General features: G+C 71.7%; 32 protein-coding genes, 8 tRNA genes, 1 other RNA gene and 4 pseudogenes. 25 read left to right on the plus strand and 20 right to left on the minus strand.

Features of this window, described 5'->3' with window-relative positions:
* Positions 1 to 142: 142 nt before the first annotated feature.
* A pseudogene (locus IE239_RS37955) lies at positions 143 to 418 on the minus strand (hypothetical protein); the annotation flags it as partial.
* Here IE239_RS37955 and IE239_RS42725 point away from each other — a divergent pair.
* The 7 genes and pseudogenes from IE239_RS42725 to IE239_RS37985 all read left to right on the plus strand — a co-directional run.
* Positions 416 to 847: pseudogene (locus tag IE239_RS42725) on the plus strand (FtsK/SpoIIIE domain-containing protein); the annotation flags it as partial. The pseudogenes IE239_RS37955 and IE239_RS42725 sit on opposite strands and share 3 nt — an antisense overlap.
* Positions 848 to 931: 84 nt before the next feature.
* Positions 932 to 1,558: a DUF2637 domain-containing protein gene (locus IE239_RS37960; RefSeq protein ID WP_190154020.1), complete on the plus strand. Its 627-nt coding sequence runs from the start codon at positions 932 to 934 to the stop codon at positions 1,556 to 1,558.
* Positions 1,559 to 1,569: 11 nt separating this feature from the next.
* On the plus strand, positions 1,570 to 1,761 hold the full coding sequence (locus IE239_RS37965; RefSeq protein WP_010985414.1) for a mobile element transfer protein: 192 nt from the start codon (positions 1,570 to 1,572) through the stop codon (positions 1,759 to 1,761).
* Positions 1,762 to 1,777: 16 nt separating this feature from the next.
* Positions 1,778 to 1,972 carry a hypothetical protein gene (locus IE239_RS37970; RefSeq protein ID WP_059130629.1) on the plus strand — a complete coding sequence of 65 codons (195 nt, stop codon included), beginning with the start codon at positions 1,778 to 1,780 and terminating at the stop codon, positions 1,970 to 1,972.
* A 22-nt stretch (positions 1,973 to 1,994) separates the two neighbouring features.
* Positions 1,995 to 2,246: a SpdD protein gene (locus IE239_RS37975; protein WP_190154021.1), complete on the plus strand. Its 252-nt coding sequence runs from the start codon at positions 1,995 to 1,997 to the stop codon at positions 2,244 to 2,246.
* A gap of 159 nt (positions 2,247 to 2,405) precedes the next feature.
* Positions 2,406 to 2,953: pseudogene (locus IE239_RS37980) on the plus strand (replication initiator); the annotation flags it as partial.
* Positions 2,935 to 3,360 (plus strand): annotated as a pseudogene (locus IE239_RS37985) (tyrosine-type recombinase/integrase); the annotation flags it as partial. The pseudogenes IE239_RS37980 and IE239_RS37985, both read left to right, overlap by 19 nt.
* Before the next feature lie 19 nt (positions 3,361 to 3,379).
* Here the strand turns inward: IE239_RS37985 and IE239_RS37990 are convergent.
* Together IE239_RS37990 and IE239_RS37995 are read right to left on the minus strand one after the other, a co-directional pair.
* Positions 3,380 to 3,688: a hypothetical protein gene (locus IE239_RS37990; protein WP_190154022.1), complete on the minus strand. Its 309-nt coding sequence runs from the start codon at positions 3,686 to 3,688 to the stop codon at positions 3,380 to 3,382.
* A gap of 132 nt (positions 3,689 to 3,820) precedes the next feature.
* Positions 3,821 to 3,908, minus strand: a tRNA-Ser gene (locus IE239_RS37995).
* A gap of 71 nt (positions 3,909 to 3,979) precedes the next feature.
* Between IE239_RS37995 and ffs the strand changes: the two genes are divergently transcribed.
* The 6 genes from ffs (at position 3,980) to IE239_RS38025 (ending at position 13,668) form a co-directional block, all read left to right on the plus strand.
* An RNA gene (gene ffs / locus IE239_RS38000) (signal recognition particle sRNA small type) lies at positions 3,980 to 4,078 on the plus strand.
* Between the two features lie 74 nt (positions 4,079 to 4,152).
* The gene (locus tag IE239_RS38005) at positions 4,153 to 6,645 is read left to right on the plus strand and encodes a DNA polymerase III subunit gamma and tau (protein ID WP_190154023.1); all 2,493 of its coding nucleotides are present in this window, start codon (positions 4,153 to 4,155) and stop codon (positions 6,643 to 6,645) included.
* Positions 6,646 to 6,810: 165 nt separating this feature from the next.
* Positions 6,811 to 8,064: a phosphoribosylamine--glycine ligase gene (gene purD / locus IE239_RS38010; protein WP_190154024.1), complete on the plus strand. Its 1,254-nt coding sequence runs from the start codon at positions 6,811 to 6,813 to the stop codon at positions 8,062 to 8,064.
* A gap of 361 nt (positions 8,065 to 8,425) precedes the next feature.
* The gene (locus IE239_RS38015) at positions 8,426 to 10,570 is read left to right on the plus strand and encodes a hypothetical protein (RefSeq protein WP_229878668.1); all 2,145 of its coding nucleotides are present in this window, start codon (positions 8,426 to 8,428) and stop codon (positions 10,568 to 10,570) included.
* Between the two features lie 427 nt (positions 10,571 to 10,997).
* Positions 10,998 to 12,524 (plus strand): N,N-dimethylformamidase beta subunit family domain-containing protein, encoded by a 1,527-nt coding sequence (locus IE239_RS38020; protein ID WP_190154026.1) that lies wholly within the window; start codon positions 10,998 to 11,000, stop codon positions 12,522 to 12,524.
* A gap of 244 nt (positions 12,525 to 12,768) precedes the next feature.
* Positions 12,769 to 13,668 carry a phosphoribosylaminoimidazolesuccinocarboxamide synthase gene (locus tag IE239_RS38025; RefSeq protein ID WP_190154027.1) on the plus strand — a complete coding sequence of 300 codons (900 nt, stop codon included), beginning with the start codon at positions 12,769 to 12,771 and terminating at the stop codon, positions 13,666 to 13,668.
* Positions 13,669 to 13,714: 46 nt separating this feature from the next.
* Here the strand turns inward: IE239_RS38025 and IE239_RS38030 are convergent.
* The 8 genes from IE239_RS38030 to IE239_RS38065 all read right to left on the minus strand — a co-directional run bounded on the left by IE239_RS38030 (position 13,715) and on the right by IE239_RS38065 (position 18,685).
* Positions 13,715 to 13,790, minus strand: a tRNA-Gly gene (locus IE239_RS38030).
* Between the two features lie 37 nt (positions 13,791 to 13,827).
* Complete coding sequence (locus IE239_RS38035) at positions 13,828 to 14,436, minus strand: response regulator transcription factor (protein ID WP_190154028.1); 609 nt, start codon at positions 14,434 to 14,436, stop codon at positions 13,828 to 13,830.
* On the minus strand, positions 14,433 to 15,713 hold the full coding sequence (locus IE239_RS38040; RefSeq protein ID WP_190154029.1) for a sensor histidine kinase: 1,281 nt from the start codon (positions 15,711 to 15,713) through the stop codon (positions 14,433 to 14,435). The genes IE239_RS38035 and IE239_RS38040 overlap by 4 nt, the downstream gene beginning before the upstream one ends.
* 116 nt (positions 15,714 to 15,829) lie before the next feature.
* Complete coding sequence (locus IE239_RS38045; RefSeq protein ID WP_190154030.1) at positions 15,830 to 16,645, minus strand: ABC transporter permease; 816 nt, start codon at positions 16,643 to 16,645, stop codon at positions 15,830 to 15,832.
* Positions 16,642 to 17,715 (minus strand): ABC transporter ATP-binding protein, encoded by a 1,074-nt coding sequence (locus tag IE239_RS38050; RefSeq protein ID WP_190154031.1) that lies wholly within the window; start codon positions 17,713 to 17,715, stop codon positions 16,642 to 16,644. Before IE239_RS38050 ends, IE239_RS38045 begins: the two co-directional genes overlap by 4 nt.
* Positions 17,716 to 17,926: 211 nt before the next feature.
* Positions 17,927 to 17,999: transfer RNA gene (locus IE239_RS38055), tRNA-Gly, on the minus strand.
* Positions 18,000 to 18,079: 80 nt separating this feature from the next.
* Positions 18,080 to 18,151, minus strand: a tRNA-Gly gene (locus IE239_RS38060).
* A gap of 216 nt (positions 18,152 to 18,367) precedes the next feature.
* The gene (locus IE239_RS38065) at positions 18,368 to 18,685 is read right to left on the minus strand and encodes a histone-like nucleoid-structuring protein Lsr2 (protein WP_190154032.1); all 318 of its coding nucleotides are present in this window, start codon (positions 18,683 to 18,685) and stop codon (positions 18,368 to 18,370) included.
* Between the two features lie 333 nt (positions 18,686 to 19,018).
* On the opposite strand from IE239_RS38065, the gene purS reads away from it, so the two are divergent.
* From purS to purM, 7 genes are all read left to right on the plus strand, one after another.
* Entirely contained in the window at positions 19,019 to 19,291 is a 273-nt protein-coding gene (gene purS, locus IE239_RS38070; protein WP_190154033.1) for a phosphoribosylformylglycinamidine synthase subunit PurS, read from the plus strand.
* Entirely contained in the window at positions 19,288 to 19,992 is a 705-nt protein-coding gene (gene purQ, locus IE239_RS38075) for a phosphoribosylformylglycinamidine synthase subunit PurQ (protein WP_190154034.1), read from the plus strand. The genes purS and purQ overlap by 4 nt, the downstream gene beginning before the upstream one ends.
* Positions 19,989 to 22,247 (plus strand): phosphoribosylformylglycinamidine synthase subunit PurL, encoded by a 2,259-nt coding sequence (gene purL / locus IE239_RS38080; RefSeq protein ID WP_190154035.1) that lies wholly within the window; start codon positions 19,989 to 19,991, stop codon positions 22,245 to 22,247. The genes purQ and purL overlap by 4 nt, the downstream gene beginning before the upstream one ends.
* 184 nt (positions 22,248 to 22,431) lie before the next feature.
* A complete protein-coding gene (locus IE239_RS38085) occupies positions 22,432 to 23,229 on the plus strand; it encodes a maleylpyruvate isomerase family mycothiol-dependent enzyme (RefSeq protein ID WP_190154036.1) in 798 nt (265 codons plus the stop codon).
* Between the two features lie 50 nt (positions 23,230 to 23,279).
* A complete protein-coding gene (locus IE239_RS38090; protein ID WP_190154037.1) occupies positions 23,280 to 23,774 on the plus strand; it encodes an META domain-containing protein in 495 nt (164 codons plus the stop codon).
* A 231-nt stretch (positions 23,775 to 24,005) separates the two neighbouring features.
* Entirely contained in the window at positions 24,006 to 25,532 is a 1,527-nt protein-coding gene (gene purF / locus IE239_RS38095) for an amidophosphoribosyltransferase (RefSeq protein ID WP_190154038.1), read from the plus strand.
* 45 nt (positions 25,533 to 25,577) lie between these two features.
* The gene (purM, locus tag IE239_RS38100) at positions 25,578 to 26,645 is read left to right on the plus strand and encodes a phosphoribosylformylglycinamidine cyclo-ligase (protein ID WP_190154039.1); all 1,068 of its coding nucleotides are present in this window, start codon (positions 25,578 to 25,580) and stop codon (positions 26,643 to 26,645) included.
* Between the two features lie 129 nt (positions 26,646 to 26,774).
* On the opposite strand, the gene IE239_RS38105 is transcribed toward purM, so the two are convergent.
* Positions 26,775 to 27,029 (minus strand): DUF3073 domain-containing protein, encoded by a 255-nt coding sequence (locus IE239_RS38105; protein ID WP_057576334.1) that lies wholly within the window; start codon positions 27,027 to 27,029, stop codon positions 26,775 to 26,777.
* 310 nt (positions 27,030 to 27,339) lie between these two features.
* The gene (locus tag IE239_RS38110) at positions 27,340 to 28,440 is read right to left on the minus strand and encodes a Leu/Phe/Val dehydrogenase (protein WP_190154040.1); all 1,101 of its coding nucleotides are present in this window, start codon (positions 28,438 to 28,440) and stop codon (positions 27,340 to 27,342) included.
* Positions 28,441 to 28,628: 188 nt separating this feature from the next.
* Between IE239_RS38110 and IE239_RS38115 the strand changes: the two genes are divergently transcribed.
* Both IE239_RS38115 and bldC read left to right on the plus strand, forming a co-directional pair.
* Positions 28,629 to 29,471 carry a DUF8083 family protein gene (locus tag IE239_RS38115; RefSeq protein WP_190154041.1) on the plus strand — a complete coding sequence of 281 codons (843 nt, stop codon included), beginning with the start codon at positions 28,629 to 28,631 and terminating at the stop codon, positions 29,469 to 29,471.
* 712 nt (positions 29,472 to 30,183) lie between these two features.
* Entirely contained in the window at positions 30,184 to 30,390 is a 207-nt protein-coding gene (gene bldC / locus IE239_RS38120) for a developmental transcriptional regulator BldC (protein ID WP_003949541.1), read from the plus strand.
* A 568-nt stretch (positions 30,391 to 30,958) separates the two neighbouring features.
* On the opposite strand, the gene IE239_RS38125 is transcribed toward bldC, so the two are convergent.
* The 7 genes from IE239_RS38125 to IE239_RS38155 form a co-directional block, all read right to left on the minus strand.
* Positions 30,959 to 31,159 carry a DUF6274 family protein gene (locus IE239_RS38125; RefSeq protein ID WP_190154042.1) on the minus strand — a complete coding sequence of 67 codons (201 nt, stop codon included), beginning with the start codon at positions 31,157 to 31,159 and terminating at the stop codon, positions 30,959 to 30,961.
* A gap of 191 nt (positions 31,160 to 31,350) precedes the next feature.
* Positions 31,351 to 31,425 (minus strand) — tRNA-Asp (locus IE239_RS38130).
* Between the two features lie 95 nt (positions 31,426 to 31,520).
* Positions 31,521 to 35,465: an ATP-dependent RNA helicase HrpA gene (gene hrpA / locus IE239_RS38135; protein WP_190154043.1), complete on the minus strand. Its 3,945-nt coding sequence runs from the start codon at positions 35,463 to 35,465 to the stop codon at positions 31,521 to 31,523.
* 223 nt (positions 35,466 to 35,688) lie between these two features.
* Positions 35,689 to 35,762 (minus strand) — tRNA-Phe (locus tag IE239_RS38140).
* A gap of 23 nt (positions 35,763 to 35,785) precedes the next feature.
* Positions 35,786 to 35,860, minus strand: a tRNA-Asp gene (locus IE239_RS38145).
* 37 nt (positions 35,861 to 35,897) lie between these two features.
* Positions 35,898 to 35,970: transfer RNA gene (locus IE239_RS38150), tRNA-Glu, on the minus strand.
* An 80-nt stretch (positions 35,971 to 36,050) separates the two neighbouring features.
* The gene (locus IE239_RS38155) at positions 36,051 to 37,694 is read right to left on the minus strand and encodes a metallophosphoesterase family protein (RefSeq protein ID WP_190154044.1); all 1,644 of its coding nucleotides are present in this window, start codon (positions 37,692 to 37,694) and stop codon (positions 36,051 to 36,053) included.
* An 85-nt stretch (positions 37,695 to 37,779) separates the two neighbouring features.
* Here IE239_RS38155 and IE239_RS38160 point away from each other — a divergent pair, with 85 nt between their 5' ends.
* The 3 genes from IE239_RS38160 to IE239_RS38170 all read left to right on the plus strand — a co-directional run bounded on the left by IE239_RS38160 (position 37,780) and on the right by IE239_RS38170 (position 41,356).
* Positions 37,780 to 38,130 (plus strand): metallopeptidase family protein, encoded by a 351-nt coding sequence (locus tag IE239_RS38160; protein ID WP_190154045.1) that lies wholly within the window; start codon positions 37,780 to 37,782, stop codon positions 38,128 to 38,130.
* A 95-nt stretch (positions 38,131 to 38,225) separates the two neighbouring features.
* On the plus strand, positions 38,226 to 38,768 hold the full coding sequence (locus IE239_RS38165; protein ID WP_190154046.1) for a hypothetical protein: 543 nt from the start codon (positions 38,226 to 38,228) through the stop codon (positions 38,766 to 38,768).
* Positions 38,769 to 39,055: 287 nt separating this feature from the next.
* Positions 39,056 to 41,356 (plus strand): DEAD/DEAH box helicase, encoded by a 2,301-nt coding sequence (locus IE239_RS38170; protein ID WP_190154047.1) that lies wholly within the window; start codon positions 39,056 to 39,058, stop codon positions 41,354 to 41,356.
* The last annotated feature ends 154 nt before the right edge of the window (positions 41,357 to 41,510 follow it).

Consider the following 41,510-nt stretch of genomic DNA (forward strand, 5'->3'; position numbering starts at 1 on the left):
ATCGCCCCCACGGCGGCCTCGGCGGCCAGACCCCCTACGAACGCCTCAAGCAGAAGACCACGACCCAGGCGTAATCGTTGATCGTCAGTTGCACACCCTGGCGGTGTGCCAGGGGCAGGAAAAGCGCTGGTCGGACCGTTCATGTGATGCGCGTGCTGACGTGCGTGATGGACACCGTCCAGGGCTCCCGGCGCAACAGGGCTCGCCTTGTGTCGATGCGGTCGTCGTGGAGTCGCGTCCATGCTTCCTGGGAAGCGGCCGTGTCGAGTGCGGGTGAGATGGTGCGCAGGATCGTCGCCACCCAGTTGTTCGCCTCGACCGCCGAGTACGCGTCGAAAGAGCCGAAGAGCGCCGGCGGGCGTCGTTCGTCGAGCCCCTGTGTCCAGCACTCGCACCAGAAGCCCGGGCTGGTCGTCAGCTCATCCGCCTCGCCCAGCTCGGCCGCGCGGCCGGCATCTACCTGGAAGTCTGCGGACAGCGCTTCGGTGCCGAACTCGGCAAGGGCGCGACCATGCTCCGGGCCCAGCTCACCGGCCGGGTCTGCCACCGGGTGAACGATGAAGCCTCCGCGAAGATGGCCCTCGGCGACATCGCGCCGAAGCGGTTCTCGGTGCCTGCGCCATTCCTGCCGAACGTCCCGGCCTCGCGGTCGCGGGGGACACGTCCGGCGGCTGGTCACGCATCCGCACCCCGTATCTCTCCCTCGGCGACGCTGCCGATATCTGCCAGGAGGCGGCACACCTGGTGCCCGACCTGTCCGCGCTGAAGTCCTTCCGGCCCGCGGTTACCCGTACGGCCCGTCGAGAGCTCGGCCCCCATCGTCCAGCCGCACCCCGTCATCGACTGACACCCCCCGCCTCACCGGTCGGCGTGACCGCCTCGCGCCACGTCCCTACCCCTCCCATGCCTGATCCAGCAGGGAGATGCCCTCATGCGCGCCCAACTGGCCCGTGTCGACGCGGTGCTCGTCCAGGCGCTCATCGCCGCCGCGCTGTCCTTCGCGCACATTCACGACGTCGCCGTTGCGGCCGGACAGGACGGCTGGAAGGCCTGGGCCTATCCCGTCTCCGTCGACCTGCTGCTCGTCGCCGCCTGGCGTCGCCTGCGTTCCGGCTCGGCCAAGGGGGCGGCCTGGTGCTGGTTCGTCGTCGCGCTCGCCGCGTCCCTCGGTGCGAACGTCGCCACGGCCGGCCTGCTCGACCTCGGCGACGTCCCGGCCTGGCTGTGCATCCTCGTCGCGGGCTGGCCCGCCGTCGCCTTCCTCGGCGGAACGCTCCTCGCCCACTCCGCACCCAAGGTGGCCGACGACGCCGAGGTCATCGAGGACCAGGAGGACGAGTCCGAAACCGCCCCCGAACCCGAGTCGCCCGCCCAACCCGCCATCGAGGCCCCGCCGGACCGCCCGGCCGTCCCGGTCCCGGCCGCCCTCATCGACCACGCCCGCAAGGTCGCCGCCGAGTACCACACCCGAACCGGCACCCCCATAGACGTCTCGACCCTGCGTGCCCGCCTCGGCGTCCCGGCGCCCATGGCCGAAGCCATCGCCGCCCACCTCTAAAGGGAGCTCTGATGACCGCCAACCGCCGCTTCCGCAACGTCACCCGCATCGGCCCCGTGCAGGTCGGCACCGCCTACGACCACCGCGGCCGCGAGAAGCACACCGCCGCCTGCACCGCCCCGCGCTGCAACTTCTCCGCCGACTACGACAGCCGCGCCGCCGCCGAGCTGGCCGCCCGCACCCACCGCTGCCCCGTCCGCTGAAAGGACCCCGTACCCCGTGACCGTCAGCCTTCCGCTCGTCGTCGTCCTCGGCTTCTTCGCCTGGGCGGCGGTCAAGTTCCTCGGCGTCCGCATCTGGATCGTCGTCCTGATCACCCTCTTCGGCTTCTGGCTCTCGCGCACCGTCCTCGCCCCCGCCATCGAGTCCGGCACGCGATCCGGGGTGGACGTCGTAAACGGCTCACATGACTAGACGAGTAGATAAGGAGTTCGCCGTGTTCCTGGCCAAATACCCGGACAACCCCACCCCGCCGCCCGCACACACCCACACCCCGACAGACCCGGCCCCCGCCCCGGCCCGGCGCTCGCTCCCGTCGGTCTCCATCGACCAGAAGACCGTCGCGGCCGTGCTCGTCGGCGGAGTCGTCCTCACCGCGCTCCTGGCCGCCGTCGCTGTCACGGCCATCTCGGTCGCCGTCGCCGCCGTGGTCCTGCGCTCCCTGCTCCGCGACCACGACCGCCGCTGACCTGCGGCCAGACCTCCGGGGCGGCGCGACACCGCCACGTACCCGCCGCCCCGGCGGCCCACTCCTCCCGAAGTGCCCGTCAGAAGGAGAACCGCCATCTTCACCAGCGTCACCCCGCCCCCACTCCCGGAACTCAGCAACCTCGCCGCAGGCGGCACCCTGCCCGGTATCCTCCGTCAGCTCTCGAGCCTCGGCGGCTGCACCCACCCGATCCGCCTCGACGGCCACCGCACCGAGTACGACGTCGACACCGCCACCGGCGAGATCGGCCGAGTCCTCCATCAGCTCAATTCGGGCGACCTCCCGGCCGGCCAACTCCTCGTCCGCTGCAACAACCGCCGCACGACCCGCTGCCCGGCCTGCTCCGAGGTCTACCGCCGCGACACCTTCCAACTGATCACCGCCGGACTGCGCGGCGGCAAAGGCACCCCGGAACACGTCGCCACCCACCCCCGGGTCTTCGCCACCTTCACCGCCCCCGGCTTCGGCCCCGTCCACAACCGCCGCACCGACGGCCGCCCCTGCCGCTGCGGAATCCGGCACGACCAGGACGACGAAGCCCTCGGCACCCCGCTCGACCCGGACACCTACGACTAGGAATCCGCCGTCCTCTGGAACGCTCACGCGGTCCGCTCTGGCGACGCTTCTCGACGTACCTGCGCCGGGAGGTCGGCAAGCGCGCCGGCCTCCGTGCGGCCGCAAGGCGGGCTACTGCCCTCAGAAGGAGCAGACGCGCCGCGAGCACAAGTCCACCAAGTCCCGTGCGGGCCGGCGCACCATCGGTCTGCCCGATCCTCTGATCAAGATTGTCCGCCAGCACCAGTATGTCTTCGCGTCGCCGATCGGTGGGTTGCTGAGCCCGAACACCGACTTCCATGTCTGGAAGCGGCTTCTGCGGGACGCGGGGGTGCGGGACGGCCGTCTCCATGACGCTCGCCACACCGCCGCGACCGTCCTCCTGATCCTCGGCGTCCCGGACGTCGTGATCGACTCGATCATGGGTTGGGAGCCCGGGGGAGCGGCCCGGATGCGCGCCCGGTACATGCACGTGACCGGGACCGTGCTTCGCAAGGTCGCGCACCAGGTCGGCGACGCGCTCTGGGGCGACGTCTGACGCCCCTGAGGGTCTCGGCTCAGCTGATCGCGAGGATCATGCTCAACGCCAGCAAAACAAGTCCTCCCACGGCTATGACGCTGCCGATGAGCTTGAAGAAACCGAGGCCGAGGCTCTCGGTGTCTGCGAGGCTCAGATTGCCTGTGCGCTGGCCCCTCAGCTCCAGGGCGGCCCGTCTTCGCGCCAGCGTTGCGTCAACGGCACCGCGCAGATTGAAAGCCCACCTCGCTCCGATGTAAACGGCTGCGGCCCCCAGGGCTGCGAGGAAGATTAAGACCCCTGTCGGGTTGGACGAGGCTGCGGCCGATGTGGTGGCGATCATGAGCATGACGCGCAGCATCGCAGGCCGCTGACGCGGATGTCACCGGATCGGCGAACTGAGACGGAAACTGAGACGGACAACGACGAAGGGCCCCACCGCGAACGGTGGGGCCCTTCGACATCGTGCCCGGTGAGGCACTGGCGGAGGATACGAGATTCGAACTCGTGAGGGGTTGCCCCCAACACGCTTTCCAAGCGTGCGCCCTAGGCCTCTAGGCGAATCCTCCGCCGCAAACAATACAAGACGTTGAGGAGTGCTCGCGAACTCGTTCCCCCCGCTCGGATCCTGTAGCCTGTGCGGAGCCCCTCACGCGGCGCTATCTGACTGAACTCCCCCAGGGCCGGAAGGCAGCAAGGGTAGGTCGGCTCTGGCGGGTGCGTGGGGGGCGCTTGCTTTCCCGGGGGCCGGGCGGGAGCCGGCGGGAACTGGGCGTGGGTCCGATGTCAGCGGTCGCCTATAACCTCGTATGCGTGTCGTCTCTCGCGCTGTACCGCCGCTATCGCCCGGAGTCGTTCGCCGAGGTCATCGGGCAGGAGCATGTCACCGACCCGCTGCAGCAGGCGCTGCGGAACAACCGGGTCAATCACGCGTACCTGTTCAGCGGGCCGCGTGGGTGCGGGAAGACGACCAGCGCGCGGATCCTGGCGCGCTGTCTGAACTGCGAGCAGGGGCCCACGCCGACGCCGTGCGGAGAGTGCGAGTCGTGCAAGGACCTGGCGAGGAACGGGCCGGGCTCCATCGACGTCATCGAGATCGACGCCGCTTCGCACGGTGGTGTGGACGACGCCCGTGACCTGCGGGAAAAGGCGTTCTTCGGGCCTGCCCGCAGTCGCTACAAGATCTACATCATCGACGAGGCCCACATGGTCACGTCGGCCGGGTTCAACGCGCTCCTCAAGGTCGTCGAAGAGCCGCCGGAGCATCTGAAGTTCATCTTCGCCACCACCGAACCCGAGAAGGTCATCGGGACCATCCGCTCGCGGACGCACCACTACCCGTTCCGGCTCGTGCCGCCCGGAACGCTGCGCGAGTACCTGGGTGAGGTGTGCCGGCAGGAGGGCATTCCCGTCGACGAGGGCGTGCTGCCGCTCGTCGTGCGATCCGGCGCGGGATCCGTGCGTGACTCCATGTCCGTCATGGACCAGCTGCTCGCCGGAGCGACCGACGCGGGTGTGACATACGCCATGGCGACCTCCCTGCTCGGTTACACGGAAAGCTCGCTGCTCGACTCCGTCGTCGAGGCCTTCGCCACGGGGGACGGGGCCGCGGCGTTCGAGGTCGTGGACCGGATCATCGAGGGGGGCAACGACCCCCGGCGGTTCGTCGCCGACCTGCTGGAGCGGCTGCGGGACCTGGTCATCCTCGCCGCCGTCCCCGACGCGGCGGAGAAGGGGCTGATCGACGCCCCGGCCGACGTCATCGAGCGCATGCAGGCCCAGGCCGGAGTCTTCGGCGCCGCCGAGCTGAGCAGGGCCGCCGACCTGGTCAACGAGGGCCTCACCGAGATGCGCGGCGCCACCTCGCCCCGCCTCCAGCTGGAACTGATCTGCGCGCGCGTGATGCTGCCGGCCGCCTATGGGGACGAGCGGTCCGTCATGGCCCGCCTGGACCGGATCGAGCGCGGCGTGAACTTCTCGCCGGGCGGCGCCGTGCACGGGCAGGGGGCCATGCAGCCCATGCAGGGTGCCGTGCAGGGGACGCCTGCCATGCCGGCGATGGGGTACGTGCCCGGGCCGGAGGTGCACGGCGGCGGCGCCGTGGCCGACAGCGCGTCGATCCCGCCGGGCGGTGGCGCCGCCGCGGCCCGCGCTGCGGTGCGGGGCCAGGGGCCGGGCCAGAGCGCCCCGCCTTCCCCGGGCGTGATGCCGACGGCCCCCGCGCCCGATCAGCCGCCGGCCGCTCCCCCCGCGGCCCCTCCGGCACACGCGCCCACGCCTACGGCCGCACCCACGCAGGCTCCCGCACCCGCGCCCGCCGCCGCCCAGGCGGTCCCGCCGGCGGAGGAGCCTCCCGCCCAGGCCCCGCCTGGCGCCTGGCCCACCGCCACGGCCGTCGGCAGCGGGCGGCGGCCCGGCGGCTGGCCCACGGCCGCCCCCGCGGGCGGCGGCGGACGGCCCCCGGCCGGCTCGAACCCCGCCCCTCAGGCGGGTCCGGCGTCCTCGGCCCCGGCAGCCGCCCCGGCCCCCTCGTCGCCGCCGGCGGCCGCGCCCGCCGGGTTCGCGCCTCCCACCGGCGGCCCCGACCCCCGCATGCTCTGGCCGAACATCCTCGACGCCGTCAAGAACCGGCGCCGTTTCACCTGGATCCTGCTCAGCCAGAACGCCCACGTCGCCGGTTTCGACGGCACGACGCTCCAGATCGGCTTCGTCAACGCCGGCGCCCGCGACAACTTCGCGAGCAGCGGCAGCGAGGACGTGCTCCGGCAGGCGCTGTCCGAGCAGTTCAACGTCCAGTGGAAGATCGACGCGGTCGTCGACCCGTCGGGCGGTTCGGCGCCCTTGCCCTCCGGCGGCTTCGGTGGTGGCGGCGGCTTCGGGGCGGGCGCCCCCGGCGGTTACGGGACCGGCGGACCCGGCGGCGCGGGCGCCCCGGGCGGATACGGCAACCCGGGAGGTTCCGGCGGCTCTGCCGGTTCCGGCGGTCACGGCGGTCACGGCGACGGCGGGACGGCGAACTCGTCGGCCGCCCCCTACTCCACTTCCACCTCTTACTCCACCGCGGCGTCCGGGTCGGCCGGAGGCGGTCCGGCCCAGCACAGAGCCCCCTCGACGTCGACGCAGTCCTCCGCTCCCGCCGGTTCCGCGCCGGGGCCGTCCCGTCCGCCCGCCCCGGAGCCGGTCGCGCCCGAGGACGACACCCCCGAGGACGACGATCCCGACCTCAACGAGTCGGCCCTCTCCGGCTACGAACTGATCGTCCGTGAGCTGGGAGCGACCGTGGTGGAGGAGTTCACCAACGAGTAGCGGGGCCCCTTCGGCGGGTCGGCGGAGAGCCCGGTCGGCGGTCGGCGGAGCGCCGTGCCGGTGCTCGGCGGAGCGCCGTGTTCGGAGAAACGCACGATGTCCCCGGCCCCCGTCCCTCGGCGGCCCGCACAAAGGGCACGGCCCGCGCCGGTTAGGCTGACCCCCGTGAACGTCCTCGTCATCGGCAGCGGCGCCCGCGAACACGCCCTGTGCCGCTCACTGTCCCTCGACCCCGCCGTCACCGCGCTGCACTGCGCGCCAGGCAACGCCGGCATCGCCGAGGTCGCCGAGCTGCACCAGGTCGACGCCCTCGACGGCGCGGCCGTCAGCGCGCTGGCCGTCGGACTCGGCGCCGAACTGGTCGTCGTGGGCCCGGAGGCGCCCCTGGTCGCCGGGGTCGCCGACGCCGTGCGCGAGGCCGGCATCCCGGTGTTCGGCCCCTCGAAGGAGGCCGCGCAGCTGGAGGGTTCCAAGGCGTTCGCCAAGGAGGTGATGGCGGCGGCCGGTGTGCCGACCGCCCGCTCCTACGTCTGCACCACCGCCGAAGGGGTCGCCGAGGCCCTGGACGCCTTCGGGGCGCCGTACGTCGTCAAGGACGACGGCCTGGCGGCCGGCAAGGGCGTCGTCGTCACCGACGACCCGGAGGCCGCCGCGGCGCACGCGGCCGGCTGCGACCGGGTCGTCATCGAGGAGTTCCTCGACGGCCCGGAGGTCTCCCTCTTCGCGATCACCGACGGCGTGAGCGTCGTCCCGCTCCAGCCCGCCCAGGACTTCAAGCGCGCGCTCGACGGCGACGAGGGCCCCAACACGGGCGGCATGGGCGCGTACTCGCCGCTGCCGTGGGCCGACCCGAAGCTGGTCGAGGAGGTCATGGAGACCGTTCTCCAGCCGACCGTCGACGAGATGCGCCGTCGCGGCACCCCGTTCTCCGGGCTGCTGTACGCGGGCCTCGCGATCACCGGCCGCGGTGTCCGGGTCATCGAGTTCAACGCCCGCTTCGGCGACCCCGAGACCCAGGTCGTCCTGGCCCGGCTGAAGACCCCGCTGGCGGGCGTCCTCGCGGCGGCCGCCACCGGCGAGCTCGCCGATCTGCCGCCCCTGCGCTGGAGCGCGGACGCCGCCGTGACGGTCGTCATCGCCTCGCACGACTACCCCGGCGACCCGCGCACCGGGGACCCGATCACCGGGCTCGCCGAGGTGGCCGCCGAGGACGCCCCGCACGCGTACGTGCTGCACGCCGGCACGAAGCGGGACGGCGACGCGGTCGTCAGCGCCGGCGGCCGGGTGCTGTCCGTCACCGCCACCGGCGCCGACCTCACCGAGGCCCGCGACCGCGCGTACCGGGCGGTCGCGCGCATCGGCCTCGACGGCTCCCAGCACCGCACGGACATCGCCGCGAAGGCAGCGGCGGACGCGTAACACCCGTTCCCCCCGCAGTCCCGCGCACAGGCGCCGGGCCGGTCCTGTCATCAGGTGTTTCTCAGGCCCCGGGTACCAGGGACCTCCGCACGGAGGATCCAGGCAACCCGGGGCCTGATCGTTGCCCATCGTCATACACCTTTCCCCAAAGCCATTCCATCGAGTGACGCTGAAGCATCCGGCTGACGGAGGCCGGACCGCCAACTAGGGTGCGGCGCAAGCCTCCCGGCCCTCGTTCCGGCACTTGGCCCACCGGCATTGCGATGTCAGTGGTCGGTGCCACAGTGGGGGAGTGAGCATCGCGAAGACAGCCGGGGGACACAGGACTGCAGGGAGGGGGTGACGTCCGGTCGTGACCGGTATGGGTGTGGAGCTGGGCGCACAGGCAGCGCGTGCCCGGGCCCTGGCCGTGCTGCGCATCCGCAGCCGGGCGCTGGCCGGCGCGCTGCTGCCCGCGGCCGCCGCCGTGATCCTGGGCGTGGGCGGTGCCACCGGGCACCTCGAGGGCCCGGGCTGGGACGGCGCACGCGTGATCGTGTACACCGTCGCCGCCGTGGTGCTGCTCGCCGCCGTGGTGATCGGCCTGGTCGTCGCCCGGTCCCGGCCCGCAGTCAGCCCCACGGTGGCCGTCGCCGAGAGGGCTGCCCCCGACCTGTACCGGCTGGTCCGTGACCTGGCCGACCGTCTCGACGTCCCCGCGCCCTCGGCGATAGCGCTCACCCCGGACTGCGACAGCTGGCTGGAGGACCGCACCCACCCGGCCCACGGCCCGCCCCCGCCCCGCGACGGCGACGAGATAGCAGGTCCGGGCGGCGCCCACGGACCGCTGCACCGTCGTGCCGTGGCGGCGCCCGTCCTCGTCATCGGCTCCCCGTTCCTGTGGTGGATGCGCGTCGGGGAGCTGCGCGCCGTCCTCGCCCCGGTCGTCGCCGGTACGGGCCCCTCGGCGCACCCCGACATAGCGGCGGCCCGGCGCTTCGTGCGCGGGCTGGACGCGGCGGTGGCCGCCTGCGCCCACCAGGGCGGTCGGCACTCCGTCCTGCGGCCCGCGTGTTCGGGCATCGGCTGGGTCGCGCGGCTGATGCTGCGCGGCTGCCAGGTGCACGCCGGCGAGATGGAACGCGGGGTGGCCGCCGCGGCCGCCGAGCGCGCACAGGCTGTGGACTACGGGCTGCGCATCGTCGCCCAGGAACAGGTGGGCCTGGCATACGCGGGATGGGACCGGCTGCTCACCCGCGTGGCGCTGCCGGCGTGGCGCATGGGCCGCTGGCCCTCCCGGCTGGACGCCGGGGTCGTCGCGGCTCTCACGGAGCTGTCCCGGCGCGACCGGCTGGCCGAGGGCTTCGCCTCCCGCCTCGGCGAGCGCCCCGCCTGCGACCTGCTCGAAGAGCCCGGCACCGTCGACGAGGCCGCCTCGCTGCTCGCGGCCCGCCTCTTCCACGGCGGCCCCGCGGAGCCCGGCCCGGACTGGTCCCCGGTGGCCTGGGAGGACTACCCGGACGAGGTCGTCGACCGCAAGTGGCGTACCGACGCGGCCCGCCTCCACCGCGTCCTGGACGCCCTCGGCGTCCGCCGCGCCCCCGACCCCGTGACCGTCCGCCACCCGGGCGGCCCCACCCTGGCCCGCGTCCTGGACCACCTCACGGATGTCCTCCCCCCGGCCCCGGAAGTGACCTACGGCCCGGCGGACCCGGGCCGCCGGCAGCCGGAACACCCTCCGGCGGGCACGGTCACCGGCCCTCCGGCGGGCCCGGGTTCCGCTGCGGACACGGAGCACTCGGCGAACCGGAACCCGAACCCGAACCCGAACCCGGGCCAGGCGCCCGGAGCGGGCTCCGCACCGGGCGCAGCCGCAGCCGCAGACCGGGACCCGTCCTCTGCCCCCGGCCCACTCGCGAACCCGGCCCCGGCCCCAGCCTCCTCGTCACCGGCCCCCGGCTCCCCGCTTCCCGCCGCCGCCCAGGGCGAGCCCGTGCTCCCCCCGGATCCGTGCCCCGCCCTCACCGCGCCGCCCACCGGTCACCCCGGTCGCCCCGAGACCGTCTCCGACCGTGCGCCGGTCGTCGCCTTCCCTCCCGACGGCGACGACACCCCGCCCGTCAACCCCCGCAGCGCCGCCCTCGCCGCCCGGCTCGGTGCCGAGGTCGGCCGGGAGGAGGCGGCGGCCGTGCCCGCGACCGGCACCGGGCCGCTCGCCGCCGGGCCCGACACGGTCCTCTGGGACGACGCCGCGCTTCCCCTGTTCCCCCTCCAGCCGCCGCGCACCGACCGGGAGCTCCTCGCCGACCACGTCACGGCGATGGTCTGCTGCGCCGCGATGGACACCGTCGGCGCGACGCCGGGCCTCGACTGGCTCGACGGCCCGACCCTCCTGGTCGACGGCCGGCGCGTGGCCGACCTGACCTCCCGGGTCCTCAGCCTCGTGGAGGACGGCGACGCGGGCCCCCTGCGCACCTGGCTCGTGGAGCTCGGCATACGGCCGGAGAAGCCGGTGCGGCTGGGCTGAGCGCGCCCCGGCCGCCCGGCTCACAGCCTCCAGAAGCTCGTCGAGAGCCCAGGAGCCCAGGAGCCCAGGAGCCCAGGAGCCCAGGAGCCCAGGAGCCCAGGAGCCCAGGAGCCCGGGAGCCCGCAGCCAGCCTTGTCGTCGCCCCGTCCGGGCGCAGGCCACCGACGGTTATCGGAGGAGTGAATTCCGCTTTCGGCCAATTCACAACGAATAGTGACTGTATGCGCGCGTTATGTGATGTGCTGGGACCGATAGAGCCCCTGGCAAGGGCTTGCGACACAGGACAGGCCGCGCACGACCGAACACACAGGCCCGAATGCATAGGCCCGCACGTGCAGGCCCGATCACACAGGCCCGAACACACAGGGCGGTCACGTCCGTACACGTCCGTACCGGCCATCACGGGGGCGCGAGGGAGGGGAGCAGCATGGGACCCGGACCAGGACCGGAGCACATCCGCCGATGGGAGTCGGGAGCACTGGCCCACGCCGTGTCCGATCCCTTCGGCCAGGGCCCGGTGCCCTGGCTGCGCGGCAGCGAGACGTACTTCGACGACACCGGCCAGGTGGTCCCCTGGTATGTGGACCCGGCGGTGCCCGCCTCGGCGCAGGGCTCCCCCCGCATCCCCGGACGCATCCCCGGCCCCCGCCCCGCGTCCGGGGCCGGCGGTCCCCGCTCCGCCGACGACGTGCGCCGCCAGATCAAGGGCTTCGTCTCCACGGGCGCGGTTGCCCCCGGGGGCGCAGTCGACTTCCACGTCACCGTCGACCCGCCCCAGGAGTTCAGCGTCGACGTCTACCGCATCGGCCACTACGACGGCGACGGAGCCGCCAAGATCACCACCAGCCCGCGCCTGTCGGGCATCGTCCAGCCGCCGCCCCTGACCGCCGACCGCACGGTCTCCTGCCACCACTGGTGGCTCTCCTGGCGTCTGCAGGTTCCGTCGTACTGGAACGTGGGCGCGTACGTCGCGGTCCTCACCACCGCCGACGGCTACCGCTCCCACGTCCCCTTCACGGTCCGCGACCGGCACCCCGCCGACCTGCTCCTGCTGCTGCCCGACATCACCTGGCAGGCCTACAACCTGTACCCCGAGGACGGCCGCACCGGCGCCAGCCTCTACCACGCCTGGGACGAGGAGGGCCGTCTCCTCGGCGAGGCCGACGCGGCGACCACCGTCTCCTTCGACCGGCCGTACGCGGGTGCGGGCTTACCCCTGCACGTCGGCCACGCCTACGACTTCATCCGCTGGGCCGAGCGCTACGGCTACGACCTTGCCTACGCCGACGCCCGCGACCTGCACGCCGGGCACGTCGACCCCACCCGATACCGGGGCCTGGTCTTTCCCGGCCACGACGAGTACTGGTCCACGACCATGCGCCGGACCGTGGAGCTCGCCCGGGACAGCGGCACCTCGCTCGTGTTCCTGTCCGCCAACTCGCTCTACTGGCAGGTGGAGCTGGGGCCGTCGCCGTCCGGAGTGCCGAGCCGGCTGCTCACCTGCCGCAAGCGCAAGGGGCCCGGCAGGCCCGTCCTGTGGCGGGAGATCGGCCGCGCCGAGCAGCAGCTGGTCGGCATTCAGTACGCAGGGCGGGTGCCCGAGCCGCACCCGTTGATCGTCCGCAACGCCGACCACTGGCTGTGGGAGGCGACCGGCGCGGGCGAGGGCGAGGGTATCGAGGGCCTGGTCGCGGGCGAGGCCGACCGCTACTTCCCGCGCACTCCGCTCCCGCGGCACGAGGACCGCATCCTCCTCGCCCACTCGCCCTACCGCGACGGCGAGGGCGTCCTGCGCCACCAGGAGACCTCCCTCTACCGCGCCCCCTCGGGCGCCCTGGTGTTCGCCTCCGGCACCTTCGCCTGGTCACCGGCCCTGGACCGCCCCGGCCACGTGGACTCCCGCGTCCAGCGCGCCACGGCCAACCTCTTGGACCGCATCTGCAAGCGCGACTGACCCCCGTCCGCGAGCGGGACCGCCCCACCGTCCGCCAAGCGCGACTGGCCCACCGTCCGAAAGCAACGACCGCCCTCCCCGCCGGCCCGCCCTCCCCGCCGGCCCGCCGGCCCGCCGGCCCGCCAGCCCGCCGGCCCGCCGGCCCGCGGCCCGCCGTCCCGGACGGTCCCGGCACCCGGCGTCCCAGATCAATCCTGAACTAAGGGACAATCGAGCCTCCAGGTCAGAACCACGGGGAGGAACCGTGTCCGGATTCGTAGAAAAGCCCGAGCCCCTTCAGGTGCCGGGCCTGGTGCATCTGCACACCGGCAAGGTGCGCGAGCTGTACCAGAACGAGGCGGGCGACCTCGTGATGGTCGCCAGCGACCGCACATCCGCCTACGACTGGGTGCTGCCGACCGAGATCCCCGACAAGGGCCGCATCCTCACCCAGCTCTCCCTGTGGTGGTTCGACCGGCTCGCCGATCTGGTGCCGAACCACGTCCTGAGCACGGAGCCGCCCGCCGGGGCCCCCGCCGACTGGGCCGGACGCACCCTGATCTGCAAGTCGCTGCGGATGGTCCCGGTCGAGTGCGTGGCCCGCGGCTACCTCACCGGCTCGGGCCTCGCCGAGTACCGGGAGTCCCGCACGGTCTGCGGCCTCGCCCTCCCCGAGGGCCTGGTCGACGGCAGCGAGCTCCCGGCGCCGATCTTCACCCCGGCCACCAAGGCCGCCGTCGGCGAGCACGACGAGAACGTCTCCTACGAGGAGGTCGCCCGCCAGGTCGGGGCCGACACCGCGGCCCAGCTCCGGCAGGCCACCCTCGCCGTCTACGGCCGGGCCCGCGACATCGCCCGCGACCGGGGCGTCATCCTCGCCGACACCAAGTTCGAGTTCGGCTTCGAGGGCGAGACCCTGGTCGTCGCCGACGAGGTCCTCACCCCGGACTCGTCCCGTTTCTGGCCGGCCGACCAGTGGCAGCCGGGCCGCGCGCAGCCCTCGTACGACAAGCAGTTCGTGCGCGACTGGCTGACCTCGACCGAGTCCGGCTGGGACCGCCACAGCGAGCAGCCCCCGCCGGCGCTGCCCGAGCGCATCGTGGACGTGACCCGCGCGAAGTACGTCGAGGCCTACGAGCGTCTGACGGGCACCGCCTGGGCGTGAGCCGCCCACGTGAAAGGCCCCGGTCGATGACCGGGGCCTTTCACGATGGAGCGGACGACGAGGCTCGAACTCGCGACCTCAACCTTGGCAAGGTTGCGCTCTACCAACTGAGCTACGTCCGCACTGCGCCGTGGTGAACATGCCGTGGCGCGAGGCCAACTATACCCAACCCCGCTCCCGGGCGATCCGCACCGCCGTGTGCCGGTTCTCCGCCCCGAGCTTGGAGACGGCCGACGACAGGTAGTTCCGTACGGTCCCCTGCGACAGCGCGGCCCGTTCGGCGATCTCCGCGACGGGCGCCCCGTCGGCGGCGAGTTCGAGCACCTCCGCCTCGCGCGAGGTCAGCGGCGAGTCGCCGGCGGCGATCGCGTCGGCCGCCAACTCCGGGTCCACGTAACGGTTCCCGGCGTGCACCGTGCGGATGATCTCGGCGAGCCGCTGGGCGCTCACCGTCTTCGGGACGAACCCGCGCACACCGGCCGCAAGTGCCCGTTTGAGATGTCCGGGCCGGCCGTGGCTGGTGACGATCAGGGTCCGGCAGCCGGGCAGTTCGGTCCGCAGGGATGTGGCGACCTTCACACCGTCGGCGCCCGGCATCTGCAGATCCAGGACGGCCACGTCGGGCTCGTGGGCCCGCGCCATCGCGAGTGCCTCCGGCCCGGTGGCCGCCTCGGCGACGACCACCAGGTCGTCCTCCAGGGACAGCAGCGCGGCCAGCGCGCCCCGGATGAGGTGCTCGTCGTCGGCGAGCAGCACCCGCACCGTCATGAAGCGACCTCTCGCACAGCCGTCTTCTCGCTCAGCGGCACCCGCGCGACCACGCGGAACGTGCCCGTTCCGGCGGGCCCGGCCTCCAGCGTTCCGTCGACTCCCCGCAGCCGCTCCCGCAACCCGGCGAGCCCGGACCCGCCGCCCGCGCCGCCGAGCCCGGACCCGCCGCCCGTCCCCTCGATGCCCGGCCCGCCGCCCGCGCCGGGGGGTCGCGCCCCGTCGTTCTCCACCGTCAGCACCACGCCTTCCGCCGTTCTCCGCACCATCACCGAGCACCGGCCCGCGTCTCCGTGCCGCAGCACGTTGGTGGTGGTCTCGCGCACCACCCAGCCGAGCGCGGACTGCACCTCGGCGGGCAGCCCGCCGGGTTCCCCGCTCACCTCGCAGGCGATGCCCGCCGCCGTCAACACACCTTGTGCGCCCTCGAGTTCGACGCCCAGGTCGGCTTCCCGGTAGCCGCGGACGACATCGCGCACCTCGCGCTGCGACTCCCGGGCTATGCGCTGCACCTCGACCATCTGCTCCACGGCGTCCGGCCGTCCGCGCCGGGCCAGCTGCACGGCCAGCTCGCTCTTCAGCGCGATCACCGCCAGGTTGCGGCCCATCACGTCGTGCAGATCCCGCCCGAAGCGCAGCCGCTCCTCGGCGACGGCGAGCCGGGCCCGGGTGTCACGGGCCTCGTCCAGCCGGAAGACGGCGTCGAGCAGCCAGACGGAGAAGACCGAGGCGAAGGCGAGGAAGCCGCCGCCGAGGAACACCGCCGCCATCGTCGCCAGGGCGGCCGTGCCGGGCAGTCCGAAGGGGAACGCCACGAGTCCGGCGCCCAGGGCGAAGCCGGCCACGACCGCGAGCACCCGCCGCCGTCTGCGCACGCCGACCGCGGTGAAGCCGGCCCCGAAGGCCAGGACGACGCCGAAGACGGCGCCCGCGGCGGCGTCGACGCCACCGCGGTCCGGGCCGTGCTCCGCGATGCCGGCAGCGGCGACGGCGACCGTCGCGGTGACGGCGGCGAGGGCCCACAGCAGCCGGACGGGCCGGCGCCGACGCCCACGCGTCCAGTCCAGTGCTCGTGACGCCGTCACGGCGCCGAGCGTGCTGTGCACGAGCGTCAGCGCCGGCAGCCACAGCGCGGGCCCGGCCGGCAGCCCTCCGGCGGAGGGCAGCCCCACCGCCATGAACTCGGCCATGGCGAAGAAGTGGAACGACCACCTGGTGTACGTCTCGACCTTCGCGGGCGTGCTCTTGCGCCGCCACCAGCCCCACGGCCTGCGCATCCGCGCGCCCCCCGTCTCTCCGTGCCTGTCCGTCTCCCGGCGCCCGTCCGTCCGGCCGTGCCCGTCCGTCTCCCGGTGCCCGTCCGTCTCCCCGTGCTCCCGGCGTTCCGTGCCCCTCAGCGCCGGGGTTCCCACCGGAACCACCGCCGTACAGCAAACACCGCCAACGCGGTCCAGGCCAGTGCGGTTCCCACGGCGCCCAGGGCGTCGTGGGCCGACAGGGACCCGGTCCAGCCGCCGCGTATCAGGGTGATCACCGGGGACAGCGGCAGCAGGGCGCAGGCCGAGGCGAGCCCGTCGGGCATCAGTTCCAGGGGGACGGCCACTCCGGAGCCGGCCATCGACACGAGCACCATCGGCGCGGTGGTGACCTGCGCGCTCTCCACGGTCCGGGTGGCCGCCGCCGTGACGGCCGCGAGCGCCGCGCAGATCACCAGGCCGAACAGCAGGCCGAGGACGGCGAGAAGAGGCTCCTTCGGAGCCGGCACGTCCAGCAGGACGGTGGAGCCGGCCACCAGCACCGCGGCCTGCATGAGCCCCGTCGCGAGGACCGGCAGCGCCGACCCGCCGAGAATCTCGGCGTCCCGGAGCTCGCCGGTGCGCAGCCGCTTCAGCACCAGCTCCTCGCGCCGGGCCGTGTAGATGACCGTCAGCGCCGAGTACACCCCGAACAGCAGGGTGAAGCCGATCGCGGCGGGCAGCAGCACCAGGCCGGCGGTGAGCCCGGCGTCCTGGACATGCATGCCGTCGACCGCGGGGGCCAGGCTGACCGGCAGCGCCAGCGGCACGAGCACGGCCGTCACGAGCGTGCTCCTGCTGCGGCCGAGCAGCGTCAGTTCGGCCCGCGCGAGGGCGGCCGTCCGACGTGCGGGAGTCGTGACCGGTCCCCCGGCCGCACGGCCGGCCGTGTCCTGCACCGTCGTCCCGCTCATGCCACGAACTCCTCGGTCCCGTAGGTCTTGCCGGTCTTGTCTTTCTCGGCTCTTTCGGCTCTTCCGGCGCTCTTCCTGCCTCTTCTTCCGGTTCTTCCGGTCGCCGCCTCGGCCGACGCCTTGTTCACGGCGTCGTTCGCCATGCCGTTCGACGCCTCCCGGGCGATCCCCAGGAACGCCTCCTCCAGTGAGGCCGAGCGCACGTCCAGCCGGCGCAGCTCGGTCCCGGTCCGCTGCGCCCACACCAGCAGGCCGGTCGCGGCCCGCTGCAGCTCCCGGGTGTGCAGCCTTATGACGCGCCCGTCGACCTCGTGCCCGCTCACGCCCAGCTCGCCCAGCGGTGGCAGATCGCCCGGGAGGTACCCCTCGGGCAGTTCGAAGGCGATCCGGGACGGCTGGGCGGCGGTCACCTCGGCGGGTGTGCCGGCGGCGGCGATGCGGCCCCGGTGCAGGATGGCCAGCCGGTCGGCGAGTTGCTCGGCCTCCTCCAGGTAGTGGGTGGTCAGCAGCACCGTGGTGCCCGCGTCGCGCAGGGCGCGCACCACGTCCCAGGTGTCCCGCCTGCCCTCGGCGTCCAGGCCGGTGGACGGCTCGTCCAGGAACAGCACCTCGGGTCCGCCGATCACCGCGAGCGCCAGGTCCAGGCGCCGCCGCTCGCCCCCGGACAGCTGCTTGACCCGGACGTCGGCCCGCGCGGTGAGCCCGGCCAGCGCCAGCGCCCGCCCGACCGGACCGGCGCCGCTCACGCAGCCGGCCCACATCCGCGCCGTCTCGGCGACGGTCAGCTCGGAGGGGAAGCCGCCCTCCTGGAGCATGACGCCGGTGCGCGGCCGTACGGCGGCCCGCTCGGTGCAGGGGTCGTGGCCGAGCACCGAGATCCGTCCGCCGTCGGGCCGTGCGAGCCCTTCCAGCAACTCGACCGTCGACGTCTTTCCGGCGCCGTTGGTGCCGAGCAGCGCGAAGATCTCGCCGCGGCCGACGTGGAAGGAGATTCCACGGACCGCTTCGAACCCACCCCCGTACACACGCCGGAGGTCGGTGACCTCGATCACGTGTTCATTCGTGTTCATGCCTCCAGGCTCCCGGCGGGCGGAGGCCGGCAGCAGTGCGAGGTGTCACCACTCCGTATGACATATGTCAGACGATCCCGTGCGAGGCCTGCGCGTTCAGGCACTTCTCAGGGCCCGCGCACAGCACAGGGCCCGCGCACGACACTCTTCGGGACACACGCTCAGCGCACACGAAAAGACCCCGGTCCAGTGGACCGGGGTCTGATTCCCGAGCGGACGACGAGGCTCGAACTCGCGACCTCAACCTTGGCAAGGTTGCGCTCTACCAACTGAGCTACGTCCGCATTGCCTCCGACCGGCTCTCACCGATCGGCGCGAGCACCAGCCTACCTGATCCAGAAGACTGGTCAGACCGGCGATGCAGAGCGGGTGACAGGAATTGCACACTGCGCCTTCCCCCTGGAAGGGGGATGTTCTGCTACTGAACTACACCCGCATGTACTCCGTGAGCTGGGCTTTTCGGCCTCGCCCCTCGGCGTGCTCCAGACTCTAGCCGACCGGGAGGGGTGCAGCGCAAGTCGGTTCGTCCGAGGGGCGGGTGACCGGCCGTCGGCCCGGGCCCGCGGTAGGGGCGCGACGGCCGTCACCGGATGCCGCTCACCGGGTTCGGCGCACCGGACCCGGCTCCCTTGCCCCGCTCACCAGGTGCCGCTCACTGGGCGTCGGTGAACGCCTCGTAGACCTTCTTGGGGATGCGGCCGCGGGCCGGCACCTCCATCTTGTTGGCCTGGGCCCAGGCCCGGACCGCCGCGGGGTCGGGGGCGACCTCCGTCTGCTTGTAGGCCTTGCCCGACCTCGACCGCTTGCGGCCGGCCTCGACGTAGGGCGCGAGCGCCTTACGCAGTTTCTCGGCATTGCCTTCATTCAGGTCGATCTCGTACGACTTGCCGTCGAGCCCGAAGGCGATCGTTTCCGCCGCTTCCGAGCCGTCGATGTCGTCAAAGAGAGTGACCACGACCTTCTGCGCCACGAATATCGGTCCCTTCGTCCGGCGCCACAAACGGTGCAGTCGTGGCGTCGTGCCGAGTCTCGGCTATTTCTAATTCATTTGTACAGTGCCCGGCAATGCATTGTGAAGCCCGACTAAATCTGTCCGCGTGTCCGGACGCAATAGGTATCCGGGGACGGCCGGGGATCTTTCCCGTAACTTTTCGTGAACATCCCCCGCCGACGCGGGATCGTGATGGCCGTCACGTAGGTTCCTCCAACTCTACTCGCGTAGAAATTTTGTGCGGGTAGTCTGAAGCCACCTGTCGGAGACACCCGCAGGAACCTGCTCAGCACCACACCACCGGGAGTGCCAGTGGCACGCGTCGTAGTCGACGTCATGCTCAAGCCGGAGATCCTCGACCCCCAGGGCCAGGCGGTGCAGCGCGCACTGCCGCGGCTGGGTTTCGAGGGCATCTCCGACGTACGTCAGGGAAAGCGATTCGAACTGGAAGTTGACGGCCCGGTCGACGAGGCCGTCCTCGCCCGCATCCATGATCTCGCGGAATCCTTCCTCGCCAACACCGTGATCGAGGACTTCACGGTCAAGGTCGAGTCGGAAGAAGCCGTCGCGGGAGCCGCGAAGTGACCGCTCGTATTGGCGTCGTCACTTTCCCGGGCAGCCTGGACGACCGGGACACCCAGCGCGCGATCCGCCTCGCGGGCGCGGAGCCCGTCGCCCTCTGGCACAAGGACAAGAACCTCCACCAGGTCGACGCCGTGGTGCTGTGCGGAGGTTTCTCCTACGGCGACTACCTGCGCGCCGGAGCGATCGCGCGGTTCTCCCCGGTGATGGAGCCCCTCATCGAGCAGGCGAAGGCCGGCCTCCCGGTCCTCGGCATCTGCAACGGCTTCCAGATCCTCACCGAGGCCCACCTCCTCCCGGGTGCGATGCTCGGCAACGACCACCTCCACTTCATCTGCCGCGACCAGAAGCTGCGGGTGGAGAACGCGGACACCGCCTGGACGACCGACTACTCGGCCGGCCAGGAGATCCACATCCCGCTGAAGAACATGGACGGCCGGTACGTCGCCGACGAGCGCACGCTCGACGAGCTGGAGGCGGAGGGCCGGGTCGCCTTCCGCTACCTGGCCCGCGACGGAGTCGCCAATGAGCGGGGTAACCCCAACGGCAGCCTCCGTGACATCGCCGGCATCACCAACGAGGCCGGCAACGTCGTGGGTCTCATGCCGCACCCGGAGCACGCCGTCGAGCCGCTCATCGGGTCCGGCCGCACCGACGGTCTCCCGTTCTTCACCTCGATCCTCAAGAAGCTGGTCAACGCATGAGCCGGACGCCTCTGGACACGGTCGAGCACGCGACCGAGACCCCCGACGTCGAGCTGCCCTGGGCCGAACTCGGCCTGAAGAAGGACGAGTACGAGCGGGTCGTGGAGATCCTCGGCCGCCGCCCGACCGGCGCCGAGCTCGCCATGTACTCCGTCATGTGGTCCGAGCACTGCTCGTACAAGTCCTCCAAGGTCCACCTGCGCCAGTTCGGCGAGAAGGCCCCGCAGTCCGACGCCCTCCTCGTCGGCATCGGCGAGAACGCGGGCGTCGTCGACGTCGGCCAGGGCTACGCGGTCACCTTCAAGGTCGAGTCGCACAACCACCCCTCCTACGTGGAGCCCTACCAGGGCGCGGCCACGGGCGTCGGCGGCATCGTCCGCGACATCATCGCGATGGGCGCGCGCCCGGTCGCGGTCGTGGACCCGCTGCGCTTCGGCGCTGCCGACCACCCCGACACCAAGCGCGTCCTGCCGGGCGTCGTCGCCGGCATCGGCGGCTACGGCAACTGCCTGGGCCTGCCTAACATCGGCGGCGAGGTCGTCTTCGACGCCTGCTACCAGGGCAACCCGCTGGTCAACGCCGGCGCCATCGGTGTGATGCGGCACGAGGACATCCACCTCGCGAAGGCGTCCGGCGCCGGCAACAAGGTCATCCTCTACGGGGCCCGGACCGGCGGCGACGGCATCGGCGGCGCGTCGATCCTCGCCTCCGAGACCTTCGACGACGCCAAGCCGTCGAAGCGTCCGGCCGTGCAGGTCGGCGACCCCTTCCAGGAGAAGCTCCTCATCGAGTGCACCCTGGAGGCCTTCAAGGAGAAGCTGGTCGTCGGCATCCAGGACCTCGGCGCGGCCGGTCTGTCCTGCGCCACCTCCGAGCTGGCCTCCAACGGCTCCGGCGGCATGCGCGTGACGCTGGACGACGTGCCGCTGCGCGACTCCACGCTCTCGCCCGAGGAAATCCTCATGAGCGAGTCGCAGGAACGCATGTGCGCGGTCGTCGAGCCGGGCAAGGTCGACCGGTTCCTCGAGATCTGCGACAAGTGGGACGTCATCGCCACGGTCATCGGCGAGGTGACCGACGGCGACCGGCTGGAGATCTTCTGGCACGGCGGCAAGATCGTCGACGTCGACCCGCGCACGGTCGCCCACGACGGCCCGGTCTACGAGCGCCCCTACGCCCGTCCGGACTGGCAGGACGCCCTCCAGGCGGACGACGCGAACAAGCTGCCCCGGCCGGCCACGGGCCAGGAGCTGAAGGACCAGGTCCTGAAGCTGGTGTCCTCCCCGAACCAGGCCTCCAAGAAGTGGATCACCTCGCAGTACGACCACTTCGTGCAGGGCAACACGGTGCTGGCCCAGCCCGAGGACTCCGGGATGATCCGCATCGACGAGGAGACCGGCCTCGGCGTCGCCATCGCCACCGACGGCAACGGCCGCTACGCCAAGCTCGACCCGTACGCGGGCGCGCAGCTGGCCCTGTCCGAGGCGTACCGCAACGTGGCGACGACCGGCGCCAAGCCGCTCGCCGTCTCCGACTGCCTGAACTTCGGCTCGCCCGAGGACCCGGCGGTGATGTGGCAGTTCGCGGAGGCCATCCGCGGCCTCGCCGACGCCTGCCTGCAACTGGGCACCCCGGTGACCGGCGGCAACGTCTCGCTCTACAACCAGACCGGCGAGGCGGCCATCCACCCGACCCCGGTGGTCGCGGTGCTGGGCGTCATCGACGACGTGGCCCGGCGCACGCCCGTCGCCTTCCAGGAGGAGGGCCAGCTGCTCTACCTCCTCGGCGACACGCGTGAGGAGTTCGGCGGCTCGGCCTGGTCCCAGGTCGTCCACGACCACCTGGGCGGACTGCCCCCGAAGGTCGACCTGGAGCGGGAGCGGCTGCTCGCCGAGATCCTGATCTCCGCCTCCCGCGACGGCATGATCGACTCCGCGCACGACCTGTCCGACGGCGGTCTGATCCAGGCGGTCGTCGAGGCGGCGCTGCTCGGCGGCAAGGGCGCGCGGCTGATCGTGCCCGACGGGCTCGACGCGTTCACCCTCCTCTTCTCCGAGTCGGCCGGCCGCGCGGTCGTCGCGGTGCCCCGCTCCGAGGAGCTCCGCTTCAACGACATGTGCGGGGCGCGCGGTCTGCCCGTCACCCGCATCGGCGTCGTCGACGGCGACACGGTCGAGCTGCAGGGCGAGTTCGAGCTGTCCCTGGAGGAGCTGCGCAGGGCCCACGAGGACACCGTCCCGGCGCTGTTCGCGTAAGCACCTGGACGCCTCCGCGTCGGCGAAGGCCCCGCCCGTTCCCACCTCCCGACGGGCGGGGCCTTCGCCGTGTCCGCCCACTTGCCGCCCCCGAAGGCCGCGACACCCTCCGCCCTCAACGCCCACTCCTCGCCCCGCACCCTCACTCCTCACCCCCCGCTCCCGCCGGTCTAGGCTCACCGCCATGCCTCCGGCCAAGAAGCGCGCCCGCGCCTACGACCCCGTCAAGATCCGCGCCGCCGTCCTCGCGCAGTTCGGGAACGTACGGCGCGCCGTGGGCACGCTCACCCCCGAGCAGCTCGCCCTGCCCACGCGCCTGCCGGGCTGGACCGTGCGGGATCTCGCCGCGCACATGACGACGGCGATGGAAACGGTCAGCCGCAACCTGGACCGGGAGGCGCCCCCGAAGCCGGATCTCGCCCTCCTGGACTGGCCGTTCGCCACCGGGGCGCGCGCCGCCGACATCTCGGACGGCACCCTGGCCCTGGCCGCGGCCCACCCCGACCTGGACACCCTCTACGCCCGCACCGAGGAGCGTCTGACCGTGGCCCTCGCCGACGCCCCGGGCGACCGGGTCCTCGCCGCCCGCACCGGTGCCATGACCCTCGCCGACTACCTCGTCACCCGCACCGTCGAACTCGTCGTCCACACCGACGACCTCAACGACGCCGTCGCCGGCCTGGACGTCCCGTACGACCGGCAGGCCCTGGCCGCCGCCACCCGGCTTCTGGCCGACGCCCTCGCCGTCAGGGCCCCCGGAGGCGCGACCGAGGTGCGGATCCCGCCGTATGCGGTCGTTCAGTGCGTCCAGGGTCCCCGGCACACCCGGGGCACCCCGCCCAACGTCGTCGAGACCGATCCGCTGACCTGGATCCGGCTGGCGACCGGCCGTGTGACCTGGCAGGAAGCCGTCGGGGCGGCGAAGGTCGGCGCGAGCGGAGAGCGGGCGGACCTCGCCGCCCTCCTGCCGCTCATGTCCTGACCCGGACCCCGCGGTGGAACCGGCCGGCCCACCCGCCCCGTCGAACCGGTATGCACCGGCACAGGCACAGCCCCACGCGCACGGACAGGTGGCGCACGAGGTCGGCTCTGCCCCTGGCGGCCGCCCTGCTGCTCGCCCCGCTCGCCGCTGCCTGCGGCGACGAGCAGGCGGACGGCCGGGGGCCCGGCAGCGGCGCGGTGAGCGCCGAGCCGCCGCTCACCGGCGTCCGGTGGAACGTCGAGAGCGTCACCGCGGACGGCGCGACCCACCGGGCACCCGACAGCGCCCGTCTGAGGATCGAGGACGGCAGGGCGGCGGGCAGTTACGGCTGCAACGAGTTCACCGCCAAGGCCGTCGTCCAGGGCGGCAGCGTCCGCTTCAGCGACGCCAGAGCGACCAGGATGGCCTGCGCGGCCCGGCCCATGGAGTTCGAGCGGGTACTGGCCGCCACCCTCGCCGACGGCGCTCTGACCACCGAGGTCAAGGGCCGCACGCTGACGCTCCGCACGGCCGACGGCGACCAGGTCCGGCTGACCAGGAAGTGAGACCGGTCCGCGCCACCGGCCCGATCGGTGTGCGACACCTCACTCACACCTGTACGACGCCTCCTCGTGAGACCGTGGCGGCAGTGCGCACGGCCCGCCGGTGGATCATGCCAATCGCCGGTTGACCTGCGTAAACGAAGCGACGGCCGCGGCGGCCGACGACGAGTGATCCAGTTACCCGCGGGTATCCCCAATTCGGACCAGTGGTCGACCTCGCCTACACTCGGAGGCGTGCCACGTGGTGACGGTCGACTCAGTCATGATCTGCTCCCCGGCGAGAAAGGCCCCCAGGACGCTTGCGGCGTCTTCGGTGTCTGGGCTCCCGGTGAAGAGGTCGCCAAGCTCACTTACTTCGGGCTGTACGCCCTCCAGCATCGGGGCCAGGAGTCCGCGGGAATCGCGGTCAGCAATGGCTCCCAGATCCTCGTCTTCAAGGACATGGGCCTCGTGTCCCAGGTCTTCGACGAGACCTCGCTCGGTTCGCTCCAGGGTCATATCGCGGTCGGACACGCCCGCTACTCGACCACCGGCGCCTCCGTGTGGGAGAACGCGCAGCCGACGTTCCGCGCCACCGCGCACGGTTCGATCGCGCTCGGCCACAACGGCAACCTGGTCAACACCGCCCAGCTCGCCGAGATGGTCGCCGACCTGCCCAAGCAGGAAGGCCGCTCCCCGCGCGTCGCGGCGACCAACGACACCGACCTGCTCACCGCGCTGCTCGCGGCCCAGGTCGACGAGGACGGCAAGCCGCTGACCATCGAGGAGGCGGCCCACCAGGTCCTTCCGCAGGTCAAGGGCGCCTTCTCGCTCGTCTTCATGGACGAGCACACCCTCTACGCCGGCCGTGACCCGCAGGGCATCCGCCCGCTGGTCCTCGGCCGCCTGGAGCGCGGCTGGGTGGTCGCCTCCGAGTCCGCCGCCCTGGACATCTGCGGCGCCGCCTACGTCCGTGAGATCGAGCCCGGCGAGTTCATCGCCATCGACGAGAACGGACTGCGCACCTCCAGGTTCGCGGAAGCGAAGCCCAAGGGCTGTGTCTTCGAGTACGTGTATCTGGCCCGCCCCGACACCGACATCGCCGGGCGGAACGTGTACCTCTCCCGTGTGGAGATGGGTCGCAAGCTCGCCAAGGAAGCGCCGGTCGAGGCCGACCTGGTGATAGCGACCCCGGAGTCCGGCACCCCGGCCGCCATCGGTTACGCCGAGGCCTCGGGCATCCCCTTCGGCGCGGGTCTGGTGAAGAACGCCTACGTCGGCCGGACGTTCATCCAGCCCTCGCAGACCATCCGCCAGCTGGGCATCCGCCTGAAGCTGAACCCGCTGAAGGAAGTCATCAAGGGCAAGCGTCTGGTCGTCGTCGACGACTCGATCGTGCGCGGCAACACCCAGCGCGCCCTGGTCCGCATGCTCCGCGAGGCGGGCGCGGCCGAGGTCCACATCCGGATCTCGTCGCCGCCCGTGAAGTGGCCCTGCTTCTTCGGCATCGACTTCGCCACGCGCGCGGAGCTCATCGCCAACGGCATGACCATCGACGAGATCGGCACCTCCCTGGGCGCCGACTCCCTCGCGTACATCTCCCTCGACGGCATGATCGAGGCGACCACCATCGCCAAGCCGAACCTCTGCCGCGCCTGCTTCGACGGCGAGTACCCGATGGAGCTTCCCGACCCCGAGCTGCTCGGCAAGCAGCTCCTGGAGACGGAACTGGCCGCCGGGCCCGCCGCCACGGCCGCCGCCGACGCGATCCGTCGCCCGTAGACGGCCCGCCACACCTGCCGTACGACACGAAGGTTCTCACTAGCCATGTCTGAGACAACTGGTGCCAGCTACGCAGCCGCGGGCGTCGACATCGAAGCGGGCGACCGCGCCGTCGAGCTGATGAAGGAGTGGGTGAAGAAGACGCAGCGCCCCGAGGTCCTCGGCGGCCTCGGCGGCTTCGCCGGCCTCTTCGACGCCTCCGCCCTCAAGCGGTACGAGCGCCCGCTCCTCGCCTCCGCCACGGACGGCGTGGGCACGAAGGTCGACATCGCGCGCCGGCTCGGCGTGTACGACACGATCGGCCACGACCTGGTCGCCATGGTCATGGACGACATCGTGGTGTGCGGCGCCGAGCCGCTGTTCATGACCGACTACATCTGCGTCGGCAAGGTCCACCCCGAGCGGGTCGCCGCCATCGTCAAGGGCATCGCCGAAGGCTGTGTGCTGGCCGGCTGCGCCCTGATCGGCGGCGAGACGGCCGAACACCCGGGCCTGCTGGGCGAGGACGACTTCGACGTCGCCGGCGCCGGCACGGGCGTCGTGGAGGCCGACCGGCTGCTCGGCCCGGACCGTATCCGCACGGGTGACGCGGTGATCGCCATGGCGGCCTCCGGACTTCACTCCAACGGATACTCGCTGGTCCGGCACGTTCTGCTGAACCAGGCCGGTCTCTCCCTGGACACGCGCGTCGACGAACTCGGCCGTACGCTCGGCGAGGAACTCCTGGAGCCCACCAAGATCTACTCGCTGGACTGTCTGGCGCTCACCCGCACGGCGGACGTCCACGCCTTCTCGCACATCACCGGCGGCGGCCTCGCGGCCAACCTGGCCCGCGTGATCCCGGACGGCCTGCACGCGCGCGTGGACCGCTCCACCTGGACCCCGGGGCCGATCTTCGACCTGGTCGGCAGGACCGGCTCGGTCGAGCGCCTGGAGCTGGAGAAGACCCTCAACATGGGGGTGGGCATGATGGCCGTCGTGCCCGCGGAGTCGGCGGACGTCGCCCTGACCACCCTGGCCGACCGAGGCGTCGAGGCCTGGGTCGCCGGAGAGATCACCGACCGCGGCGAGCACGCCGCCGGAGCCGAACTGGTCGGCGACTACGCGAGCTGACCTGACAGACCTGACCGGTCGGGCCGGTCCGGCGAGCCGCCGGACCGGCCCGACCGAGCAGGCAGCACAAGACCCGGTCGTGACCGAAGTCATCGACCGGGTGAGTGCTCAGTACTGCTCAGTACAAGGTCAAGCGCCGCGACGGTGTTGCGAGGAGTCCTCGCCGTCATCCTCGTCGTCGTCCCCGTACAGCTCGGCGTACCGTGCGTACGGGTCGTCGTCTTGCTCATCGTCATCATCCTCGAACGGCTGACCGTTCGGTGGAATGTTCGATGGCGATGCGCCCAGCTCTTCGGCCAGGCGTGAGAGATCAGTCCCGCCGCTGTTGTACTTCAGCTGGCGGGCGACCTTCGCTTGCTTGGCCTTGGCCCGGCCGCGCCCCATGGCTCGACCCCCTCAACGACGGGGCTCGACGGCCCCAGGTTGACACGCGTTCATGATCCAGGACGGCCTCTCCGTGGAGAGCCCGTCGTAGGGCTCCCACGGTACCTGAGCCCACGCCCGTACGGTACGTCGCCCGTACCACGCGCGTGTACGCAGCCCCTTGGGTACGCCCCGTCCTCGCTGGTCAGTGCCGATTTTAACCACTTATCTGCGGGCGACCCGCCCGGAGGAGTGAGAGTTCTCTCCAACTTTCCACCGGCCGGTACCGCCGAAACCCGGGGACGGGGCGTCAAGGCGCCCTGTCCGGACGTCAGCCGACGGGTGTCCGGGCCGCCTCGTGCATCCGCTGCTCGGCGAGCCGGTCGGCCGCCGCAGCCGGCGGAATCCCGTCCGTCTTCGCGCGTGCGAAGATCGCGAGCGTCGTGTCGAAGATCTTCGCCGCCTTCGCCCGGCACCGGTCGAAGTCGAAACCGTGCAGCTCGTCGGCGACCTGGATGACCCCGCCGGCGTTCACCACGTAGTCCGGCGCGTAGAGGATGCCGCGGTCGGCGAGGTCCTTCTCCACACCCGGGTGGGCGAGCTGGTTGTTGGCCGCACCGCAGACGATCTTCGCGGTCAGCACCGGCACGGAGGCGTCGTTCAGCGCCCCGCCGAGCGCGCAGGGGGCGTAGACGTCGAGCCCGTCGAACTCGATCAGCCGCTCGGTGTCGGCGACCACGGCCACGGAAGGGTGCTTGTCGGCGATCCGCCGCACGGCCTCCTGCCGGACGTCCGTGATCACGACCCGGGCGCCTTCCGCGAGCAGGTGCTCCACCAAGTGGTGGCCGACCTTGCCCACACCCGCGACGCCGACCGTGCGGTCACGCAGCGACGGGTCGCCCCACAGGTGCTGCGCGGAGGCCCGCATGCCCTGGTAGACGCCGAAGGCGGTCAGCACCGAGGAGTCGCCGGCGCCGCCGTTCTCCGGCGAGCGCCCGGTCGTCCACCGGCACGCGCGCGCCACGACGTCCATGTCGGCCACATAGGTGCCGACGTCGCAGGCGGTCACGTACCGCCCGCCCAGCGAGGCCACGAAACGGCCGTACGCGAGCAGCAGCTCCTCGGTCTTGACCACGTCGGGATCGCCGATGATCACGGCCTTGCCGCCGCCGTGGTCCAGACCGGCCATGGCGTTCTTGTACGACATCCCGCGCGCGAGGTTCAGCGCGTCGGCGACGGCCTCCGCCTCGGTCGCGTACGGGTAGAAACGGGTACCGCCGAGGGCGGGGCCCAGAGCGGTGGAGTGGAGGGCGATGACGGCCTTGAGGCCGCTCGCGCGGTCCTGGCAGAGCACGACTTGCTCATGACCGCCCTGGTCCGAGTGGAACAGGGTGTGCAGAACATCAGCAGGTGCGCCGGATACGTCGGTCACTGTGGTGACTCCAGGGTAACTAGCGGCGGTCGGGGCGCAGGCCCCGTAGGGGTGGCGGGGCCTGTGGGACGAGCGTAGAGCCTGGAAGGCCCGCTGATCCCGCAGTGTCGGGGATCACCCTCTCCCGGCGTGCCGCCGTGGGACGATTCGCAGGGTTTCCCGGTCGGCCGAAGGGGGAGGGAGCAGGCGTGCCCAAGGTGTCCTCGGTGATCGTTCCGTACGCGGTCTATCTGCGCGTGTACGAGCCGCTGGCCGCCTTCCCGGAGCCCGAGCGCTCCCACTGGGCGCGCTACGCCCGCCGCCCCGAGCTGCCCTCCTACCAGGACGAGCTGCGCCGCTCGCTGGCCGATCTGCTGCCCACCCCGCCGGTCGCGGTGCCGGTGCACGAGAGCGGCGACGCGTTCGTGGCCTTGCTGGACGGCGTGCTCTGCGTCTGTCCCTGGCGCACCCGGCTGCGCGGCTGGCTCGCCCTGGCAGAGCTGGACGAGGAGCTGCCCGGACCGGTCCTGGACGCGGCGCTCCCCGAGGTCGTACGGCTCCAGGCCGCCAGGGACCACGAGCGGTGGCTGGAGCGCAACCCGGACGCCCGCCCGTGGATCCGCACCGCGCTCTGGCAGGTGCCGCTCAACTGGTTCGTGCTGGTCTCCGACGAGGAGCGGGAGTACGAGAAGGGCACGGCGGAGGTGGCGCCGGTGCTGCGCTACCGCACGCCGATGGTGCAGGCGCGCCGCCGGGTGGCCCGGTCGCTGCGCACGCTGAAGGACGCCGTCGAGGAGGGCCCGCTCGTCGACGGGCTGGTGGACGTCGGCCGCTGGCTGGAGGAGTTCCACCCGCGTTCGCTGGTGGAACTGGATTACGGCGGCCTGGTGCATGTGCTGCCGGCCGGTGATCTGGAGGACGACCACTCGGCGAAGGACGTGGCCGACAGCGTCGAGGCGCTGCGGTCGGGCGACGGCGAGGCGGCGGGCGAGGCGTACGGGCGGCTCGTGGAGCGGTGGCGTTCGGTCCGGGACCGGCGCTCGGCGAACTGAGACCCCGCTCGGCGGTGACGGCGGCTCTGCTGTGACGTCCCGCTTTGCGGCGGTGTGCACAGTCGGTTCCCGTGGCGGCATGCGGCCTCCTCGCTGTGGTGTGCGGCCACCCGGGGCGGGTGCGCGGAGCCCCGCGGCGGCGTCCCACGGCTGTGAGCTGACGATGTGACAGATATGACAGCGCTTTCCGAAGTGACGTGCGTCACGGCCCTGAAGCGCTCGAACAGCGTACGGTCGGCGGAACTTCACGGAACTCACGGGACGTAGGTCCCGATCCGGGCTTATGTCCCAAGGGTGACGGACCGCACGTACGCGGCCCTTGCGCCGCTTGCCCCTCCTCGTGCCAAAATAGGACAAGGAGTCCGGGGAGGGCTCCGTCCGCCTACTTATGCTCCATCGTGGGGGGAATCTCGGCATTGCACCGCTTTGGGGGTTCTGGTGACTCCTGAGCGCCCCTGTGACTGATCGTCACAGGGGCGTGACTGTCCGCTATGGCATGGTCCATCGGCTTCCGTCGCCGATGAACACCTGGGGGGCAATTCCATCGGTTTGGCCGACGCGGCTGGACAGATGGTGTAGTTGTAGTGCCGAGGACAAGCCGTTCGTCCTATAACCGACTCGACTCGCGTCCGCCATTTCGGGCAACGCGGGTCAAGGTGCAGAATTTAGAGGAAAGAACCGAGAAGGTTCGGTTCTCCCGAGGAGGCCGCTCATGACCGCTCGCACCCCTGATGCTGAGCCGCTGCTGACCCCGGCTGAGGTTGCCACGATGTTCCGCGTCGACCCGAAGACGGTCACGCGGTGGGCGAAGGCCGGCAAGCTCACGTCGATCCGCACGCTCGGCGGACACCGCCGTTATCGCGAGGCTGAGGTCCGCGCACTGCTCGCGGGTATCCCGCAGCAGCGCAGCGAGGCCTGAACAAGTGAATAACCGGGCAACACGTCAGGTCCCCCCATCTGTGCGGACGCCCGAAACCTAGCTCCAAGCGACGTGGGTCCTGCCCCAACAGGCCCTCGCCCCCTGGGAACGTCGTCGATCGCGCTGGACTCCGCCGAGTCCGGCGCGATCTTTTTTGTGCGCTTGAGCACGTCTCGTGAGCGGTATCAGGTGGCTCTGTGAGCACCCTTGTCGGAGTCTGGGGAGGCTCTGGGAGGGTTCCGGGAGGCATCCTCCGGAGTGGTGCAATTGCACATATAAAATTGACCTGTTGTAGGAGCAGGGTAAGAACCTGCTTTTCCAAAAACCATGCAGTGACACCCGTCACACGCCAGGGGTCTTGCTGTCGTCGGGCCGCGGGGACTAGAGGGAGTTCCCGTCCGCCCTGTTCGCCGTTCGCCTCTTCCGCCCGGACGCCCCGTCCGCTCCCGCCTGCTCTCGTCCCGCGTCGCGAGCGGCCAGGACGTCGTCGTCGCCGCGGGCGGTCCGGCGGTGCCCGTCGGCCCGTCCGGCAGCGTCCTGTCCGCACGTGCCTGTGAGGCCGCGTCTGTCAGGCCGTCAGACCGCCGGCGTGGCTCTCGTCCTCCAGGGCCTCCCCGGGGTCCTGTACGCCCCGTGTGCCGCCGTCCATCGCCAGTCGCTGTAAGCGGTGGCAGATCGGGCAGTGGCGGGTCAGGTGCCGATAGGACGACGCGGCCGACAGGTGCGCGCGGAGCAGCGCCCGCGTCTCGTGCCTGACCGATGCCGTCATGCCCCACCTCCACCGGGGCGCCGAGCGGAACGGGCCCCGGGTTCTGGGGTACTCGCCCGCGGGGACGCCGTCAAGAGTGCCGCGGGAACACCGAGGGGCCCCGATCGCCGGATCGGGGCCCCTCGGATGCACTTCCTCGATACGCGGAAGGCCCGCTCCCCTTGCGGGGTGCGGGCCTTCCGACTTCACTGCGGTCCTGACGGGATTTGAACCCGCGGCCTCCACCTTGACAGGGTGGCGAGCACTCCAAACTGCTCCACAGGACCAGGTTTTCGCGGCACTTGGTGGTGCGTTGTGCTGCGAGAAGGACTGTACAGGAGGGTGAGCCCACTGGTCGAACTCACTCTGCGTGCAGGTCGCGTCACGGAGCGGCCGCGTCGATCGCCTTCACGATCCGCTTGTCGGACACCGGGTACGCCGTGCCCAGCGCGTGGGCGAAATAGCTGACCCGGAGCTCCTCGAGCATCCAGCGGATGTCCAGGACCTGCTGGGGCACCGGCCGGCCCTGTGGCAGCTGTTCCAGCAGCCACGCGTACTCGTCCTGCATCTCGTGGACCTTCTCCATGCGGCTGGTGTCGCGCTGCACGCCGGTCGGCATCTGCTGAAGGCGCCGGTCCGCGGCCACCAGATAGCGCATCAGGTCGGGCAGACGGCGCAGGCCGGCCCAGGTCACGAAGCCGGGCTTCACGAGGCCGTCCAGCTGCTTGCGGACGTCCGCCAGGTTCGCCAGCAGCACCGGGCTGCGCACGCCCTTCAGACGGCGTTCACAGGCCTGCCAGGCGGCCAGCACCTGCTGCACCTGAGCGACCGTCCGCACGGTCGTGTCGACGATCTCCGCGCGCACCTTCTCGTAGAGCTTCCGGTACGACTCCTCGTCCCACGCCGGCCCGCCGAAGTCGGCGATCAGCCGGTCCGCCGCGGCCATCGCGCAGTCGTCGAACAGCGCCTGGACCGAACCGTGCGGATTCGCGGACAGCGCCAGCTTCTGGGCGTTCGTCAGCTTCTCGGATGCGAACTTCGCGGGGTTGACCGGGATGTTGCGCAGGATCAGCCGACGGGTGCCCTTCCACATCGCCTCCGCCTGCTCCTCCTCCGTGTCGAAGAGGCGCACCGAGACCGTGTCGCCGTCGTCGACCAGCGCCGGGTACGCCTTCACCGGCTGTCCCGCCCGGCGGGTCTCGAAGACGCGGGTGAGCGTGCCGATCGTCCAGTCCGTCAGGCCCGCGCGCTCCAGGGACTCGCCGCCCTGCCGTTCGGCGGTGGCCGCGGCCGCCTGGGAGATGGCCTGCCTCGCCTTCGGCCGCAGCCGGAGCTTGAGGGCTTCCAGATCCTTGTCCTCGGCCAGCTTGCGACGCCGCTCGTCGACGATCCGGAAGGTGATCTTCAGGTGATCGGGGAGCCGCGACCAGTCGAAGTCCTCCGCATCGAAGGGCACGCCCACCATCCGCTTCAGCTCGCGGGCCATGGCCGTGGTGAGCGGCTCGCGCAGGTCCGGCGCCCGGTCCAGGAAGCGCTTGGCGAAGTTCGGGGCCGGCACGTAGTTGCGGCGCACAGGCTTCGGCAGGGAACGGATCAGCTCCGTGACGACCTCTTCCCGCAGTCCCGGGATCTGCCAGTCGAAACCCTCGTCCGTGACCTGGTTGAGCACCTGGAGGGGGATGTGGACGGTCACGCCGTCCGCGTCCGCGCCCGGCTCGAACTGGTACGTCACGCGGAACTTCAGCGGGCCCTGCCGCCAGGAGTCCGGATAGTCGGCCTTGGTGACCGCTTCCGCGGACTCCCGGATGAGCATCTCCCGCTCGAAGTCCAGGAAGTCGGGCTGCTCGTGCCGCTTGTGCTTCCACCAGGAGTCGAAGTGCGCGCCGGACACCACGTGTTCGGGAACCCGCTGGTCGTAGAAGTCGAACAGCGTCTCGTCGTCGACCACGATGTCCCGGCGGCGGGCGCGGTGCTCGAGCTCCTCGACCTCGCTGAGGAGGCGGCGGTTGTCGGAGAAGAACTTGTGGTGCGTGCGCCAGTCGCCCTCGACCAGCGCGTTGCGGATGAACAGGTCCCGGCAGGTCTCCGGGTCGATCCGCCCGTAGTTGACCTTCCGCTGGGCGATGATCGGCACGCCGTACAGCGTGACCTTCTCGTCCGCCATCACGGCCGCCTGGTCCTTCTCCCAGCGCGGCTCGCTGTACGTCCGCTTCAGCAGGTGCCCGGCGAGCGGCTCGACCCACTCCGGCTCGACCCTGGCGTTGACGCGGGCCCAGAGGCGGCTCGTCTCCACCAGCTCGGCGGACATCACGAACCGCGGCTGCTTCTTGAACAGGGACGAGCCCGGGAAGATCGCGAACTTGGCGCTGCGCGCGCCCAGGTACTCGTTCTTGTTGCCCTCCTTCACGTCCTTCATGCCGATGTGCGACAGCAGACCGGCGAGGAGGGACACGTGGACGCTCTGCTCGGGGGCGTCGTCCTCGCTCGGATGGATGCCCATCTGCTTGGCGACCGTGCGCAGCTGCGTGTAGATGTCCTGCCACTCGCGGATGCGCAGGAAGTTCAGGTACTCCTGCTTGCACATCCGCCGGAAGGAGGACGAGCCACGCTCCTTCTGCTGCTCGCGCACGTACCGCCACAGGTTGAGATAGGCGAGGAAGTCGCTGGTCTCGTCCTTGAAGCGGGCGTGCAGCTGGTCGGCCTGCGTCTGCTTGTCGGCAGGGCGCTCGCGCGGGTCCTGGATGGACAGCGCGGCGGCTATGACCATGACCTCGCGGACACAGCCGTTCTTGTCGGCCTCCAGGACCATGCGGGCCAGCCGCGGGTCGACGGGCAGCTGGGCCAGCTTGCGGCCGGTCTCGGTGAGCCGCTTGCGCGGGTCCTTCTCGGCGGGGTCCAGCGCGTTCAGCTCATGGAGGAGCTGGACGCCGTCGCGGATGTTGCGGTGGTCCGGCGGGTCGATGAACGGGAACTTCTCGATGTCGCCGAGGCCGGCCGCCGTCATCTGCAGGATGACGCTCGCCAGGTTGGTGCGCAGGATCTCCGGGTCCGTGAACTCCGGGCGGGCCAGGAAGTCGTCCTCGTCGTACAGCCGGATGCAGATGCCGTCGCTGGTGCGGCCGCAGCGGCCCTTGCGCTGGTTGGCGCTGGCCTGCGAGATCGCCTCGATGGGCAGCCGCTGCACCTTGGTGCGGTGGCTGTAACGGCTGATGCGGGCGAAGCCGGGGTCGATGACGTACTTGATGCCCGGCACGGTCAGGGACGTCTCGGCGACGTTCGTGGCCAGAACGATCCGTCGGCCCGTGTGCTGCTGGAAGACCCGGTGCTGCTCGGCGTGCGAGAGCCGGGCGTAGAGCGGCAGCACCTCGGTGAACCTGAACTTCTTCTTCTCGAGCGCGTCGGCGGTGTCGCGGATCTCCCGCTCGCCGGAGAGGAAGACGAGGATGTCGCCCTGACCCTCGGCCTGGAGCTCCTCGACCGCGTCGCAGATGGCGGTGATCTGGTCCCGGTCGGAGTCCTCGGAGTCCTCCTCCAGAAGCGGCCGGTAGCGCACCTCCACCGGATACGTCCGCCCGCTGACCTCGACGATCGGGGCGTCGCCGAAGTGCCGGGAGAAGCGCTCCGGGTCGATGGTCGCGGAGGTGATGACGACCTTGAGGTCCGGGCGGCGCGGGAGGAGCTGGGCCAGGTAACCCAGCAGGAAGTCGATGTTGAGGGACCGCTCGTGGGCCTCGTCGATGATGATCGTGTCGTAGGCGCGCAGCTCGCGGTCGGTCTGGATCTCCGCGAGGAGGATGCCGTCCGTCATCAGCTTCACGAAGGTGGCGTCCGGGTTCACCTGGTCGGTGAAGCGCACCTTCCAGCCGACGGCCTCGCCCAGCGGCGACCGCAGCTCCTCCGCCACGCGCTCGGCGACGGTGCGGGCCGCGATCCGGCGGGGCTGGGTGTGGCCGATCATGCCCCGGACGCCGCGCCCCAGCTCCAGACAGATCTTGGGGATCTGGGTGGTCTTGCCGGAGCCGGTCTCACCGGCGACGATGACGACCTGGTGATCACGGATGGCGGCCGCGATCTCGTCCTTCTTCTGGCTGACCGGCAGCTGTTCGGGATAGGAGACGGCGGGCAGACGGCCGCGCCGGACGGCCATGCGCTCCTCGACCTTCGCGACCTCCGCCTCGATCTCGGCGAGGACGGCGGCGCGGGCCTCCGGCTTGCGGATCTTGCGCGCGCCTTCGAGCCTGCGGCCGAGCCGGTGCGCGTCGCGCAGGGACAGCTCGGCCAGGCGGGGGGCGAGGGCGCCGAGGGCGGGGGCGGGGTGCGTAGACATACGGGGACCAGGATCTCACCTCGGCGAAATCCGTGGCGAACCCTTTTGCGCCGGGCACGTCAGAGCAGACCTCGGGGCACCTTTCAGGGCATACGTCGGGACCTGCAACCGGCATGCGCCGGTATGCACCCCCCTGTAGAGGCATGCACCCTCATGTGCCGTAATGCGCCCTCGTGTGCCGGCATGCAACAAGGCCCCGATCCGAGGATCGAGGCCTTTGTTGTGGCTGGGGCCGGGGTCGAACCGGCGACCTACCGCTTTTCAGGCGGTCGCTCGTACCAACTGAGCTACCCAGCCGAGGAGCTCTCGAGGAACTCCAGCGGTCCTGACGGGATTTGAACCCGCGGCCTCCACCTTGACAGGGTGGCGAGCACTCCAAACTGCTCCACAGGACCAAGCTGTGTGTACGACAGTGTCGCACACGGTGTTGCGTGCCCCCAACGGGATTCGAACCCGTGCTACCGCCTTGAAAGGGCGGCGTCCTAGGCCGCTAGACGATGAGGGCTATCGGCCCGCCTGGGCGCTTCTCAGCGCGTCGGGGACGTCATGAGCATATGGGATGCCGGGGGGTATCGCCAAAACGGTTTACGGCGCCCTCCTGGAGGCGGTCCCGGAGGGGCCGGCGGACGGACTCGCGGACGGGGCGGCGGGTGAACCGGACCGGCCGTCGGCCGGGCTGCCCGCCGGGCTGGGGGAGGGGCTCGGCGACGGCGCGGCCCCCGGCTGGTTCTCCTTGGGGAGGTGACGGCTGACCTCGGCCCTCGTCAGACCCAGACCGCCCAGCTTGATCTCGTCCCAGGCCTGGAGGCGGCGGGTGCCGCGGTCGAGGTAGAGGATCGACGCCTGGATGGGGTCGGGGTACTTGCCCTCGACGGCGCGCAGACCGCTGCCGCCCGTGGAGCCCTCGATCCGCAGCCGGGTGCCCTTCTCCATGACCTCCATCCCCTCGTGATGGACATGGCCGGCCAGGACGAGGGGCACCTCGCCGTCCGTGCCGCGGGCGGCCGAGGGCTCGTGGGCGACGGCCACGTCGGCCGGGGCGCCCGCGGCCTTCCCGGCGCGCAGCGCCTCGGCGAGCCGGGCGCCGGCCGCCTCCTCGCTCTGCTCGCCGCCCGGCACGCCGGAGCGGTCGGGGGTGAACTGGGGGTCGCCGATGCCGGCGAAGCGCACCCCGGCGACCGTGACCGCGCGGCCGTCGTCGAGGACGTGCACGTTCTTCATGCGCTCCAGGTAGCGCTGGGTGACGCGGGAGTCGTGGTTGCCCCTGACCCACACGTACGGCGCGCCCAGGGTGGCGATCGGATCCAGGAAGCCGTTCTCGGCGGCCGTGCCGTGGTCCATGGTGTCGCCGGAGTCCACGATCACGTCGACCTTGTACTGCTCCACCAGCGAGGCGATGATCTTCCAGCTCGCGGGGTTGAGATGGATGTCGGACACGTGCAGGACGCGGACCGTCGTCGGGTCCGGCTGGTAGGCGGGGAGCGTGGAGGTGACGTCGTAGAGCTTGGTCACGTTGGTGACCAGACGTGCGAGTTCCCGCTGGTAGACGTCGAATTCGGTCACGATGCTGCGTGCGTTGCCGACGAGCGAGGGCGCCGAGGACAGCAGACCCGAGAACCGGGGCTCCAGCACCGAGTTGGGGTTCCAGGTCGCGAAGGCGGTCGCGCCCGAGGCGCCCAGCAGGGCGAGGGCCAGACCGCCGGAGGCGAGGGCCCGGCGCGGCCGGCGGTAGACGGCGAGCCCGAGGGCGGTGGCGCCGGTGACGACGGCGACGCAGGAGCGCAGCGCGAGGTCGAGGGTGCCGTGCTCGACGTCGCGGGCGACCTCGTCCTGGAGGCCGGAGAGACGGTCGGGGTGGTCGACGAGGGCCTGGGAGCGGACGGGGTCGAGCTGGTCGACGTTCACGTCCAGGCGGACCGGGGCGTGGTGGCTGTCCAGGGTGAGCGCGCCGAGCGGGGAGACGTTGATCTTCGTTCCGCCGGTGAAGGACGGCCTCAGGGTCATCGTCGTGTCCATGGGGCCGACGGGGACGCGGACGTCGCCGACGGCCAGCAGGCCGAGCCAGGCGCCGAGGAGGACGACGGCGGTCAGGCCGAGGGCGCGGATCCAGGGCTTGGGGCGGGCGGCGAGTTCGGGGACGTGGCGGGTGCGGTCGCGGCGAGGGGCGGACCCGCGGCGGGCGGGCTTGAGGCGGTTCAGGGCTGCGGCGGGGACACGGGCGCGGGCCATTGGTGCCCTATGCCCCGGTCCGGGCGCTGGTATGCGGACGGTCCGGGCACTCCGCCGGGCGGGTTCGTACCGGACAATGGGGCCTGTGCTGGAGATGACGCGCGAGCAGTTCGAGGAACTGGTGGCCGAGGCCCTGGACCGTATTCCGCCGGAGTTGACGCGGCTGATGGACAACGTCGCGGTGTTCGTCGAGGACGAGCCGCCGGCGGACGATCCCGAGCTGCTCGGGCTGTACGAGGGGACTCCGCTGACCGACCGCGGGGAGTGGTACGCCGGGGTGCTGCCCGACCGGATCACCGTCTACCGGGGGCCGACGCTGCGGATGTGCGCCTCGCGCGAGGAGGTCGTCGCGGAGACCGAGGTCACGGTGGTGCACGAGATCGCCCACCACTTCGGCATCGACGATGCGCGGCTGCACGCCCTCGGTTACGGCTGAGCCGTCCGGCGGGCGGGCACCCGTCCCGCGCGTGTCTTCTTGCGGGCGGCGGGAGTTGGGCATGTCGACTCTTGCGTCTGCCCCGGAGGTGGCCCGTGCGCCCCTTGTACGTATCCGTTCGTCTGGTCGCGACGGTCATGGCCGTCGCCGCGGCCGCCGGCTGTATGAGCGTCGGGGACGAGGACGGCGGCCGGGCCCGGCCGTCGCACTCGGCCGGTCGGCGGGCCGGTGAGGCCCCGGAGGGGGGTTCGGCGGGCGCGGGCGGCGGCCTCGGGATGGGCCCGGCGGGCGGTGAAGGCAGGCACGGGCACGGAAAGGGCGGCGGGCGCGGGGCCGACGCCTCGGCGGCCGCCTCCGCGTCGCCGTCGGCGGGCGGGAGCGCGCCGGCCCCGAAGGGGGCGGTGAAGCCGGGTGGGACCGACGGGCCGGGGGCCCCGACGCCGACCGGGGCGCAGCCCACCGTGCCCACGCGGTCGCCGGATCCCGAGCCTCCCGTGCCCTCACCCGCTCCGCCCTCGCCCTCGGCCGAGCCGACGGTCGCCGAGCCGTCGGCGTCGGCGCACGAGGGCGGCGGCGGGGCGGTGCCGCAACTGATGGACCGGGAGCCGGCGCCGGAGGCCGGCCGGCCTGCGGGGTGACGGTGTCCGGGGGTCGCCGCGGCCGGTGAGCCAGCCGCGTCAGCCGCCGCCTCAGCCTGTCGCGTCAGGCTGCTGAGCTGCGACGATGAGCTCGGTTTGCCTTCCGTGGACAGGGTGCGTATGGTAGTAGATCGTTTGATCCCATTTGCCCGGCGCCACCGCAGAGCGCGCCGTGTGGCGCGTACTCTCCCTTGCCGTGGCTGACCGCATAGAGGCGGTCGTAATGCAATGCGAACACGGAGTTGACGGGCGCGTGCCGAGGAGACTCCGGAAGGTTTCGCATTCGCATGTCCATTTCCAGTACTGATCACTCCGTCGTGTCCGAGAACAACGACGAGCCGATCACCCTCGAGGCGATCGAGGGCACCGAGACCGCCGAGGCCGCGCAGGCCGTCGCGGCCGTCGACGAGGCCCCCGAGACCCCTGAGACCCCCGAACTCACCTTCGCCGACCTCGGGCTGCCCGAGGGCGTCGTGCGCAAGCTCGCGCAGAACGGCGTGACCAGCCCCTTCCCGATCCAGGCCGCGACCATCCCGGACGCGCTGGCCGGCAAGGACATCCTGGGCCGCGGTCGCACCGGCTCCGGCAAGACCCTCTCCTTCGGTCTGCCCACCCTGGCCACGCTGGCCGGCGGGCACACCGAGAAGCGCAAGCCGCGCGCCGTCATCCTCACGCCGACGCGTGAGCTGGCGATGCAGGTCGCGGATGCGCTCCAGCCCTACGGCGACGTCCTCGGCCTGAAGATGAAGGTCGTCTGCGGCGGTACGTCGATGAGCAACCAGATCTACGCCCTGGAGCGCGGCGTCGACGTCCTCGTCGCCACCCCGGGCCGGCTGCGCGACATCATCAACCGCGGCGCCTGCTCCCTCGAGAACGTGCGGATCGCCGTCCTCGACGAGGCCGACCAGATGTCGGACCTGGGCTTCCTGCCCGAGGTCACCGAACTGTTCGACCAGATCCCGGCCGGCGGCCAGCGGATGCTGTTCTCCGCCACGATGGAGAACGAGATCTCCACGCTGGTCAAGCGCTACCTGACCGACCCGGTCACGCACGAGGTCGACAGCGCCCAGGGCAACGTCACGACCATGTCGCACCACATCCTGATCGTGAAGCCCAAGGACAAGGCGCCGGTCACCGCCGCGATCGCGTCCCGCAAGGGCCGCACCATCATCTTCGTCCGCACCCAGCTCGGCGCCGACCGTATCGCCGAGCAGCTGCGCGACTCCGGTGTGAAGGCGGACGCGCTGCACGGCGGCATGACCCAGGGCGCGCGCACCCGCACGCTGGCCGACTTCAAGGACGGTTACGTCAACGCGCTCGTCGCGACCGACGTCGCCGCCCGCGGCATCCACGTGGACGGCATCGACCTGGTCCTGAACGTGGACCCGGCCGGCGACCACAAGGACTACCTGCACCGCGCGGGCCGCACGGCGCGCGCCGGCCGCACCGGCACGGTCGTCTCCCTGTCGCTTCCGCACCAGCGCCGTCAGATCTTCCGTCTGATGGAGGACGCGGGCGTCGACGCCGGGCGGCACATCATCCAGGGCGGCGACGCCTTCGACCCGGAGGTCGCCGAGATCACCGGCGCCCGGTCGATGACGGAGGTCCAGGCGGAGTCCGCGGGCAACGCGGCGCAGCAGGCCGAGCGCGAGGTCTCCGAGCTCACGAAGGAGCTGGAGCGCGCGCAGCGCCGGGCGACCGAGCTGCGCGAGGAGGCCGACCGTCTGGTGGCCCGCGTGGCGCGTGAGCGCGGCGAGGACCCGGAGGCGGCCGTCGTCGCGGCGGCCGAGGCGGCCGTGGCGCAGGACGCCGTGGTGGAGGCGCCGGTTCAGGCCGTGGTCGCGGAGCAGCCCGCCGAGCGTCCCGCGTACGAGCAGCCGCGTCAGCGCCGCGACGAGCGGGGCAACTACGAGCGTCGCGACGACCGTCGTGACGACCGTGGCGGCCGTTCCTTCGAGCGCCGCGACGACAACCGTGGCGACCGTGGCGGCTTCAACCGTGACGACCGCGGTGGCTTCAGCCGTGACCGTCGGGACGGCGACCGCGGCGGGTTCCGCCGTGACGACCGTCGTGACGACCGTGGCGGCCGTTCCTTCGAGCGCCGCGACGACCGTCCCTCGGGCGGCTTCAACCGCGACCGTCGTGACGACCGTGGCGGCCGTTCCTTCGAGCGCCGTGACGAGCGTCCCTCCGGCGGCTTCCGCCGTGACGACCGCCGTGACGACCGGCGTGACGGCGACCGTGGTGGTTTCCGCCGCGACGACCGTCCCTCGGGCGGCTTCAACCGTGACCGTCGTGACGAGCGCCCCTCCGGCGGCTTCCGTCGCGACGACCGGCCGTCGGGTGGCTTCAACCGTGACGACCGTCCGTCGGGTGGCTTCAACCGCGACCGTCGCGACGAGCGTCCGTCCACCCACCGTGGCAGCGACCGTCCGTTCAACCGTGACCGTCGCGACGACCGTCCGGGCTTCCGTTCCGGCGGCCACGAGCGCCCGTACGGTCGCCGTGACGACCACCGCGGCACCGGTTCCGGCTCCGGCACGACCGGCCGCCGCGACGACAAGCCGCGCTGGAAGCGCAACGGCTGACACGAAGGCTGTCGTCGGCTCGTCCGAGTGAACGCCGTGGCCCCCACCGCACACTTGCGTTCTAGTGGTCGTCGCAACACCCCAGCTCAGGGGATGCGATGGACTTCGAGATTCGGGATGAGCGGAAGCCTCAGGGGCCCCGCAGGTTGGTCGC

Origin of the sequence: Streptomyces humidus (assembly GCF_014649655.1) — a bacterium.
Lineage (GTDB): Bacteria > Actinomycetota > Actinomycetes > Streptomycetales > Streptomycetaceae > Streptomyces > Streptomyces humidus.

Bases quoted from the DNA above. Each gene is read 5' to 3' on its own strand.
- purL (WP_190154035.1), top strand. From the start codon at position 19,989: ATGAGCCGGACGCCTCTGGACACGGTCGAGCACGCGACCGAGACCCCC.
- IE239_RS38170 (WP_190154047.1), top strand. From the start codon at position 39,056: ATGTCCATTTCCAGTACTGATCACTCCGTCGTGTCCGAGAACAACGAC.
- hrpA (WP_190154043.1), bottom strand. From the start codon at position 35,465: ATGTCTACGCACCCCGCCCCCGCCCTCGGCGCCCTCGCCCCCCGCCTG.
- IE239_RS38035 (WP_190154028.1), bottom strand. From the start codon at position 14,436: ATGACGGTGCGGGTGCTGCTCGCCGACGACGAGCACCTCATCCGGGGC.
- IE239_RS38045 (WP_190154030.1), bottom strand. From the start codon at position 16,645: ATGAGCGGGACGACGGTGCAGGACACGGCCGGCCGTGCGGCCGGGGGA.
- IE239_RS38020 (WP_190154026.1), top strand. From the start codon at position 10,998: ATGGGACCCGGACCAGGACCGGAGCACATCCGCCGATGGGAGTCGGGA.
- IE239_RS38050 (WP_190154031.1), bottom strand. From the start codon at position 17,715: ATGAACACGAATGAACACGTGATCGAGGTCACCGACCTCCGGCGTGTG.
- IE239_RS38155 (WP_190154044.1), bottom strand. From the start codon at position 37,694: ATGGCCCGCGCCCGTGTCCCCGCCGCAGCCCTGAACCGCCTCAAGCCC.
- purM (WP_190154039.1), top strand. From the start codon at position 25,578: ATGTCTGAGACAACTGGTGCCAGCTACGCAGCCGCGGGCGTCGACATC.
- IE239_RS38040 (WP_190154029.1), bottom strand. From the start codon at position 15,713: ATGCGCAGGCCGTGGGGCTGGTGGCGGCGCAAGAGCACGCCCGCGAAG.
- IE239_RS38015 (WP_229878668.1), top strand. From the start codon at position 8,426: ATGGGTGTGGAGCTGGGCGCACAGGCAGCGCGTGCCCGGGCCCTGGCC.
- IE239_RS37960 (WP_190154020.1), top strand. From the start codon at position 932: ATGCGCGCCCAACTGGCCCGTGTCGACGCGGTGCTCGTCCAGGCGCTC.
- IE239_RS37990 (WP_190154022.1), bottom strand. From the start codon at position 3,688: ATGCTCATGATCGCCACCACATCGGCCGCAGCCTCGTCCAACCCGACA.
- IE239_RS38085 (WP_190154036.1), top strand. From the start codon at position 22,432: ATGCCTCCGGCCAAGAAGCGCGCCCGCGCCTACGACCCCGTCAAGATC.
- IE239_RS38125 (WP_190154042.1), bottom strand. From the start codon at position 31,159: ATGACGGCATCGGTCAGGCACGAGACGCGGGCGCTGCTCCGCGCGCAC.
- IE239_RS38090 (WP_190154037.1), top strand. From the start codon at position 23,280: ATGCACCGGCACAGGCACAGCCCCACGCGCACGGACAGGTGGCGCACG.
- IE239_RS37965 (WP_010985414.1), top strand. From the start codon at position 1,570: ATGACCGCCAACCGCCGCTTCCGCAACGTCACCCGCATCGGCCCCGTG.
- IE239_RS38105 (WP_057576334.1), bottom strand. From the start codon at position 27,029: ATGGGGCGCGGCCGGGCCAAGGCCAAGCAAGCGAAGGTCGCCCGCCAG.
- bldC (WP_003949541.1), top strand. From the start codon at position 30,184: ATGACCGCTCGCACCCCTGATGCTGAGCCGCTGCTGACCCCGGCTGAG.